We start from the raw sequence: 57,184 nt of genomic DNA, 5'->3' as shown, positions 1-57,184 counted from the left end.
ACTCTCTACAAACGATGTAGTCGTACTTACACCTACAAGAGAGCCAGCTGCCGTAGCAATAGCGTCAGCTTCAAGAGTTTTTTCAAGTTTTACGACGCCATCTTTTTTGTTTTCGTCAAATATCCCAGCTCTTGTACCAACGCCAGCTAGCGTGCCTATCGAGTCAAAAAGATCGGTCACAAAAAATGTGATAACAACTGGCAGCAAGGCTAGACTAAGCGCGCCTTTTATGTCAAGCTCTAAAAATATCGGAGAGATAGAGGCTGGAGTTGAGAAAATTTCTGTTGGATGAGGAGCGATACCAAGCACCCAAGCTATCACTGAAGTAGCAAGCACAGCTAGGATAAACGCGCCCTTTATCTTCCACGCCCAAAAGCAAATAACTAAGAATAATCCCAAAACGCCAAGAAGTACGTTTGGATCTTTGAAATTTCCTATACCAACCAAAACTGCGTCGCTATTTACGATAAAGCCCATTTGCTGAAACGCCACAAAGCTGATAAATGTGCCTATGCCCGCACTTATCGCTCTTCGTAGGTCAAGTGGGATGGATCTAATTATCCACATTCTAAAATTTGTAAAAGATAAGACAACAAATATCACGCCGCTTAGAAAAACAACGCCAAGAGCCGTTTGCCAAGGTACTTTCATGCCGATGCAAAGACCAAATGTAAAATAAGCATTAAGTCCCATACCAACGCTCATCGCAACTGGTGTGTTCGCCCAAAGACCATTTAATATCGTAGAAAAGATGGTAATTAGCGCAGTTGCCGTGATTAGTGCCTCATAAGGCATACCAGTTTTGCTCATAATGATCGCATTTACCGGCACGATATACATCATCGCCAAAAACGTCGTAAGTCCCGCTCCAAATTCCTGCTTCACACTCGTTTTGTTTTGTGCTAAGTCAAAAAATTTCACCCCAAGCTCCTTTTAGTAAATTTTAAGTTCGTTATATAAGCTATCACGCTCAACCGGCGTAAAACCAGATGTCTTTATGAGATCGCAAAATGTCTTTAGTGTAACGCCATTTGCGCTATTTGCGCCAGCTGCACTTTGAATGCTCTCTTTTTCTATCGTGCCATCAAGATCATCAGCGCCAAATTCCTGAGCGATCATCGCTAAATTTAGCGTCGAAGTAGCCCAGTACGCCTTTATATGTGGGACGTTATCAAGCAACAAGCGAGATATCGCCATAGTCTTTAAAATTTCAGCTGATCCTAGAAATTTCACATCTTTTAAGTAGTTATTTTCTCTTTGATAGACAAGCGGGATAAATGCGTTAAATCCGCCAGTTTCATCCTGCAAGTCTCTGATCCTTAGCATGTGATCGATCCTATTTTCACGGCTTTCTATGTGGCCAAAAAGCATTGTAGCATTGCTTTGCCTGCCTTTATCGTGCCACATTTTGTGGATCTTTAGCCAGTTCTCACTACTCACCTTGCCTTTGCAAATTTTAGCCCTGATCTCTTCGTCAAAAATTTCAGCCCCACCCCCTGGCATGCTATCGACGCCGTATTCAAGCATCTTTTCTATCACCTCATCGTAGCTTAAGCCGTAATGCCTTGATAAAAAATCAATCTCAGCCGCCGTCATCGCCTTTACATGAAGCTCTGGATGAGCTGCTTTTATCTTTTTAAAAATTTCTAAATACCACTGCCAGCCACTTTTTGCGTTGTGAGCTGATACGATGTGTATCTCTTTTACACCGTGGCTCACGCTCTCATCAACGATCTTTAAAATTTCTTCGTGGCTCATTAAGTATGGATTTGGATTTTTTCTGTGAGCCGAAAATGCGCAAAATTTACAGATATCAGCACAGATATTTGTTGGATTGATATGGCGATTTACATTAAAAAAGACCTTATTGCCGTGCAGCTTTCTGCGCTTTTTGTCGGCAAATTTAGCCAAGGTAAAAAGATCAAGCTCATAAAGCGAAAAAGCCTCTTGTTTGCTTAATCTCTCGCCACTTTCTAGTTTTTGTAATAGATTCATTATCTTTATCGTCCTAAAGCTGAACTTAAGGCTTTATTATAAGCAAATAAAGCTTTGTTTTTGCAAAAATTATGTAACATTTGTCAAGATATTTTTAACAATGGAAACATTAAATGCTGGCTGATAAAAGTACCAAATATAGCAATAATTATTTAAAAATCAAAGAGAAATTTCTTGATTTTAAGGCAAATTTACCAAAACATTTTCAAAAAAATCAGGGTAGAAATTTTGCAAATTTTTTAGCCAAAGAATACGATGATTTTATAAAATCTTATTTAAATGAAACTATGCGAGATTTTTTTGATGATTTTGTGCCGCAAAATGACAGCTTTGCCTTTAGTGTTTTAGCTACTGGAAAATACGCCCAAACCTTACTTAGCGCAAATAGTGAGCTTGAAATTTTACTAGTTTATAAAAATTTAAAAGGCTACAACATAAAGAATTTCTTAAAAGAATTTAGCGAAATTTTAAGTAGCTCTGGAATAAATTTTTATATAAAAAGCGTCGAAATAGATGAAATTTTTACAAATTACAAAGACGATCTCAAATTTAAAAGCGAAACATCGCAAGTCCGATATATCTGTGGTTCAAAAAGTCTATACCGCCTAGTAAAAAGCGAGATCGTAAAATTAAAAGAATTTGATAAAAAAGCCTTTTTAAACTACCATTTAAAGGTATTTTTACCATTTTCTAGCATCAGCTACTTAGCCCAAGAGCCAAATCTAAAAAGTGGCTTTGGTGGGATAGATGAAATTTATCACCTAAACTGCATACTAAACTGCCTAGATAGCGACATTTCAGTTAGATCACAGGCCCTAAAAGTGATGAATGAAAAAGAGATCGCTAGTTTTAATCTAAATGTGGACTTTTTACTAAGCCTACTAACCACCTTAAATTTGACGCAAAATTCTGATACTTTTAGTGCTTCAAGCGTTGAAATCACGACAAATTTCATGCAAACAAAGTCTAAAAAGCTTCAAGACAATGAAAGCGTTATCAGCCAAAAAATGCTAAGCTCAATGAATAATGTTGCTATTTATTCGAGGTTTATCGTCGCTTCTCTTTGCAGGCCATTTTTTAAAAGTGAGCTAAGCTTTGAGCAGAGAAAATTTGCTAGGCTAAAAAATGGCTTTTACGAGATAAATGGCGTTATTTACGTGCCGCTTCATAAAAAGCCAGCTCTCATTGAAAATCTAATAACCGAGCTTTTAGAACTAAAAGATGTTGATTATAAATTTGATATAAGTGCGATCTTTTACATCAAGCGAGCCATCATCACAAAAAGTGGCTTAGAGCGTGCTATAAGTGAGTTTAAGAAGATATTTTTAAGAAAAAATTCCTACGCTATTTTAAAGTCATTGCTTGATGCGCAAATGATACAAATTTTAATAAAACCAATGGAACACATCAGCCAGCTAGCTCAGTACGACGGCTATCACGAATTTACGGTCGATGAGCATAGCATTTTAAGTGTAAAATTTCTTGAAAATATAAAAGATAAATTTATAAAAAATCTCTATACCGAGCTTTGCTTGGAGGGCAAGACGATGCTAAAGATCGTGACTTTAATGCACGACGTTGGCAAGGGGCTTGGCAGGGATCATGCAAATATCGGCGCAAATATCTTTAGAGCCTACGCAAACAAGCTAAATTTAAGCCAAAAAGCCGTAAATATCGGCGTCATCCTGATAAAATACCACACTCTAATGAGCAACGTCTCAAACAGAGAAGACATTTATTCCCAACGCGTTATATTTACTTTTATCTCAAAGCTTGGCGACAAGCAGGTTTTAAAACTACTTTACATCCTTAGCTACTGCGTGATAAACGCGACAAACGAGAGGCTCTATAACGCCTACACAGCAAAGCTTTTAAGAGAGCTTTATGAAATTTCTCTTAGTGCATTTAGCGATGAAAATTTACTTGATGAAGCGACAAGACGTGTAAAAAAAGAGCAATCTATAAAACGAAATATCGAGTTTTTGGCGCTTGAACTAAGCTTGCAAGAGAAAATTTTTAAAATCACATCAAATCTTGTTTTTATAAAATATAGTGCGAGTGAGATCATAAATTTAAGCAAGGTTGCAGATAGCTTAGATACGACAGAAATTTTTATAAATAACTCTAAAAATTTAAGCATTCAGATTTATACAAAAAAGAGCCTAAATTTAAGCGCCCTGCTCTATGAATTTGCCAAATTTGACCTAGCATATATGGAAATTTTTGAGCTATTTGAGAAGAAATTTTATATCAGGCTTGATTTTAACCAAAATGTTAAAAAAGAGGAGCTTGAAAATACTAAAAATTTAGCTCTAAAATCCCTAAATAGCGAGGTTTTAAAAGAGCCTTTGAAACCAAACATTAACAAAGATGAGATAAACTTCGAGCTAAATCACTCAAAAGACTACGCCAAACTTAGCATCAACGCAAAAGATCAGCGCGGGCTAATGGCTTATGTGATGAGTGTTTTTGACAGGCTTCATTTTCAAGTCACGAGTGCTAGAATTCAGACGGTTAAAAATAGAACGAGAAATCTATTTTTGATCGAGAAAAACGAGCGACTTGAGAGTAAGGGTGAAGAGATATTAAATTTATTAATAAGCGAGTAAAACATGTGTGGAATCGTAGGATACATCGGAGATAAAGAGAAAAAAGAGGTCATTTTAAGCGGTCTAAAAGAGCTTGAGTACCGCGGATATGACAGCGCTGGCATGGCTGTGATGAGTAATGACAAGATTGATTTTTTTAAAGCGGTCGGCAAGCTTGAAAATTTAGCCCTAAAAACAAAGGACTTTATATCAACTGGCTTTGGCGTGGCAATAGGTCACACACGCTGGGCGACGCACGGCAAACCAACTGAGATAAACGCTCATCCGCACCTTGGCGAGCACTCATTTGTCGTTCACAACGGCATCATCGAAAACTACAAAGAGCTTAAAGATGAGCTTGAGGCAAAGGGCGTGAAATTTGTCAGCCAAACCGATACTGAGGTGATCGTGCACCTTTTTGAAGAAATTTTAAAAGAGAAAAAAGATCCATTTAAAGCTTATGAGGCAACTATTGCAAAGCTAAGAGGCGCTTATGCGACGCTACTTATCACCAAAACTGCACCTGATAAGATATTTTTTGCAAAAGATGCCGCTCCTATGGCGATAGGAAAGAGCGACAAAAAAGAGCTATACTTTGCTTCATCTGACGCTCCACTTATCGGCAATGCAACAGAGGTGGCATATCTTGATGACAACAATTACGGCTACGTGAGCTTAGACGAGATCGCAGTCTTTAAACACGGCAAAAAGGCGAGCATAACGTTTAATGCTTTACCAAAAGATAAGAGCTATGCCCAAAAAGAGGGCTATACATTTTTCATGGAGAAAGAAATTTACGAGCAAGGTGCAGTCGTATCTGAAACCATTATGGGCAGGGTTAAAAACCACAAAGTCACTCTTGAAAATTTAGACGATGAATATCTAAAAAGTATCGATGATATCGTGCTTTGCGCGTGCGGCACGAGCTACCATGCAGCACTAACCGCAAGCTATCTTTTTGAAAGGCTTGCTAAAGTTAGAACAAAGGTCGAAGTTGCTAGCGAATTTAGATACAGAAAGCCTTACTTAAACAAAAATTCGCTTTTTATCGTTATATCTCAAAGCGGCGAAACAGCAGATACTCTAGAAGCATTGAGGATCGCTAAAGAAGCCGGTCTTAGGACAATTGCTATTTGCAACGTTGATAACTCATCTATCGTTAGACTAGCTGACAATACTCTTCTAACTCGCGCTGGCATTGAAAAAGGTGTGGCAAGCACAAAGGCCTTTGCAACGCAGATCATCGTGCTTTGGATGCTTGTGCTTCAAATGGCAGCAGCAAAAGAGTCTATCAGCAAAAAAGAGCTTGATCACGAGATCAAAACGCTTCTTCACATCCCACAAATTTTAAATATCAACAACTCTCTTCAAGAGAAGCTTCACCGCCTAAGCAAGCATTATTTACACGGTCATGGCTTCTTCTTTATTGGTAGAGATATTTTCTATCCGCTAGCACTTGAAGGTGCGTTAAAACTTAAAGAAATTTCATATCTTCACGCCGAGGGCTATCCATCAGGCGAGATGAAACACGGCCCTATCGCACTTGCAGATGAGAAGCTATTTACGATCGCTTTAATGCCTCAAAATTTACTTTATGAAAAGACAAAGAGCAACGTTGAAGAGCTTGCCGCAAGAGATGCTTACATCCTAGCTATAAGCCCACTTGAGTTTGAGCTAAGCGATGACTACGTAAAAACAAGCGCACAAAATCACTATATGAGCGAATTTTTTGAGATGATGCTAGTGCTTCAGCTACTTGCACTTGAAATTTCTGTTAGGCTTGGCAACAACGTCGATATGCCAAGAAACCTCGCAAAAAGCGTAACTGTCGAATAATTTAACTGGCCAGCAAACACTGGCTAGTTAAATTTTATTTGATATTTTGCATTAGATTTTATGAAATACTGTTCTTGCAAGAGTGCAATACAGCTAAAAATTTATCTGGTTTTAGTTTAAAATTTTATACTTTACTATGACAATAAAAAATGGTGGCATAGATATCATTTTTGATGTGACTAAAAACTTAATGAGTTAAGTAAAAATGATAAGAATATCGCACTGGAGCATTTTAAAATGATGTGCGATATTAAAAATCAAAAAGTGGATATTGTCGATCTTGTTGGCATCTTCTCTTTTAAGGATAAAGGAGATGTTTAACAAAAAGCCTTATTCTAACCCACTAAACTAAAAAATTTAAAGCTCAAAACTCTTAAAATTTATCTTTACCCAGCATCGTTGTCAGCTGTTCTTTGATTCTATCATCAAATTCACTAACGCTTATGACACCCCTACTTTCGCACATCTTAGCATCATTAACATCACAGTAGTCACTAAGTGCGTTTTTGTATCCGCCCCTTATGCAAGCCTCTCTATCTTCCAGAAATCTAGCCCCACCAAGGATAAGCACGCCAAGGTCAAAACCTATCTTAAATTTCGCACTTGCTGAGCTTTTAACCCAGCTTAAAAATATCTCATCGTATCTTAATCCAAGTGCTCCAACGCCATCTGGCACGACTAAGATATCCACACCATAAAGACTCTCAGCATAAATTTCTGGATGAAGCCTGATACCAAATTCATCGACTATTTCAGGCTTTAGAGCATAGGTCTTGATATTAAAATCCTCAAATTTATGTAAAAAATCATAAATTTTGGCAAAGCTTAGTAGATTTAGCTTGTCAAACATCAAAATGCCAACTTTCATGCTAGCTCCTTTAATGAAGTGCCTCATTTAGCTTGATCGCCCTTTTGCTCGCACTTGCAGTGATCTGACCTGTTTGGCTGTTTTGTCTAAAATGAAGTCCGTTTAGCCCGCCAAGCTCAAGTGCTTTGTAAATTTCAGCTTCAAATTTAAACTCTGGATTTAGCTTAGCTAGCTTTTCGCGCTCGCTAGCTGATATATAGACCTTTGTGCCCTCAAGTACTGCTATACCAGCATCCACGATGCAGTTATCACCAAGAGGTACACCCGTGACTGAGTTTGCGCCAAGCAAGCAATGTTTGCCGATGCTTACAGGGTTGCCGTTTGTGCCACTTAGTACGCCAAGTATGCTAGCTCCGCCACCTACGTCACTACCCTCGCCAACTACGACAGAGCTGCTAACCCTACCTTCAACCATCACCCCACCGGTTGTACCTGCGTTAAAGTTAATGTAGGCAGCACCTGGCATAACGACTGTACCAGGATACACGGCAGCGCCCATGCGAACCTTGGCTGAGTCTAAAATTCTCGTATTATCAGCTGGAATAATATGGCTTAAAAATCTTGGGAATTTATCGACGCTAACGATCGCTGGGTATTCGCCAAACATCTTTAGAGAAATTTCATTTTCTCTTAACCATTCAAGCTCAATCGGCGTATTTTGGCTAGTCCATGCAACGTTTGGTAACACACCAAAAGCTCCATCAAGCACGATCGTCCTAGGTGCAACCTTGCCAAGCGAGATCAAGTAAAGCTTGAGATATACGGCCTCCACGCTAAGTGGTTTTGCATCATCAAATAAAAACACAAGCTTAAATTTATTCTCATTTAGTTCAAGATCGTCATCGAATGCCATTTTTACAGCATGCAAATTTTGTACATTTTTATGAGAGCTTATCTCTTTTTCAAAGACGCTAAAGAGCTTGCTGGCTTTTTTCACTACTTTTGGTGTAAGATCAGCTACAAATTCAGAGCCGTTAAAATCAACCTTAACATCACATTTTTGCAAAGCATAGATATAAGCAGCTGCGCTTAAAAAGCTCTCTTTGTAGTTTACAACAGCAAAAGTCGCTTGCAAAATTTTATCTGTATTTTTTTGTCCACGATCGATCCTAGCGATACCAAAAGCAAGTGGATCTTTGTAGCCATCTTTTTTTCTAAATTCTTCAAAAAATTCCTTAAATTCATTTGCATCTTTAAACTCTTTAGACATCTATTCTCCTTTAAATTTTTTCTTAGTCTAGCCAAAAATGGCTAAAAATTTTATGATTTTAAGTCCATTAAAATTTTTAAATATTTTTATATTTTTAATAATGATTAATCTTATCATAAAGTAAATTGCAATAAGATTTTGCAAATTTAAAGAAGGGGTTTAAATGTCAAATTTAGTAACAAAACCTAGATTTGCTCTGGCTGCGTTAATCGGCCTTATCGCTGGTGTTGTCTCAGCCTTTGTCAAATGGGGAGCGGAATTCCCACTTCCTCCAAGAAGTCCGATGGATATGTTTAACGCTGCTTGCGGACCAGAGAGTGCCATTAGAGCAGCCGATGCGATCGATTGCTCTAGAAATTTCTTAAATCCGCCTTATGTGTTTTTAAGGGATTATTTGGGCGTAGCCGATCCAAATGCCGCCATTTACGAGTTTGCAGGGCATGCATTTAACTACGTAATGATGACGCATATATTGTTTTCGATCGTTTTCGCGGTTGCTTATTGTGTTTTGGCTGAGAAATTTCCAAAGATTACAATATGGCAAGGCTTACTAGTTGGCATTATCGTAAATATCGCTGTTCACGTGATCACATTACCTATTTTGGGGCTTACTCCACCACTTTGGACACTCCCTTGGTACGAGCATGTATCTGAATTTGTCGGCCACATGATATGGTTCTGGTCGATAGAGATCATCCGTCACGACCTAAGAGCTAGGATCACAAAAGAAAAAGATCCGAGTGATTATTGTTGTTGCAACGCATAAATGCAAATTTTTGCTGTTTTGGGCTAAAAACCTAAAACAGCAACTAAATTTATCTCACCGTTTAAAAGCAAAATTTATCCGCGATTAGCACTCTTGGCTAAGCTCTAAATTTTCTAAACGAAGTGGCTTTTCACCTTCAAAAATCACCCCAATACCAAAAGGCTCGCAGATATCAAGTGCACCCTCGGCAAATCTCATCAGCCACTGCTTATCGTGCGCATAAAAGGTGCATTGAGGCGAGCTAAACGGCAGATCGCAAACTGGCACATCAAGCGCTCTAAGCTCATCCTTGTTCAAAAGGCATTTTTGCTTAAGCTTCTCTCGCAAAAACGTAAGTGCGTCTTTTATGTACCGGTCGATATCCTGAGCGATACTCTGCGCAAGCAAAATCGTCTCATCATCCACGTCTGCCCCATTTGCCGAGATAAGACAAAAGAGCACTTGGCCAAAAATTTCGCTTTTTAGCCACGTCTGGGCATACCAGATAAAGCCATCATTCGTTGCAACTTTTTCAAGTTCGCCAAATTCCAAAGTCATTTTTTATTCTCATTTTTTGTGATTTTGCTACTCTTCTAAAAGAGCGAAATTTAAGCAAACCTGTCGTGACATAAAATAGAGATAGCTTGTAAATTTGCCTTTTTAGCATAAAGCAAAAGCTAAATTTACAAGCAAATTTTCAGTTTTTCTCGCTACTTAGAAGCAAAATTTCTCATCAGTGCCATTTTGCTTGCGCATAGCTTTAAAGTTAGCAAGATTGTCTTTGTCTAAAAAGTAATCTTTCTCTTTTTTATTGCGCGCTTCTAGCTTTTCTATGCCTTTTGCAAGGGCTGCTTTTCTATCTTCGTGAGGCGAGCTAAATTCTGGCGAGAACATCGCTTCATAGGCATTTTTCTTAGTCCATTCAAGCGCTTTATCAGCGATCTCTTGTTGCTTTCTGATATCGCAAAATGCATAAGGATTGACCACGTCGCCAACAAGCTTCATAAACGCCCCTATCGCGGCCACCACGTCAGTAAATTTCTCGCCCTCCATGTCTATAACGCCTCTTAGCAAGATCGCGCGATTTTTTGCCGCATAAAACCAAAATACCGCATCATCGCGAAGTCCAAGATCGTATGCGCGAGCTGAAAGAACAAAAAGAGTTATCGGAGAGACCATTTGTGGGGCGTCTTGCACGATCTTTTCAGCCTTTTTAAAGTCCTCTTCTTTGCCACTTTTTAAAAGCTTATCTATCTTGTCATAGACCTTTACGTACTCCACCTTGCCAGCATTTGCTGAGTAGTATGGCGTGACGTAGATGTCGATACTTCTTACTTTGCCATCATTTGCAAAGCCACATACCGCTCCAAAAAGTAGCGCCGTAAGCAGTGATAAAATTTTCATTTTAGCTCCTTGGCTTAAAATTTTTATTATTTTAACTAAAAGCGGTTGAAAAGGTTAGGATAAATTTAAGAGATAAACTATGTTTTTTAACCAACACAAGAAGCAAAATTGTATAAAATCTCTAACGAATAGTTTTATTAATTTCTCTTCTTAGTCTATCTTCTTCTTTTTCTTTTTTTAAAATCATTTCTGCTTTTGCACGCAATTCTTTTCTTCTACCTGCTGCTTTTAGCCTAAAAAAGCGATTAAATTTACTGTAATATTTAATTGAAAAATAGAAATGTGGTATCAAGAGCAAAATTACTATTATCAATGGCATGTAATCGTTAATAGTAGGCATATTAATGCTAGGCATAGATCTATTAAATATCTTATATATACAAATTGCAAGCAAGCCAATAACAAAAACCCAAAATGAAAATGTTGAATTTAACGTCCATACGATATCTTTTATACGCCATTTTATTTTTAATAGTTTATTTTGAAAATAAAGCTCCAGTAATAATGTTATCGGCGAAATTGCAAAAATAAACATAGATAACACGATAAACATGGCTACTGGAGTTGAAAGCCTCATCGCTTGACCTACCCTATCCCTATGAACACGTCCCATAAAAATCCTTTATATTTTATATATCGTAATTTATAAAAAGTAGAATTATAACAAAAAACCAAAGAATCAATTGTTTTTAAACGACTAAAATAAATCATGTAAAGTCCGCAAATTTAAAGCGGACTTTGAAGATTAGTTTTTAAAACTATGGATAGGTGCTGGAATTTGTCCGCCACGAGCGATGAAGTCGGCACTAGAGGCTTTGCTTATCTTCATCACAGGTGCTCTTCCTAAAAGGCCGCCAAACTCGATCATATCGCCCTCACATCCAAGAGGTATAATTCGAACGGCCGTTGTTTTTTGATTTATAACTCCGATAGCCGCCTCATCAGCGATCATCGCAGCTATGCTCTCGCTTGGTGTGTCAGCAGGTATAGCGATCATATCAAGACCAACCGAGCATATCGCGGTCATCGCTTCAAGCTTTTCTAAATTTAGCGATCCCGCGCGCACCGCAGCTATCATGCCTTCATCTTCTGAGACCGGGATAAATGCACCGCTTAAGCCGCCCACTTGATTGCACGCCATGACGCCACCTTTTTTTACTGCGTCATTTAGGAGAGCAAGTGCCGCAGTCGTTCCGTGCGTACCAACAGCCTCCAGCCCCATCTCCTCAAGCACACGAGCCACCGAGTCGCCCACGGCTGGTGTTGGGGCAAGAGAAAGATCAACGATACCAAATTTCACGCCAAGCCTTTCACTCGCCATTTGGCCCACGAGCTGACCGATGCGAGTGATCTTAAATGCCGTCTTTTTCACAGTCTCAGCCACTATGTCAAAACTCTCGCCACGCACCTTTTCAAGGGCTCTTTTTACCACTCCTGGACCTGAGACGCCGACATTTATCACTACATCAGCCTCACCCACGCCGTGAAATGCACCAGCCATGAAAGGATTGTCTTCAACTGCGTTTGCAAAAACCACGAGCTTAGCACAACCCATTCGAGAAGCAGCTGCCGTCTCTTTTATGATGTGCCCCATGTCACGCACAGCACTCATGTTTATGCCTGTTTTTGTTGAGCCGACATTGACGCTTGCACATACTTTTGTAGTCTGTGCAAGTGCTTGCGGAATAGAATCTATCAAAATTTTATCGCCTTTTTGATAGCCCTTTTGCACAAGAGCCGAAAAACCACCTATAAAATCAATGCCAATCTCAATTGCAGCCCTATCAAGCGTCTTTGCAATCATAACATAGTCGCTTGCATCGGTTGCCGCTCCGATTATCGAGATAGGCGTCACGCTCACTCTTTTATTGACGATTGGTATGCCTAGCTCAGCAGAAATTTCGTTGCCCGCTTTGACTAGGTCTTTGGCTTTAGTGGTGATTTTTGCGTAAATTTTGTCACAAGCTTTGTTGATATCAGGATCAATGCAATCAAGTAAAGAGATACCCATCGTGATCGTTCTGATGTCAAAATTTTGCTCTTCGATCATCGAGATCGTTTCGGTTACGTTTTTGATGTCCATTGCTTTTCCTTAGATTGTATGCATCGCGTCAAAGATGGCAGAACTTTGGATGTTAATCTTGACTTTAAGGCTCTCCCCAAGTTTATTAAGCTCTTCTCTTAAGACCGTAAAATCCTTATTTTCATTACTTGAAACCACAGCCATCATCGTAAAAAACTCATCTAAAATAGTCTGTGAGATATCATCTATATTTAGTCCAAGCTCGCTAAGCTTTGCTGATACACCAGCTACGATGCCGACTTTATCTTTTCCGACTACGGTTACGATTGCTTTCATCTTTTTCTCCTGTTAAATTTCTTTTAAAAGCTAAATTTGCACGTACTTTTATTTTTTACGTGCAAATTTATAGATCAATTTAGAGATTACTTCGAGCAAGCACTCTTGCCGTCATTTACTGGTTGGATCGCTGAGTTATCAGCTCCGCCATCACTATTTATATTTTCTATCACTTCCCAAAGTCTAGCAGCCGCACTCTCGTAGCGTTTTGCAGTGACTGAGTTCGGCTCGTAAAAGCTAACTGGCTTACCATTATCGCCGCCCACGCGAACAGCTGGCTCGATAGGGATTTCAGCTAAAATTTGCGTGTTGTAAGCTTTTGCCACCTCTTCAGTCGTACCTTTGCCAAAGATGTCGTACTCTTTGCCATTATCTGGGCAGATGAAACCACTCATATTTTCGATGACGCCAGCGATTGGGATGTGAAGTTTCTCAAACATATCAAGCGCACGTTTGCTATCGTCAAGCGCTACCACTTGTGGCGTTGTGACGCAGACACCTGCCGTTACTGGCACGCTTTGAGCCAGAGTTAGCTGCGCGTCGCCCGTTCCTGGAGGCATGTCGAGAAACAAGACATCAAGTTCGCTCCAAAGCACGTCTTTTAGCAGCTGCTCGATCGCTTTCATGATCATTGAGCCACGCCAGATAAGGCTCATGCCCTCCTCCATCAAAACGCCCATACTCATCATCTCAACACCATGGCTAAGTATCGGTTTTAGCTTGTTACCAACGACTTGTGGCTGAGTATTTACTTCGCCAAGCATTCTTGGAATATTTGGTCCGTAGATGTCAGCGTCTAAAATTCCCACTTTTTTGCCTAGTTTTGCCATTGAGATGGCTAAATTTAGCGTTGTGGTTGATTTACCAACGCCGCCTTTTCCAGAGCTTACCATTACGAAATTTTTAACTTGCGGCGCGATATTTTTGCCACTTTGAGTGTTACTTTTCTCCTCAGGTATCTTTGGCTGGATCAAATTTAGCACATATTCATTTGAGCCCATGACACGTTTGATATCCGTTTTTAGCTCGTTTGCCACATCGGGATTTGAGCTAACGATCTCGACCTCGATTAAAATTTTATCGCCGATTTCTACATTTTTTACAAAGCCAAAGCTAACTATATCTTTTTCAAAACCAGGATATATAACACCTTTTAGCCTATTTAAGACCTCTTCTTTATTTAACATTTTTCTCCTTTTTCTAGATCTTTTGAAATTTTATATGCACAAAATTTTGGTCCGCACATCGAACAAAAATGAGCGCTCTTAAACGCGTCTTCTGGCAAGCTCTCATCGTGAAGCTCTCTAGCTTTCTTTGGATCAAAGCTAAGCTCAAACTGCTTGTTCCAGTCAAATGCATATCTAGCATCACTCATCTCGTGATCCTTTTCTATAGCTCCAGCCTTACCAAGTGCGACGTCTGCGGCATGAGCTGCTATCTTGTGAGCTACGATGCCCTCTCTTACGTCATTTTCATTTGGCAAGCCAAGGTGCTCCTTTTGCGTCACGTAGCAAAGCATGCTAGCACCGTGATATGCTGCAATTGTGCCGCCGATCGCCGAGGTGATGTGATCGTATCCTGCGCCTATGTCTGAGACAAGCGGTCCAAGCACGTAAAATGGGGCGTCATGGCAGAGCTCTTGTTCGATTTTCATATTATACTCAATTTGATTTAATGGCACATGACCAGGGCCTTCTATCATCACTTGCACATCTTTTTGCCACGCACGAAGTGTAAGCTCTCCAAGCACCTTTAGCTCGCTAAGCTGTGCCTCATCTGTCGCATCAAAAAGACATCCTGGGCGAAGTCCGTCGCCAAGCGAGAGCGAGACGTCGTACCTTGCGCAAATTTCTAAAATTTGATCAAAAATCTCATAAAATGGATTTTGCCTATTTAACTTTGACATGTAGCTTGCGCTTAAACTGCCACCGCGGCTTACTATGCCCATTTTTCGCTTTTTGACAAGCGGCAAAAACTCACGCAAAAATCCAGCGTGTATCGTAAAGTAACTAACCCCTTGCTTCGCTTGCTTTTCAAGTATCTCTAAAATGAGCTCATTTGTGATATTTGTAACCTCTTTTGCCTCTTTTAAAATTTCATACATAGGCACTGTGCCAACTGGCACGCTTGAATGCTCAATGATCGCACTCCTAATAGCGTCTAAATCGCCATCTGTGCTTAGATCCATAACCGTATCAGCGCCAAATTCTAAGCAAATTTCAAGCTTTTTAAGCTCCGTGCAAATGTCACTACTTAGACTTGAGTTGCCGATATTTGCATTGACCTTTGTCTTTAGCTTTCTGCCTATGCCCATTGGCTTTAAATTTTTATGATTTATATTTGCTGGGATGATGATGCTACCTTTTGCCACCTCATCCATTACTAAATTTTCACTAAGCCCCTCGATCCTTGCCACATAGCTCATCTCTTGCGTTATCTCGCCGCGCCTAGCATAATACATCTGCGTCTTATCTCTCATATAAGGCCTTTTTTGATTTTTAAAAACCTCATTTTAGTCCTTTTTTGATTTAAACTAACTAAATAAGCTTTTAAAAATTTACTTTTTTAAAAAGAAATTTTGAAGTTTTGAAATGTATAATTCTGTAACAATTTTCAAAGGAGTTATCTTGCTTGATATATCACTTATAATGCTTGGAGCAGGAAATTCTAGCCGTTTTGAGCTACCAGTAAAGAAGCAATGGCTTCGAATAGGAAGCGATCCACTTTGGCTATTTGCCACTAAAAATTTGAGTAACTTTTACACATTTAAAGAGATCATTGTTGTTAGCAAAGAGTGCAAATATATGTCAAAATTTGCTCCAAATTATAAATTTGTTGATGGCGGCGAAACCAGACAAGATAGCCTAAAAAACGCACTTGAGCTAGTAAATAGCGAATTTGTCTTAGTTAGTGACATCGCTCGTCCTTGTATATCAAGCGAGCTCTTTCATAAGATCATCGAGGCAGCAAGTCAGGCTGATTGTGTAGTTCCTGCACTAAAGATAGCTGATACTGCCTACCTTGGTGAAAATGCGATCGATAGAGAGAAGGTAAAACTTATCCAAACACCACAGCTTTCTCGCACAGCACTTCTTAAAAAAGCCCTCAGCAGTGGTGAAATTTACACAGATGATAGCTCGGCCATGAGAGCCATTGGCGCAAGCGTTTGGCAAATTTTAGGCGATGAAATGGCAAGAAAGATCACTTACAAAGAGGATCTTGCTAAAATTTCTGCCTTAAAAGAGCCAGAAAATGAGGTCTTTGTTGGAAATGGCTTTGACGTGCATGAGTTTGAAAATGGCCGTCCTTTGATTCTTTGCGGCGAGAAGATCGACTATGAGTTTGGACTAAAAGCTCACAGCGACGGCGACGTGGCACTTCATGCGCTGACGGATGCCATTTTGGGGGCTGCTGGGCTTGGCGATATAGGCGAGCTTTTCCCTGATACGGACGCTAAATTTAAAGATATTAGCTCCATTTACTTGCTTGAGGAAGCTTACAAAAGAGTGCAAAGTGTGGGTTTTATGCTAACAAACGCTGATATCACGATAATGGCGCAAAAACCAAAAATTTCAAAGCTAAAGTCAAAAATGGAGGCAAATATCGCAAAAGCTCTAAATTTAAGCCAAAGCCGCATAAATGTAAAGGCAACGACTACTGAAGGGCTTGGCTTTGTCGGCAGATGCGAAGGGATCGCCGTAATGGCAAGTGCTAGCCTTAAATTTTACAACTGGAAGCAAATATGAAAATTTTAATAGTAGAAAACGAAATTTATCTAGCTGGCTCGATGGCTAGCAAACTAGCTGACTTTGGCTACGACTGCGAGATCGCAAAGAGCGTCAAAGAGGCTTTGAAATTTGAAAATTTTGACGTAGTGTTACTTTCTACCACACTCCCAGGGCAGGACTTCTACCCAGTCATAGAGAAATTTAAAAGCTCTATCATCATCTTGCTCATCGCCTACATCAACAGCGATACTGTGCTAAAGCCGATACAAGCGGGCGCGGTAGATTACATCCAAAAGCCATTTATGATAGAAGAGCTAGTTAGAAAGATAAAGCATTTTGAGGAATTTAGAAATTTCAAAAACGAGATCAAAAACTATGAAAGCTACGTAAATTATGCTTTAAAAGAGTATGAAATTTCTAGCTTTGAGGCAAAAAAGATAAAATTTCCACTGCTTTTAAAGTCAAGTAAAAGCGGATACAGCGATAAATTTATATTTAGCTATGTAAAAACTTGCAAATTGCCATTTTTATTTTTAGGCAAAGCCTGTTTTTCTGAGCTTGAAAAGGCACTAGCCAAAAATGGTGATGAGCTAATCTATATGACAAATTTAGAGGAGCTAAAACAAGAAGAAAAAGAGAAAATTTTAGAAATTTGCAAAAAGAAAAAGGTCGCGATCTCAACTAGCGATTTTGCACAAAAAGCACCATTTGACGAGCTTGAGCTTTCAGGACGCGATAAAAATTTCAATATCGATGAGATCGTTACGATCGATGAATATATAAAATACATAATCGTTAATTATCAAGATAAATTCCCTGATACAGAACTTAGCAAAAAGCTTGGAATTTCTAGAAAATCACTTTGGGAAAAGAGAAAGAAATATGACGTCAGCAAGAAAAAATAGTGAAATTTCTATAAATACCGAAGTTTTTGGTGCTTTGGAGCTAATAAAAAATAAAATTCTCTCAAATTACGACTCGTTGATGGACGATGAACAGATAAAAGAGGTGAGCAAAAAAGGCTATTTTAATGGCGAGCCGATGCCGTATTCTTTTGGATTTGCTCCATTTGGCGAGCTAAATCAAAATATTGCTAGCAAGCTTACTCCTGGACAAAAGGTAAATCTAAGTCTTGATGGTAAGATCGTTGGACACATCAATGTTGCTAAGGTCTTTAAATTTGACGAGAGCATGAGAGCTAAAAATATATTTTTAGCAAATGAAGCCAGCAATGATAAAGAGCTAAACTTGGGTAAATACAGCATTAGTGGCGAATTTGAGCTTTATGATGAAAGTATGCAAATAAGCAAAAATGCACTAAATGATCTAATAAAAGAAGATGGCGCTAAAAAGATAACGGCGGTCTTTTTAACGGCTGATCCATTTAATAGAGCTCACGAGCGTCTTGTTAGAATGACTATTGACAAGGCTGATTTAGTAATCATTTTTCTAATACGAACACGTGAAGAAAAGCACGTTGATTACGAGATTAGAAAGCAAGTGTTAGATTATTTTATACAAAATTATTTGCCGGCAAAAAAGGTCTTTGTCTTTGCTCTAAAAAATACGACTCTTTTTAGCTCACATGCAAACCCAACACTTGAGTGCATCGCTGCTTCAAGATTTGGAGCAAATAAGCTAGTCATCGGACAAAACCACTCAGGAATTGGAATGTTTTTTGATCACAATGAAGCTCATACGATTCTTGATATTTATAAAAACGACCTAAATTTAGAGGTAATCGTACTGCCAGAGCTAGTTTATTGCAACAAATGCAAGACACTAGTTAGCACCAAAAGTTGCCCGCACGGACAACATCATCAGATCAAATATCATCCAGATGTTATCAAAGAGCTGCTATTTAACGGCATTATGCCACCAGCCATTCTTGTGAGGCCAGAAATTTCTGCACTGGTTTTAAGCAAACTCTTTACAAATCGCTTCAAAGACGTGCAAAAGCTTTGTGATGATCTTTTTGTAAATTCAGGACTGCTTGAAAACAAAACTGACCGCGACTTTTACGAAGAGCTTATGAAGCTTTATCAAACATCATCGATGACTTAAGGAAATTTATGCAAAAACTATTTTTAACTTTTTTTGGATTTGGACTTTTGCCAAAAGCGCCTGGCACTTGGGGCTCTATTGCTGGCGCTGTGGTAGCTTATTTTGTGCTTTATTTTTTATCATCAACCACACTTTTTCTAGCTAGCATTTTGCTATTTTTGATAAGCATTAGCGTTATAGATGATTTTGAAAAAAAGGTAAATTCTCACGACGAAAGTTTTATAGTTATAGACGAAGTTGCTGGAGTTTGGCTTGCTATTGCCATTAGCGGAGCTACGATCTCTCAGCTAATACTCTCACTTGTGCTTTTTAGAATGCTTGATATTAAAAAGCCTTCGATAATAGGCAGGATCGACCGCAATGTAAAAGGTGGCCTTGGCGTAATGGGCGATGATATGGTAGCTGGCTTTTTTGCTGGAATAATTAGCGCAATAATATACGGGGCTGCTATAAAATTTGGCATAACTTTGCCGTAAAAATATAGATTTTTGGCAAAGTTATATAGGTCTAAATATCTTTTATATAAATTTTAAGCAAGTCCTAGTTCGTTTAAAACAGAACTTAAATTAACCGAGCTACTACTCTTACTATTAAGATTTTTTTGCTTCTCTAGCAGAGCTTGATTAGCAAGTGCTACATTTAGCTCTTTGCGATAATCACTTAAAATTTTATCCATTATTTTAAGCAACTCATTTTTTTGATCCTGTGTTTTTGCGGGATCATCTATGCCTAGAAGTTCTGTTAGCTCCTTTTTCTTTTGGGCTATTTTCTCTTCTATCTTGTTAGAATTTAGCTCACTTATAAAACCAACTGCACCGATTTCAGTAAGCCTTTTTTTAAACTGTTCAATCTTATCTGAAATTTTTGCATCGCTTGCGATTTTATCCATAGCAAGGTTTAAAATTTCATCAAAACTATTTTTTTTATCTTTAGTTTTGCTTGAGCCTGATTGCAATAAATAATCGATTATGTCGTTATTTTGTACCTTCATATATCTCCTTTTACTGTATTGAGATATATTTCATAAGCAAGATTTATTCCTAAAAGTTAATCTCTTTGGCTGTTTTTGCTTTTTGTAAGATAAAACTAGCAAACTCATCACTAAAATTTGGGCACCAAACAACCTTGTAGAAGCTAAAATTTAGCTCTTTTGCAATCTTTGCATATTCAATAACTAGCTCAAAAATGGTCTCAGAGTTATCTATGCAAAAAGAGAGCGGATAGATAAGAGCCTTTTTACTCTTACATTTTGCCAAAATTTCATTTAGTGAGGGCTCTAGCCATTTTACAGGGCCAAGGCGCGATTGGTAGGCTAAATTTATCTCTTTGAAGTTTAATCCGCTATCTTTTATCATTTTGCTTAAAATTTGCACATGCTCATTTATGTGCTTTTCGTAGACATCACCTTTATCGATAATCTTTTGAGGCAACGAATGAGCCGAAAAGATAAGCTCCACATCGCTTACATCTATATTATTTATGGCTTCGTTTATATGCGAGATTATGATTTTGTTGTAAATTTCATCATCATAAAATGGTCCGCAAAGCAAAATTTTAGCCTTTATCTCTAGCTCATCTTTTGCTTTTTTAAAATCATCTAAACTCGAAGTTATTGTAGTTTGTGAATGATGAGGATAAAGTGGCAAAAGCACTATCTCATCAAAATTTTCGTATTTTTTAAGCACATCTTTTGCAAATGGTGAAGTATAGTTCATTGCAAAATCAACTGCATCAAACTCATTTTGTAAGCTTGAAATTTTATCGCAAAGCTTAGCTGTAAGCTCACAAATAGGTGATTTGCCACCTATTTGTTCGTAGTTATGCTTAGCCGTTTTTAGTCTACCTTTTGTAATCATAAATGCTACAAATTTTCTTAAAAATTTATTCTTTATACCCAAAATATACGGGTCGTTAAACATATTTTTTAGAAAAATTTCTACATCAGCAAGGCTATTTGCCCCACCCATATTCAAAAGCAAAAGTGCCCTTTTCATCAAAATAGCTCTTTGATTTTTATTGCATCATCGATGCTTGAAAGCTCGCTACTTTCGCCGCTTTGGCAAAGATCATAAAAGGCATCGTATTGAGCTTTTATCTCATTATTTATGGGATCAGTTTTTAAATTCATCTGCCCATTTTCATTAACCCTATGAAGCTTATAATCGATAAGATCGCCAAAATAAACACCCTCTTTGGCATTTACTTCTATTTTAAAACGCTCTAAAGAGCCACAAAAAGAATCAGTAATACTCACCAAAATTTGATTTTTCATTTTAATGTTTATTCCAACATTGTCGCATATTTTGGTATTTGTTTTATTTGCTTGAGTATAAAAAAAGCTACAAATTTCACTATCTACTAAATTTTTCGCAAGGTCTATATCGCAAAGTGAAAGCTCGTTTATAATATTTCCTTCGCAAAGTGGTTTAAAATGCGCAATTGAAATGCTATAAATTTCTTCTTCTTTTAAAAGTGCCTTTTTTAATGAAACGATGGTCGGATTAAAGCGCTCATCAACGCCGGTGCAAACTCTTACTTTATTTACCACTGAAGCATATTTTATCTCTTTTAGCTCGCTTACACTTTTAAATATTGGCCTTGAAATCAAGATATTTTGGCAATATTTTGCACACTGACAAAAGGCCTCTACGATCTCATGTTGAGGCAGACAAAGTACGACAGCTTGTGGCTGGGCTACTTCTATAAATTTTTTAAACTCATCAAAAAACGGAGCTCTGCAAGCATCATCTCTATTTTCTTTATCAAAAACTCCACAAACTTCAAATTTGTCAGAACGCCTCAGCTCCATATAGTGCTGCTTGCCAACTAGATTGTATCCAACAATGCCAATTCTGAGTTTCACTAAAGACCTTTTAGTCATAAATTTTTAGGCTATTTTAATTGCAAATCGCTTTTAAACAAATAAATTTATAAAATATATTAAGCAAAAATTAATTTTGTATTTTTTTATAAATTTACAAACGATTTTTAGCTAAAATCGAGCAAAATTTAAAACTAACGAGGATAAAAATGCAAAATTTAGATATAAGAAAGGCATATCTTGATTTTTTTAAATCAAAAGGTCACGAAGTAGTAGCTTCAGCACCACTCGTGCCAAACGATGCAACACTACTTTTCACAAACGCTGGCATGGTTCCATTTAAGAGCATTTTCACAGGCGAAGTGCCGCGCCCAACACCACCTATTCGCACTAGCTGTCAGACCTGCATAAGAGCTGGAGGTAAGCACAACGATCTTGATAACGTTGGCTACACAGCGCGCCACCACACATTTTTTGAGATGCTTGGCAACTTTAGCTTTGGCGAATACTTCAAAAAAGAGGCGATCGCTTACGCTTGGGAATTTGTAACAGAAGTACTAAAACTGCCAAAAGACAAACTTTATGTAACCGTTCATGAAAGCGATGATGAGGCGTTTGAAATTTGGAGTACTCACATCGCAAAAGAGAGAATTTACCGCTTTGGCGATCATGATAACTTCTGGCAAATGGGCGATACTGGACCATGTGGCCCTTGCAGTGAAATTTTTTACGATCAAGGGGCTGAACACTTTAATACGCCTGAAGATTACATGGGCGGCGATGGCGATAGATTTTTAGAGATCTGGAATCTTGTTTTCATGCAGTATGAAAGAAGCGCCGATGGCAAACTAAGCCCACTACCAAAACCAAGCATAGATACTGGCATGGGACTTGAGCGCGTTACTGCTATCTTGCAAGGTAAATTTAGCAACTACGACAGCACACTTTTTATGCCATTAATTAACGAAGTAGCAAAGCTTTGTGGCAAGCCGTACGTCTATGAAAGTGGCGCTAGCTACCGTGTCATAAGCGATCACATCCGCTCGGTCACATTTTTGCTAGCTCAAGGTACGACATTTGACAAAGAAGGCCGTGGCTACGTGCTTCGCCGCATCTTACGCCGTGCGATCCGCCATGGATACTTGCTAGGCATAAAAGAGCCATTTATGTATAAGCTTGTTGATAAAGTTTGCGAGCTAATGGGCGAGCACTACACATACCTAAATGAGAAAAAAGCGGCCGTAAAAGAGCAGATCAAGCTTGAAGAAGAGAGATTTTTGGCGACAATCGCTAGTGGTTTAGAGTTATTTGAGAGCGAGCTTAAAAATACAAAAGAAATTTTTAGCGGAGAGGCTGCGTTTAAGCTCTATGACACATTTGGCTTCCCACTTGACCTAACAGCTGATATGCTTAGAGAAAAAGGCTTAAAAGTCGATGAGGCAAGGTTTGATGAGCTTATGAGCGAGCAAAAAGCACGTGCAAAAGCTGCTTGGAAAGGCAGTGGCGATAAGAGTGCGAAGGGCGATTTTAAAGAGCTACTTGAGAAATTTGGCGAGAATAAATTTATAGGCTATGAAGAGCTTAAAAGTAAAAGTAAAATTTTAGCTCTGCTTGATGAAGAATTTAAAAATGTAGATAGCTTAGATGCTGGCAAAGAGGGCTGGGTGATGTTTGATGTCACTCCATTTTATGCTCAAAGTGGCGGTCAGTGCGGTGATAGCGGTAAGATAGTAGGCAAAGCAAATGTTCTTGATACGCAAAAATTTCATGGACTAAATTTATCTTTAGTAAAAACTAATGCAGCGCTAAAAGTTGGTGATGAAGTAGAGCTTGAAGTGGGCAGTGATAGAGCCCAGATCGCACGTCACCACAGCGCCACACACTTACTTCATGCAGCCCTTAGAAACGTGCTTGGCACGCATATCGCTCAAGCTGGCTCAAGTGTAGAAGCAGATAGGCTAAGGTTTGACTTCTCTCATCCAAAAGCACTTACTAGCGAAGAAATTTCAAAGGTTGAAAATTTAGTAAATGAGTGGATACTAAATGGTGCTAACTCAAAAACAGAACTTATGAAACTTGAAGATGCTAAAAATAGTGGAGCTATCGCACTATTTAATGAAAAATACGCTGATAATGTAAGAGTCGTTAGCTTTGGCGACGTCAGCAAAGAGCTTTGTGGTGGCACACATGTAAAAAATATAGATGAGATCGGATCGTTTTTCATCACAAAAGAGAGTGGCGTAAGTGCTGGCGTTAGGCGTATCGAGGCTGTTTGCTCAAGAGCTGCGCTAAATTTAGCAAAATCATTTAGAGCTGAGATTGATGAGCTAAAAGATGAGCTAAAGAGTGCCGAGCCACTAAATGCGGTCAAAAAGCTAAAAAATGAATTAAGAGTTTTAAAAGATAAACTAAAAAATGCTAAAAATTCTCATGAGCTAGTCTATTTAGACATAAATAAAACCAAGCTTTGCGTCACAAGCGTAGATGGTGGAGATATAAAAACTTTGATAGATGAGTTTAAAAATGAGCATGAAAGTGCTGCTATTTTGCTAATCCAAGCCGATGAGAGTGGCAAAATTTCTCTTGCAGCTGGCGTTAAAAACGCTCCTTTAAAGGCAGGCGCTTGGGTAAAATTTGCAGCGCAAATCCTAGGTGGCAATGGCGGTGGCAAAGATGACTTTGCAACAGCCGGTGGCAAAGATGCATCAATGATAGAAGATGCGATAAAAGACTCACTTGAGTACGCAAGGCAAGCCTTAGAAAAATGAGTCATTACGATATAGCTTTTATAAAATTTGACCAAGTAGTACTATTTTTGCATGTATGCTTTGTAGCTCTTTTTGTGGGGCTACAAGCCGGTCTTGTGCTTGTTGGAAGCTACTTTATAAAAAATAAATTTGAAGATAAGGAACGCTACCACATCTTACTTCACATTATAAGACGCTTTGGCATTGCGATTTTCATACTAATCCTTTGCGTGATAGCGACAAGTGTGGTTATAATTTTTGGATTTTATGATGCAAATTTGACAAATCCTATGGCAAGTGCGATGGTGGCAACAAAATGCGCAATAGAACTATTTTTGTTATTAAATTTAAGTTATATATTTTATAGATATAAAAAGGCCTTAAAAGCACTAAGATCGCATGAAATGATCGAGCTAAATGAGAGTTTGATCGTTATAATTTATTACTTCACACCGCTAAATTTATTAGCTTCGCTAGCAGCCATTTATCTTGGCATAAGCTATAAGGTGTTTTTATGATAACACTCGCTTCAAGCTCGCCAACAAGGGCAAATTTATTAAAAGATGCTGGCATAAATTTCACTCAAATTTCTTTCCAGTTTGACGAGAGCAAGATAGAAAAAAAAGTAAAGCCTGAAATTTATGTCCAAAACGTCGTAAAAGCCAAAAAAGAGCAATTTTTAAAAGAAAATATAGCTCTTAAAAATTTACTCTTTGCAGATAGCTGTGTAGCGTGTGGAGATAAAATTTTAGGTAAAGCAAAGGATGAAAAAGAAGCGATTGCCATGCTAAATTTACAAAGTGGCAACGAATGCAGCGTCTATACGGCGATGATATTTTTAGGTGAATTTGAGCTTATAAACGTAAGTAAAACTATGTATAAATTTAAAAAATTTGACGAGCATGACCTTAATGAATACATAAAAAATAATGAGTGGCAAGGCAAGGCTGGAGCCATGACGATAGAAAATTTTAATAAAAAATATATCATCTCCCAGCACGGTGAGACCAGCACAGCCATGGGGCTAAATTTAAAAATATTAAAGGCATTTTTATGAAATATATCCTGGCATTTATCTTTATAGTTGCCATTTCACTTGGCGGAGCATTTTTATATTTTTATTCGCAAGTTAGATTTGATGCTTACGCTATTATTGATTATAAACCAAAGCTTACAACGCAAATTTTTGATAGAAACAACGAACTCATCGCAAATATCTTTGAAGAAAATAGAATTTATGTAAAATATAACGACATCCCGCCGCGTGTCATCGAAGCACTCGTGGCTATCGAGGATACGAGCTACTTTGAGCACGGCGGCATAAACGTAGAAGCTATGGCAAGAGCTGCCATAAAAGATATCAAGGCCAGAAAACTAGTCGAGGGAGCTTCAACACTAACACAACAGCTCATTAAAAATTTGGCTCTAAGCCGTGAGAAGAAATTTACAAGAAAGATAAAAGAGATCGTGCTTGCTATGAAGCTTGAAAGCGAGCTTAGCAAAGAAGATATCATAGAAAGATACCTAAATCACGTCTATTTTGGACATGGCTACTACGGCATAAAAACAGCAGCTGAGGGATATTTTAGAAAAGAGCTAAATGAGCTAAGCATAAAAGAAGTTGCCATGCTAGTTGGCTTGCCAAAAGCTCCAAGCACTTATGATCCTACAAAGCACCTTGACCTATCACTTAGCCGTGCAAATAGAGTGCTTGAGAGAATGTATAACATCGGCTGGATAAATGAGGACGAGTACCGCAAGGGCGTGCTTGAAGAGCCAGCGGTCTTTGATGACACACTCACAAGAAATAAAGCCCCTTACGTAGTCGATGAGATAATAAAAGAGGCTTCAAAGAAATTTGACGATATAAAAACTGGCGGTTATAAGATACAAAGCACAGTTGATCTAAATGTCCAAAAGATCGCTCAAGAAGCTCTAGTCTATGGCTACAATGAAATTTTAAAACGCGATAAAAAAGCAAATGCAGAAATCCTAAATGGAGCTATAGTAGTTACTCATCCACAAAGCGGTCAAATTTTGGCACTAATTGGCGGTATCGACTACGCAAAAAGCAGCTATAACCGTGCCACTCAAAGCAAGCGTCAGCCAGGATCTAGTTTTAAGCCATTTATCTATCAAATAGCACTTGATAGTGGCTACTCAGTCGTTTCTCAAGTGGCTGATATCGCCAGGACATTTGACATGGGAAATGGCAAAGAGTGGACGCCAAAGAACTATAGCGGCGGTTTTCAAGGCTATATCACTATAAAATCAGCCATAACCCAGTCGCGTAACCTCGCAACCATAAATTTGCTAAACGATCTTGGTCTTAGCTCGGTTCGTAAACAGCTTACAGATATGGGCTTTAACGATATCCCAGAAAATTTATCTATCGCACTTGGAAGTTTTGGGATTTCGCCACTTGACTTTGCGAAATTTTACTCGATGTTTCCAAACGATGGCGAAGTGGTCGAGCCTACGCTCATTAAGCATATAGAAAATAGCTTTGGGGCTTCGATGGATTATGAACCACAAAGAAAGCAAGTGCTAAAACCAGAACAAGCATTTTTGATGACGACACTTCTTCAAAATGTCGTAAATAACGGCACTGGACGCAACGCTAAAATAAATGGCATCCAAATAGCAGGCAAAACCGGCACAACAAACAATAACATCGATGCTTGGTTTTGTGGCTACTCGCCTGACATCGAAGCGATAATCTGGTACGGAAATGACGACAACAGTCCTATGAAAAAGATTGAGGGTGGTGGTAGAACAGCCGCACCTGTGTTTAAGAAATTTATGGAAGGCTACATTAAGCTTTATCCTACTTTAAGACGTGCATTTGAGCAGCCAGACGGTGTTTATAAAGGCTATTATGGCGGCAGTGACGAATACTACACAAACGACTCACCACTACCTCAAAATATACCGGCAAATGACATCATACAAGATCAAGAAAATGATGGATTATTATTTTAGGAAGATAAGATGAGGATTAAAATTTTACTTTGTTTGGTAGTTGCAAGTATAGCATATGGCGCCAACCTAAATACAGCTAGCAAGAGCGAGCTAATGAGCCTTGGGCTAAGTAAGGGCCAAGCATTAAACATTATAAAATACAGAAAAGCCCATAAATTTAAAAGCATCGATGAGCTTGAAAAAGTCCAAGGTATTGATTTTAACGATATGCAAAAAGTTAAAGAAAAACTTAGCATAAAAGAGAATGCAAAAGTCAAAAAAACTGAAGCAAAAAACTCCAAAGGCAAGAAAAAATAATCTTATTTTTTTATTTAAATTTTCTAGCCATTTACATTTGAGTCCTATTATTATGGCTTTTTACAAAGGCTGAAAAGATGCTAAATATTAATAAATTTAAAAATATCAGTTTTTTAAAATTTCTGATTTTATTTACTGCTTACATATTTTTTATAAATTATATATTTTTATACAATGGCGTTTTTTCAGGCTTTCTACAAAATAATCAACTCTCTTTTTCCATATTCTTTTTTCTTATATTTGCAATTGTCTTTATCTTGGTTTTCGCTAGTATTTTTTGTATTTTATTTTTGCCTTTTTCACTAAAGCCAGTTGCGATTATTTTGATTTTAGCAAGTGGCATATCTGCTTACTTTATGCAAGCATATGGTGTTATTATAGATAAAGATATGTTATTAAACGTCCTACGTACCGACACCAAAGAAGCCTTTAGTTACTTTAGCACAGGTTTAGTTTTTTGGATAATTTTTACAACCATCTTACCTTGCGTATATGTATTATTTGTAAAAATTAACTATGGTAGTTTCAAAAATGAGTTTAAATTAAGAGCAAAAATTATCTCATTTTCTATAGTTGCGATAGCTATCATATTTTCATTAACGTCTAAAATTTTTATACCATTTTTTAGAGAACACTCGAATTTAAGAACCGCATTGCTCCCATACTATCCCATCTACTCGGCTGCAAAGCTAGTAAAATCGCTCATACAAAAACCACTACCTTTTACCTATGTAGCAGATGATGCGGTACTAGCTGATGATAAAAAGAAAATTTTAGTTTTGATAGTTGGCGAGACGCAAAGAAGCAGAAACTACTCACTAAATGGCTACACCAAAAATGATACGAATAAATTTACTAAACAAAAAGATGTGGTAAGTTTTACAAATTTCTACTCATGTGGAACAGCCACAGAGACTAGTGTGCCTTGCTTATTTTCAGACTTAAAGCGAGAAAATTTTAGCAACCGTGAAGCAAAAGCTCGTGAAAATTTAGTTGATATCATCAATAAACTTGGCATAAAAACATACTTTTTTGGCAACAATAGCGGCGGTTGCAAGGGCGTTTGCGACAATCTCGATCAAAACCATACTTCAGATCATCGAGCAGAAGGCTTTGACGAAGTGATATTTAATGAAGCAAAAAAGGTCATCGAAGATGCAAATTCCACCACCTTTATCGTGCTACATCTGCAAGGCTCGCACGGCCCTATCTACTACAAAGGCTACCCAAGCAAATTTAAAGAATTTACCCCAACGTGCGACACTGCCGAGCTAAATAAATGCACACCAGATGAGATAGCAAATACCTACGACAACACTATTTTATATGAGGACTATCTACAAAGTGAGTTGATAAACGCCCTTGAAGCAAGAAAAGATGAATTTGAAGTTACCATGTTCTTTTTCTCAGATCACGGAGAGAGCCTAGGTGAAAACGGCATATATTTACATGGTCTACCTTACTCCATCGCTCCAGATGAGCAAAAACACATCCCAGCCATCATCTTTTCAAGCAATAGCGAGCTTTTAAAAAGGCTAAAAACTAGAAAAGATGAGAGCTTTTCGCATGATTTTATCTTTAGCTCAGTTCTTGGATATTTTGGGGTAAAAACCAAGGCTTATGAGCCAGAATTTGATATTTTTAGGTAGTTTTAGGAATATAAATTTTAAAAAGCCAGCCCAAGCAAGAGCCTGAAGCTGGCGCAAATTTAAAAGCTGATCTCTTTTATATCAGCTACTTTTAGTATCTCGCTATAAATTTGGCCGATGATCGCGACGCGATTGTTTCGCACTTTCTCGTTTTCAACATTTATCATAACTTTGTCAAAAAACTCATCTATTTGAGGTTTTAGAGCAAATAGAGCTTTTAGCCTTGGCTCATACGCTAGGCTCTTATCAACTGCTCTAAATGCGTCATTTAGGGATTTTTCAGCATCTATCTCAAAGAGACTCTCATCAACCTTGCTAAATTTATCATCTTTGATGATATTTGCAAGGCGCTTAAATGTTGAGAAATTCTCCCTAAAGCTTGTCTCGCTTGAAATTTTAGCAAGCGCCTCTATCATCTTGGTTAGCTCTAAGATATCTTTTTCGCCACTTTTTATGCACGCTTTTACGATAGAAGCGTTTGCGTCAAAGAAGATATAGAGCCTATCAAGGATGAAATTTATAGGCACTTCAACATCAAATTTCTTATAATCTTTTGCGATATCTTCTAAAATTTCTTTTACGTTAAATTTCAAATTATGCGCCAAAACGATCTTTATCACGCCATTTGCTGCGCGTCTTAGAGCGTATGGGTCTTTGGTGCCACTTGGGATTTTGCCGATACTAAAAAGCCCCATTAGTGTATCAAGCTTATTTGAAAGCGCCACAACCGAGCTAAATACCTTGCTTGGGCACTGTGCCTCCTCGCCGTCTGGCAAATACTGCTCTTTTATGGCTAGAACGACGTCTTTATCCTCGTTTTTTGCCTTTGCGTAGTAAGCACCCATGATGCCTTGAAGCTCGGTAAACTCATAAACCATCTGAGTTGTAAGATCGGCCTTGCTTAGCATCACAGCTCGCTCAAGCTTAGCCGCGTACTCGCCAGCTTCTTTTTTGAGTAGCTCGTCATAGTTGCTAGCAAGCTTTTTAGCCACTTTTAGCTCTCTAAGCTCTTTTTCGTAGATACTTCCAAGCTCTTTTAGATAAGTTATATTTTTTAGTTTTTCTGGGCTAAATTCGTGCGCTAGGTCGCTTTGCCAAAAGAACATCGCATCACTTAGTCTTGCTCTTAGCACCTTTTCATTGCCTTTGATGATGAGCGAGTAGTCCTGCGTTATGGCGTTGCTAACGACAACGAAGCCATTTGCGAGTTTACCATTTTTAAAGACTGGAAAGTAGCGCTGATTTTCCTTCATTGAAGTGATGATGACCTCACTTGGCACCTCCAAAAATTCCTCTTCAAACGAGCCAAGAAGTGCTGTTGGATACTCGGTGATCGCCACAACTTCAGCTAACAAGTCTTTATCGATCTCGATCTTTAGTCCGCTTTTTTGGCTGATCTTTTCAAATTCATCAAGGATTATTTTTTCTCTCTCATCCGCCTCAAGCACGATACCACGCTTCTTTGAATCTTCAAAATACTCTTTTATGTTTGAAATTTTTATCTTATCATAGCTAATACTTCTGTGCGGATAGGTTGAATCGCCGCTTTCTACGCCAAATTCATTAAATTTTATGGCCTCATCACCAAGCAAACACAAAAACGATCTTATCGGGCGGATAAACTCAAACTCGCCGTTGCCCCAGCGCATAGACTTGCCAAAGTTAAGACTCTTTAAAAACTCCTCAACCATCTCGCCCATTATCTTAGCAACCGGCTCGCCTTTTACCTCTTTTTCGTAGTAAAGCACCTCTTTGCCGTCTATCTCTTTAAATTTAAGCTCGCTCTCGCTTATGCCGCATTTGTTTGCAAAGCTAAGCGCAGCCTTTGTAAAAGCTCCGTCTTTTAGCGCTACTTGCTTTGGCGCACCGATAAAGCTAGCCACGCTATCAGGCTGAGATTGTGGAAATTTCTCATGAAAAAAGACCAAGCGACGCGGCGTATAATAAAATTTAAACTCACTTGTGATGTTATATTTTTCAAGAACAGCCTGCCATTTAGCATTGATATTTGGCAGCTCCATTAAAAACGGTATCGCTGGAAGCTCCTCAACTCCAATTTCTAATAATAACTCTTTCATATTTCACTCTTTTTATTAAAATTTTCTCTTTTTTCTCTTACCATTTTTCTTGCTCTCTCCTTCTCTTGTGACTGCAAAACGACGCCTCTTATCATAAAAATAAGAAATAAAACAAACGCCGTAATCATAAAAATATCTAAAATTTGCACTCTCTACTCCACAACGATTTGGTTTTCTCTCTTGTAAATTTTAACTCTCGCGTTTTCAAAACTATACTCGCCATCTTTTAGCTTTTTCTTACTATAAACCCTGATCTTACCGTATGGTGTATGCAGATAGCCCCTCTCAAGCCTGCCCGAAATTTTAGCATAGACATCGCCACTTCTAGCTTCGCTTAATTGCGATGCATCTAGTAAATTTTCGCTAATATCTTTTGTGCCATGCTCATTTATGATCTCATAAGAGCTGACTTCAAGCGCATCTTTATAAATTTTCATTCGCCTTACTAAAATATCTAGCTCTTCGCCTACAGTAACGCTATTTTTAGGATCATAAACATAAATTCCGCGGTGATTTTTCGAGATAATAAAGCCATGTTTATCTTTTAATATAACAACCGCTTTTTCAATCACTGCTGGCACTGCCTCTGGGTGATCAAAAAGCGTATCCACATCAGCCGTCTTATAGCTTTGTTCGCTTATTTTTTTATTGGCTTTGTTTTCATCTTTTTTAAAAATTTTACTTACAAAGCCTTTTTTCACTGGGCTTGGATCAGTTGAAATTTTAAACTTTAATGCAAAGTGATCCGAATAAAGGTCACTCTTTGCAAAGCCTTTTTCATCGACTGCAAAGCTTGGTTTAAAGACTTCAAAACTGCCACTAACATAGCTTAGATCGCCATTTTCCATAAAGCTGGGCGAAAGTAAAACATGATCGATCGCTCTTTTTTTGCCATGCACTGCGTGAGAATATCTATCTTTTGGCTCAAGCTCTTTATAAAGATCATAAAAATTTCTCGTTGCAATGATGTCATTTAGGATGGATTTTTGTCCAAAGGGCGAGTTAAAATCACCCAAAATTATTGCATTTTTCTCTTTACCCAGAGCTGTTCTTAACGTTTTTTCAGCCTTTTTTTGCATATTTATGCCATTTTTATAAGTTGGAAAGTGATTTACAAATATGCTAAATTTCTTACCTTCCGTCTCAAAAATAACCTTTAAAATATTTCTCGTCTTTACGTTTGAAACTTTAAAAATTTCACTGCCACTTGGCTGTAACTTTGAAATAAGCCCAAGCCCAACAGGCGAATTTTTCTCTTTTGTAAAGCTTACAAATTTATACTCGCTATCACTTACTAGAGCTTTTAAAACTTGTTCATTTTCGATCTCTTGAAGTGCGATAATGTCAGTATTTAGTGCATTTATGACTTGTCTTGTCCTTTGTAGTTTTGAATCAGCCGCCTCGCAGTCCCATTTTGATACGCCTACTTTAAAATCAAGATACTCGCTACCATCATCTTTGCAATCAAATAAATTTTGCACATTATAAGTTGCAATGCTAATTTCACTCGCAAATGCCACTAAAATGGTAAAAACCAAAGCAAAAACTACTCTCAAATCTCACTCCTAAAGTCAAATTCAGTGATATTTTGCCTGATCGCCTCATACGCGATAATGCCAGCACTCATAGCTAAATTTAAGCTCCTGCCCTCTTTTCCCATTGGTATGGTTATGGCGTTTTTAAAATTTATATCCATAAATTCTCTTGGCAGCCCAGTACTCTCGCCACCAAAAAATATAAAATCTCCTGGCTTAAACCTAGCCTCGTAGTAAAGCCTATTTGTCTTTGTGGTAGCGAAGAAAAATCTATCCTTGTGGCTTAAGTTTGCTTCTAAAAATTCTTCCAAACTATCCCAAATTTTTGGATTTAAAATTTTCCAGTAGTCAAGTCCTGCTCGTCTAACAGCCTTTTCACTCAGATCAAAGACCGTTGGCTTAACGATATGCAGCTTTAAATTTGCATTAACGCACATTCTACCGATAGCTCCAGTATTTTGCGGTATCTGAGGATGAACTAAGACTATGTTAAACATAAGCTTTCTTTGCCTTAAAAAGTGTTATAAACTAGCCTATTTTAGCCAAAATGGGCTTTTAAGAGTTTTAAAGACTAATCTTTTCTAGGCTTACGCTCGCTTAGATATTTTGAAATTTCAAGCTCTTGCCTACGTTTTATCTCTTTTGCGATCTCTTCGTTTTTAAAACCAGCTGATAAAATTTCTGCCACATCAACTTTCGCATCAAATTTTGCCTCATAAATTCCAAGCTTCACAGCACGCTCTATCCGCTCTTTATTATAAGCTCCAAGCCACGATTTTATAGGCATATTTAGAGCAATTTGCATTAGCTCTTTATCGCTTGGCATGTCCTTAAAATAAGGCTGCTTTAAGATAGAAAAGTAGCTTTTTGGCAGACGCATTTTTTCTAGAATTTCCTTTGCGTCAAGCTCAAATTTACCAAAAAGCATATATAAAAATAGCCTCTCGTCATCCACGAAATTTCTAGCACTTTTAAGCTCAGTCAAAAACTCATCATCTTTATAAATTTGCACGCCAAAAATTTCTTTAAAAAGTCCAAGCTCAAAAATATAGTAAGCTCCTTTTTCTAGATGCTTTGCGCGAAAAAATTTAATAAGCTCAGTATTTATCCTATCTTTGCTTAAAAACTCTAAACTAAGGCTTTTCATAAGAGCTAGCGTCTCATCAGCTATGCTAAAATCAAGCCTAGAGCTAAACTGCACTCCTCTAAGAACCCTTAGTAGATCTTCTTTAAATTTTTTACTATCAATGTGCCTTAATGTCTTGTTTGCTAAATCTTGCTTCCCGCCGTAAAAGTCTAAAATTTCTCCGTTAAAGATATTCATCATCATGGCATTTATCGTGAAATCTCGCCTAAGGCTCGCCATTTTGGGATCATTAATATAGCTTACTGCAAAGTCTTTGTGTGAATTTCCAGTTTTGCTCTCGCTTCTTGGAAGCCCAATATCGTAGTTTTTGTATTTGTAGATGAAGTAGCTTTTGCCAACGCCACTAGCGCCTATGCTAGCCATTAGCTCATTAAATTTTAAAGGCTCAATGTCATAAACTTCGATGTCATAATCATAAATTTCTCGCCCCAAGAACGCATCTCTCACACAGCCACCAACTAGATAAACACGTGAAGTAAATGGGGCAAATAGCGATCTAAAAAAGTCTAGCTCGCTATTTTTATAAATTTCATTTTTGATTTTTATCTCATTTTTTGAGCCATCTAATGGCTTATTTTGAGAGATTTTGGAGTCTATTTTCGATATTTGCAAGGGTAAATTCTAAAAATTTTGTCGTTAGCTCAAGCCTTGAAGCGAGATTTTGCTCAGGAGTTTGTTTAAGCCCTTCAAAAAGCACTTCTATGCGTTCAGCAAGGTTTGCTAAGAAAATTTTCTCTTCGCTCACCTCTCTACTTTTTGTTAGACTTTCTGGCTCCTCTTTTAACTCAAACGCTTGCTCATTTTGTAAATTTGTCTCAACTTTTAGCTCGTTATTTAGTGCATTTTCATTAGATTCTATAGCCAAAAGCTCTTTTTTTAAATTCTCACGCTCAAGCTCTTCTTGCTTTTTACTTTGCAATGCTTCTATTTTCTCAAGCTCAGCGCTAACCTCACTGATTGCCATTCTAGCGATATCATCAAGCTTCATAATCTTATCAACCACCTTTTAAATTCATTTATCTCTTCATCACTTTTCATCGCTATAAAAAACTCTTTCATCTGCTCGTTTTTTATCGCTCGTTCTTTGCGAAGTCCGCTCAGGCGGTTTATCGCACTAAGGGCATCTTTGTTTGACGGATCTTGCTTTAAGATATTTTTATAAATTTCAAGTGCATCATCTTTTAGCCCCTGAGCTTCGTAGATCAGTGCTTCAGTGATTGTGTTTTTCATTTTTTGATAAATCCTGCGATAACATCGCCTATCTCGCTAGTTGAGCAAATTTCAACCGCGTTAAAAGCAGCGATATCTTTTGTTCTATAACCTTTTGCAAGCGCCTCTTTAACAGCATTTTCTATCGCATCTGCGGCTTCATTTTCACTAAATGCGTATCTTAGCATCATAGCTGCACTTAAAATTGTTGCGATTGGATTTGCTATGCCCTGCCCTGCGATGTCTGGAGCTGAGCCGTGTATTGGCTCATAAATTCCCACTTTACCGCCCATACTAGCGCTTGGCAAAAGTCCTATCGAGCCACAAACCATACTCGCTTCGTCACTTAAGATGTCGCCGAATAAATTTTCAGTAAGGATGACGTCAAAATTTACTGGCGCTCTTACTAGCTGCATCGCTGCGTTATCGACGTACATAAAGCTAAGCTCTACTTCAGGGTAATTTTTAACCACTTCGCTAGTCACCTCACGCCAAAGCTGACTTGTCTCAAGCACATTTGCCTTATCGACCATACATACCTTTTTCTTGCGAAGCATTGCTGTTTCAAAAGCGATCTTTGCTATACGCTCGATCTCCATTTTAGAATAAACCATCGTATTAAACGCTCTATCTTCGCCTTTTTCACGTGGCTGCCCAAAATAAAGCCCTCCAGTTAGCTCACGAACCACAACAAAATCAACGCCTCTTAAAACCTCTGGCTTTAGCGTGCTAGCATCCACTAGCTCATCAAAAACAATGGCTGGACGTAAATTTGCATAAGCTTCAAGCTCTTTTCTAATCTTTAAAAGTCCGCTCTCTGGCCTTAGATGTCTTGGCAGGCTATCCCACTTCTCACCGCCGATCGCTCCAAAAAGCACAGCATCAGAGTTTAGAGCAGAACTAAGCGTCTCGTCTGGCAAAGGTACGCCAAATACATCATAAGCTGCACCACCCATAAGCTTGTAGTCGTATTCAAATTTTATCCCAAACTCAGCGCTAACAACATCTAAAATTTTTATCGCCTCATCTATGATCTCAGGGCCGATGCCATCGCCTTTTATAACGCAAATTTTATAGTTTTTCATCGCCGCTCCTTAGTTCATCTTCGCTTTTGCATACTCGATAAGTCCGCCAGCGTTTAGAAGCTCTTGCATAAACGGCGGTATAGGGCTAAATTTATACTCTTTGCCGCTGGTTAGATTTACGACCGCGCCGTTATCTACGTCTATTTTTAGTTCGTCGCCCTCGTTTATTTCGTCCGTTTCTTTGATTTCAAGTATCAAAAGTCCCGTATTAAAGCTATTTCTATAAAAAATTCTCGCATAGCTTTTAGCTATCACCGCACCAATGCCGGCAGCTTTAAGCGCGATAGGAGCGTGCTCGCGAGAGCTACCGCAGCCGAAATTTTCGCCCGCTACGATAATATCGCCCTTATCTATCTTGGCGCTAAAATTAGGATCGGCGTCCTCCATTATATGTTTTGCTAAGATATTTTCGTCGGAAGTATTTAAGTATCTGGCGGCGATAATTATATCGGTATCAATATTGTCGCCGAATTTCCAAACTTTATTCATCGTTTCGCCTTTTTTAAATTTTCGAGATTTTAGCCAAAAGTAGCTAAATAATTCATCAAACGGCGAATAAAATTTGCGGCCCAAACGGCTAAAGGGCAAGGCAAAGGGCGTTAAACGCCCCTTTTATTTTTTTAAATTTAAAGAACACCTGCCTAGGAATTTACACGCCGGGCAAAAACCCGTAACGCCGACGATAATCGGGATTAACCCGATTAACGCCCAGTAGCTCTCGTAAAAATACCAAACCGCTACCGTAAAAATCAGCCCCAGTACGACCCTAATAATTCTACTTTTTACGCTTACCATATTTTTACCTTTTCTTGAAAATTTTATAAAGCGGGCAGTAACCGTAATATCCCGTTAAAAGCGGAATTAGCCCGACCGTCCACAACCAGCAGTCGCAAATAAATCCGAAAATAAAAAACCAAATCGCCGCTATAATCAAACGTATAGTTTTATCTAAAACGCTCATTTTATCTCCTTTAAGCTAAAGCTTTTAGCATTCCGTTCATAACCATAGGTTTAAATCCGTAAATTTTAACCAGCCAACTCATATAGCTCTCTCTGGTAGCGCCGAAGCACTCTAGCGTCGGAGCCGTTCCTTCCCAGTCGAACTCTACCATTATGGCCTTGCCGTATTTAGTAATAAAAGGGCAAGCCGTATATCCGGTGAATTTCTCGCTAGGTTCTCGTCCTTTTATCGTATCGGCTAAATTTTTAGCTAAGATCGGATACATTTTCCTAACGCTAGCCCCCGTTTTACCGGACGCAAATCCGCAAATATCGCCGATACCGAATATATTTTTAAATTTTGTACTTTGCAGGCTGTATTTATCGACGGCTAGGAAATTTAGCTTGTCGCCCTCTTTAGTTAGGCCGGCGCGAGCTAAAATTTCGCTTCCTTTTTGCTTGGGCGGCAAGTGGAGCCAGTCGTATTTTACGTCGATTAGCTCGGACGCGATTTTATCTTCGCCGTTTTGCCTATACACCGTCCAAAACTCGAAAGTGGCGGTACTTGAGCTTTTATCGACGGCTACGATTTGGTGGCGAAGATTAAATTTTATCTTTCTTTTTATCATTATTTGAGTCATCGCCGCGGCATAAGTCGGATCGCCGAAAAGCTTGCCACCGCCGACGTAAAGATTAACGCTGCCTTTATCGCGGTTGCCGGCCAACCTCAGCCTATCTTCGCTCATGCATGTTACTTTTTTATTAGCGCCGCTGCATTTCATCGGGGTTTTTTGATCGCAAAATACCGCCGCGCCGCCGTTTTGAGAGAATTTTTTCATCAGTTCGTTGCTTTTTACGGCGCCTTGTAGAGTGTAGACGGAGGATATGTTGCCGCTCGTATCGTTAATATCCTCTAAGCTCAGCCCCTTAACGGCTTCAAAGTCGTATTCCACGCCGCTTGCTACGATTAGATAATCATACCCCAGCTCGCTCCCGTCGTCTAAGACGAGCAGATTAGCTTCGGGCTTTATCTGCGATACGTTTTTGCGTATCCACTCGGCTCCTTGCGGGATATAATCCGCTTTTTCGTAAACGACGTCGCTAGCTTCGTAAATTCCGACGGCGATTAGCGTAAAGCCCGGCTGATAGTAAAATTTCTCGTCTTTATCCACGAGAATTACCTTGGCGTTAGGCATATCTCTTCTAAGTTTAGCCGCCAATGCGATACCGCTAAGTCCCGCGCCCATTATGACGATTTTAGAATTTATATCGTCGTTTTCGTCGCCCGTTGCCGAGCAACCGCTCATACTCGCGGCTAGTCCAGCGGCCCCCATTAGCTTTAAAGCGTCTCTTCTTTGCAGTCCTTTCATAAATTCTCCTTTTAAACGAGTTTATGAAATGCTACCTAAAAACGGCCGTCCTCTCCGTAACAAAGTTACCTTAAAACGAGAATTTTAAGAAACAAGCCTTATTTCGCCGCGGCTTTGCGTTATTTGCCCGCTTCTCTCAAGCTCTTTTAGTACCCTAGATACCGCCTCTCTAGCGCTTCCTAGATGATTCGCCAGCTCTTCGTGAGTTATTTTTATAAAATTTTCGTTTAGATTTTCGATGCTTTGGGATAAGAAATTCATAATCCGCGCCGAAAGCGGCGAAAACAAAGCCTGTTCCATAACGTTTATCGTTCTGGCAAACCGATCGGCTACGATTTTTAGAGTAAAATTTAAAATGCTCGGATATTTTTCTTTAAGAGGTTTGTAAATTCGCGCCGGAATAACGATAATCTCGCTATCTTGCTCGATTTCGACGCTTACTTTATTTTCTAGCGAATTTATAGAACACGTATCGCACAGTACGCAACTCTCGTCTTTAGTTAGCCTAAATATCGTTATTTCCTTTGCGCTAGACGACACGAACGCCCTTAAAACGCCTTTTAGTATAAGGATAAATCCGAAGCAATCGTTTCCGGAGTAAAATATATCGCCCTTTTTTACGGTTTTTAGATACGCGTTAGCAAAGATCGCATTTAGATCCTCGCTTGCTAGATCGAAATTATTCGTAAACCTCTCGCGCAAAATTTCTTTTAACTCTTCGCTTAGCATTTTGCCCTTTCGTGACTTCGTTACAAAAATTTAACCTTATTATAGGTAATATTGCATAAAAATTTAATACGAAAAGAAAAACAATGCACGACGTTAAGAAAAACGACTCGCAAAGCAAAATAAAATCGCTACCGATTATGCTTTTTGCCGGTACTATGGGGCTTGGAGGGCTTTGCGCGGCTTATAAGAAATTAAGCGAGATATTTGATTTACCGAGCGAGATATTCTCGGCGCTTAGAGCGCTAGACTGCACGGTATTTTGCCTACTTTCGGCGTTTTACATCTTTAAGCTTTTAAAATTTAAAGAAGAGGTAAAGGCCGAATTTTCGCACCCTATAAGGATAAATTTTTTCGGCGGATTTATCATCTCGCTTTTTCTTTTAGCTCTAGCCTACAAAGACGCGCCGCGACTATACTACTCGCTTTTTTACGCGGCTTTAGGCTTGCAAACGATTTTTACGCTTTACGTAATTTCTTTTTGGATCGACGAAAAATTCGATATCGCGACGCTAAATCCGGCATGGTTTATCCCCGTAGTGGGCAACTTGCTAATCCCGATCATAGCCGAAAAATCTCAGGCGATCTGGTATTATTTTAGTTTGGGGCTATTTTTCTGGATTATTTTATTCGCCGTTATATTTTACAGATTAGTCTTTTGGGATAAGCTAGCCGACAAATTCGTCCCGACGCTAGTCATTACGCTAGCGCCGCCGGCTATGGCGTTTTTAGGATACGTAAAATTAACCGAGCGATTCGACGCTTTTGCGGCGATACTACTTAATATAAACGTATTTTTCGCAGCGCTTATACTTTTTTCGTATAAAAGATTTATTAAACTCAAATTCGCCCTATCGTGGTGGGCTTTTACCTTCCCGACGGCCGCTAGCTCCATAGCGTTTTTAAAAGCTTACGAAATTACGCAAAGCGATTTTTACTTAGTTTTAGGAGTCGGCGCTTTTGCGGCTCTAGTCGCTTCGATTTTGATAGTCGGATTTTTAACGGTTAAATCTATAATAAACGGCGAAATTTTTTCGGAAAAATAACCTTAGCTCAAAAATTTACTTTAGTAGTATTCGTAGCTGATTTCTAGCTTTTTATATAGGCCGATTTTCGTTATGTCGCCATTTTCGTAGTATTTGTCCGCGGGCTTAAATTTGACCGAGGTTTTACGCGTCAAATTTCCTCGCTCATCCCTCGTTATATCTTTAAACTGCAATATTTGCCAGATTTTTGCCTCGGAGCCGAAGTAATTCACCGACGTATACTCCATCTCGTCGCCGTTTGCGGCGTAGTAATAAACCCATTTTGAGTTCGGGGCTTGCGTGGTTTTTTCGTATTCGCCGTTTGGCTTGCGCTCGAAGCTTATCTCTATGCCGTGCCGCGGCTCCATATTATTTTCTATCCGAGCTAAAACGCCATTTTCGTCGTAGATATAGCTATCGTCCGTCACTAGCGTCCCGCCCGAATACGCCGCCCTAGCGATCATTTTGCCGTCCTTGCCGTAGGTAATTTTCTCCGTGCGGGGATAAAATTTATCCTCCACGTGCTGTTCTTTGGCCGTCGCGACTAAATTTTCGCCGTCAAATTCGTATTCGTAGAGATAAACGGCGCTATCTTGATATTTTTTGCGCACTCGCCCGTCTTTGCCGTACTCAAACAAAACCGAGCCGTTTGGCGCGCCGTTTATATGCTCGGTTTCTTGCACTATATAGCCGTTTTCGTTAAACTCCGTTCGCTTTACGCGCGTATTTTCTAGCGCGCCGGAGCCGTCCATTGAGTATTCATACTCCGTAGCCGTCATGCTTTTTACCTCGCCTTTTAGCTCTCTTTTGCTCCAGTCGTTTTGCGGTAAAACGGCCGAGTTTAGATAGCAAACCGCCGATGCCGCCGCTAAAATAGCCTTTAAAATTTTCATTTTTATCCTTTTTCAAATCACGCAAAGCCTAGATTAGTTTAGCCTAAAAGGCGGCGATACCGGTAAAATCCTAGCTTCTATGAGTTTAAATACGCGCTTGAAACCGACTTAAATTTTTAAGCAAGCCTGAGGCGAATTTTCATTTCCGGGCGGTCTATAAAATTTAAACCTAAGCTTCATTTGCCTTTTTAAAAATTTCTCTCATCTCTTCTTCGCTAAGCGGCTCAACCAGTATATTTGCGGCGTCTATGAAGCGATATTTTTCTTTTGGCAGATTTACCATAAAAGCGCCATATTCGCATTCGCCGAGCACGTGCGCGTCCCTATCGTCTAAGCCCACAACTAGCGTAAGTATCCAGCGCGAGACCTTGCGCTCTCCTAGAACTTCTTGTGCCTGCCACGACGGAGAAGGGGCATAAGGCAAGATGGTCGGTAAATTTTCGCTAAGCGTATACGCGCCAAAAATTTCGTTGCCGTCTTTATCTTCGTATAAATTCTCTCTTGCGTTATAAGCGTCAAGATACTGCACCCGCCTCATCATCTCATCAAATTTAGCCGCAGGGCTAGCGCTTGCAAAAATTTCATCTATCATAACCGCATCAAACGCCACGTCGCGCTTCAGGCCAGAGATATAAAGCGTTTGATTTTTCTCTTTTGCCTCCTTTAGAACCTCAAATCCCCACATTATGTCGGCTTCATAATCAAATTTTAGAATTTGCTCGCTATCGTAAATTTCTTCATTGTCGCACTCTATTTTCGAGCCGGTTTTGGCTGAAATTTTAGAAAGAAACAAAATCGCCGTCTGCCAGTCGCCAACGCCGCTTGGAGTGCAGACTCGAACGATATATTTGCCGTCTTCGTAGCTTAGCTCAAAACCGCGAGCGCTCTTTTGCCATACGCCAGCGATCATCACGTTTTCGTTTAGCGAAAGCTCGCTCGGCTCGTCGTTTTGGCTATTAAAAAAGCAAAATCCGTCTATAAACTCTGAAATTTCACGCTCGCTTAGCGCCTTTTCATATCCGCCGAAAAGCTTCTTTTTATTTCTTACCTTAAATGTTACGCTCATAAATTCTCTTTCGCCTACTCTAAAACGTCATTACTTGATCGCACTGCCTAACCCACTCGGACAAGATATCCATGCTGCCTTTCACCTCAGCCTCGAAATAAGGCTCTCCCGCATACAAACCGCATCTCGTTTGGCAGCTACCGCAAACCTTTAGCATAGCGCCGCTAGCATAAAGCTCTTTTAACATCGTTACTAGATCTACGTCGTAGTTTTCCGGCTTTTTGGTGCTATTTCGCGCAAGATCGACCGCATCGTTCATTAGAAAAATTCTAACCTCTTCGCCTTTTTCTTTTAGCGTTTTAGCTAGCCTTAATGCGTTGTAAGCATTATCGGTACCGTTGTATGGTTGATTTGTAAGTATAAATAGAAATTTTTTCATCCTTTTCTCCTTTTGCCAAAAATGTAGCGCAAACCGGGCAAATTTTAGCCAAGCTATATAAAAAGAGGCTAAATTTATCTAAAAAGTAAAAGTACGCCGATCGTGCAGACGATAATGGCGGTGCAAATTTCAAGTAGCCTTAGGTGCGTTTGTAGAAATTTCTTTAGCATAGCTCCGCCAAGCGCATAGATATTTAGCGAACAAAACTCGATGAAAACGAGCGTTGCCGCGATCGCGCACATACGAGTTAGACTAAAGAGATCGTCTTTATCCAAAAACGTAGGTAGCAAAGCCGAGAAAAATATCCATGCCTTTGGATTTGTGAAGCAAACGATGAGGCCGTTTATAAACATCTGCTTTTTGCTTGGCAAATTTAAGACGTTCGTGATACTAAGCTCGCCCTTACCAAAAAGAAGCATCGCGCCAAGATAGAACATATAAAGCCCTGCAATGATGTTTAGCGCCTTAAATGCATACTCAAAATGATGAAGCACCGCACCCACGCCAAGCATACAGCAAAATGCCACGAAAGCAAGCGAAAGAAGCTGTCCGGTCATCATAATAAGCGAGTGCTTATAGCCAAAGCTCATACCGATACTCATCGCATAGGTCATGTTGATGCCTGGCATTAACGAGATAGGAGCAAGCGTAGCAAAAAAGAGTAAGAAGTCCATAAAAAGCCTTGAAATTTAGCTAACAAATATAAAATTTTAAGCTATAAATCAGATCCCGCGATCAAATTTATAGCTTAAATTTAAAAGGCGGACCAAGCCGCCTCTTTTTTTAGTGAGTTAAGAAATACTCTTGAATTTTGGCTTTGTCGCTTGTTTTTGTAAGCGCAAGCATCAAAAGCACTCTAGCTTTTTGTGCGTTTAGATTATCGCTTGTTAAAAAGCCGTATTTTGCGTCGTCTACTTCGCCGTTCATGGTCGTCTCGCCACTTCCTACACGTGAGTCGCGAACCACCACTACGCCAGCTTTTGAAGCCTCACCAAGTGCGTCAAGTACGCTAAAGTAAGGGTTGCCGTTGCCAAGACCAGCGCTGATGATGCCTTTTGCGCCGTTTTTAACAGCTATGTTTACAAAGTCAGGGTTGTCATTTGCATGAGAGTAAATGATATCAACTCTTGGAAGTTCTTTTACTCCCTCTAGATCAAATGCTGATTTTGCTGTGTGTTTTCTGATCGGATTCATATAGTATTTTACGTTGCCATAAAAGACTGTGCCGATCTTACCGCTGTTTGGTGATTTAAATGTATCAACACCTGTTGTGTTGGTTTTTGTTACCTCACGAGCCGCGTGAATTTCGTCATTCATAGTAACCACAACGCCTTTGCCTACGCTATCTTTGCTAATAGCTACGTTTACAGCGTTAAATAAATTTAGTGGACCATCCGCGCTTAGTGAGCCGCTATTTCTCATCGCGCCTACAAGCACAACTGGTTTGTCGCTTTTAACGACTAAATTTAGAAAGTAAGCTGTCTCTTCCATAGTATCCGTTCCGTGAGTAACGACGATACCATCAGCCTTGCCACTGTTTAGAAGCTCGTTGATTCTATTTGCAAGCTTTAGCCAAACTTCATTGTTCATATCCTGTGAGCCGATATTTGAAATTTGCTCGCCTTTTATGGTAGCGATCTTGTTTATATCTGGCACGGCTGCGATAAGTTTATCGACCGTAACAGTTCCAGAAGTATAGCTTGAATCAAGTGAGCCTGAGCCGCTTCCTGCTATCGTTCCACCAGTAGCTAGGATGTAGATGGTTGGCTTAGCAACCGCTAAAGTAGCACCTAAAATCATGAGTAACACCGCCTTAAAGATTAAACGCATTTTAGCTCCTTTGCATTAAAATTTGCTAGAGCATTATAACGTCATATATTTAAAAAATTTATTAATTTTTTAAATTTATATTTATTTAAAAAATTCTTATCAAAAGCATATAAATTCCAGTCGAAATGACTATGCTAAGAAGGGCATTTTTGAATTTCAAATGCACCAAAACAGCCGTTAAAACCGCCACTATCTCGCTTAAGCCGTATGGAAACTCACTAAATTTCGTATCTTTTAGCCCGTAGCAAACCAAAACGACCATTATCATCATACCCATGTGCTTTTCAATGGCGTCTAAATAAGGATTTGACTTATAGTTTCTTAACGCATAAAACGGCGTTGCTCTCGTTATAAAAGTAGCCAAGGCGCTTAAAAGCACCGCCACAAAAAGCACCATCTCGCTTGAGCTTACACTTATCAAATTTTATCCTTGAACAAAAGCAAAAATATAAAACAAAGCGCCATTGAGCCAACAAGCACAAATTTAGCTGGAAAGAGGCTCACTCCAAGCACGCCAAAAAAGGCCGCTGCAAAGAGCACGCGGTAGTTTTTGTCATTTTTGAACATCTCGATGACGATTACTATAAAAAGCGAGGTCAAACTAAACTCAAGGCCTTTTGTATCGGCTTTTATAAGGTCACCAAGTATCGCACCAAGAAGTGTTCCAGCCGCCCAGTATGACCACGAAAGTAGATTTAGCCATGTAAAGACAAAGCTACGATCACTCGCCTCTTTTAGTCCCAAATTTTTAAATATCGCAAAGGTCTCATCTGTTAGCAAAGCGATGTTTAAAAGCCTAAATTTGATCTCACTATACTCTTTTAAAAGTGAAATTCCATAAAAAGTGTGACGCAAATTTACAAGGTAGCTCACGATAAAAACCTCAACATAGCTCGTGCCAACGCTAAAGAGCGAGAGCATCATAAACTGCGCTGCGCCGCCGTATGCTAACGTACTAAGCGCCACAGCAATAAATGCGCTAACACCCATACTTTTAGCCAAAATGCCAAATGCGACACCAAGCGGAAAATAGCCCATAAAGATAGGAATGGATAGTTTAAAAACGTAGTTAAATGTCAAAATTTTGCCTTGATAAAAGCCGAAATGTTAGCAAAATTTGAAAAATTTAGAGTAAAAATGGAGTTAAATTTTATAAAATTATAGAAATTTTTGGAGTTAAAAGATGAAAAAGGTAATTCTAATTTTATTTTGTATTCTTTTTTCTTGGAGTAAAAATTTTGATACCACTAAGCTTGAAAGTGAATGCGCTTTAAATAACGTAGAAAGCTGCACCGATCTTATATATATCTACCTTGACAAAAATAAGCGCGATAAAATGTCAGCTATGGCAAACAAGGCCTGTGAGCTAGGCAATCCACATAGCTGTCTATTTTTAGGAAATATATATCTACAAAAAGACACCCTAGCACAAGAAAAAGAAGAAGGGCTTAGGCTTTATAATAAGGCTTGCGAACTAAAAAATGCATTTGCTTGCTACACCCTTGCACTCATCTACGAAGCTGGAGATACTGGTATATTGCAAGATAAAAATAGAGCAAAAAACTACTACAAAAGAGCCTGCGAGCTTGATTTGGATGAAGCTTGCAGTAGCTTAAAATTTTTAATTAATTAAAAACTGCTTTTATTCTTGCTCCTAAAAGCAGAAATTTTAGACGAGATGTGCCAAATTTTAATTTCGCCCAAATTAATGCGTTTGCTTTATCGAGTCCTTGCCTTTTGGCGTTTTGTTTAAAAAGTAAAATACCTCAAGTGTAAAAGAAAGTAGTATAAGCCCAACGATGATTAGAGTCGCGTTCATACTACCTACCTTTTAAGCCCATTTACTATTTCAAGCATCGAATCGCTCGTAGTTATCGCCTTTGAGTTTGCCTCGTATGCGCGCTGACCAGTGATAAGATCGGTCATCTCTTCAACCAACTGAACGTTACTCATCTCGACAAATCCTTGTCTGATCGTACCAAGTCCGTCAAGTCCTGCCACGCCTACCACAACATTACCGCTAGCGCTTGTTTCTAGATAGTTGTTATCGCCCATTGAGTGAAGGCCAGCTGGGTTTATGAAATTTGCTAGCTCGATCTGGCCTATCTGAGCCATCTCTCTCTCGCCTGCTTGGAGCACTGATACGGTGCCATCTGTGCCGATAGAAATTTGCGTCGCATTCGCAGGCACGGTAATCTGAGGGATGAGCTGATAGCCATCGCTATTTACAATAGTGCCGTTTGCATCAAGTTTAAATGCGCCATTTCTAGTATAAGCCGTAGTACCATCAGGGAGTTGAATCTGAAAAAATCCATTGCCCGCTATTACCATATCTAGGTTGTTGCTAGTCTCTTTGAAATAGCCCTGAGAGAAAATTTTATTTATCGCCGTTGGGCGCACACCAAGACCCACTTCGATGCCTGTTGGGCTTGTGGTAGTCTGGCTTGTTGCCGTACCTGCATACTCCATGACTTGATACATAAGATCAGCAAATTCAGCCCTATTTTTCTTGTATCCATAAGTATTTACGTTTGCGATGTTGTGTGAGGTTACGTCTATCTGCGTCTGCTGAGCTATCATACCAGTGGCCGCAGTGTAAAGTGATCTCATCATAGTTTTATCCTTTTATTAAGCTTTTAGGGCTAGTTTTTGAACAGCATCTTGGTTAAGATCGTTCATGTGGCTTGTCATAACCTTTTGATACATATCAACTAGGCGCTGGGTTTCTATAAGACCCACCATTTCTAAAACTGGGTTTACGTTTGACATCTGAGCATATCCTTGCATCACGCTATCAGCTTCTTCAAGCTCCGTGATGTCGTCAAAATTTCTACTCTCAAAGAGATTATCTCCAATCTTTTTTAGATCTCTTATCTCTCTTGGCTGAGCAATAAAAAATTTAGAAAATTGATTGTTATTTGAGTATAAATTTCCATTTTTATCGGCAGTTAGCACCTCGCCTTGTGGCACTTGGATACCTCTTTGGCCAGGATTTTGTGCCTCGTAACCACTTGGCAGCACCTTATAGCCCTCTTTTGTGACGATGTAGCCATCACCATCAAGGCTAAAAGAGCCGTTTTTGCTAAGTTTTACGCCATTTGGGGTATCAACTAAGAAAAATGCGTCATCTCTTTTTATCGCAAAGTCAAGCGTGTTTGAGCTGTATTTAAAGCCACCAGCGCTAAAGTCGGTGTATTCTTCACTTACTTGTGGCACGCGGTCAAGCGTTCTATTTAAAAATTTAGCTCCATCTTTTGTGTGATTTTTAAGAGGAAGCTCATCTTGTGTCTCTTTAAAAATTCTCGCAAAGTCACCAATAGCTACGTCATTTCGCTTGTAGCCGATCGTATTTACATTTGCAAGGTTATTTGAGATCACATTTAGTCTGTTAAACTGCGTTACCATGCCAGCAGTGGCTTGATAATAACCATTTTGCATAAATTTTCCTAATCAAAATTTGATTTTTATAGCTACTAAGCAATCATCGTTCCAACTCTGTTTTTATACACATTTACAAAATTTGGGTATAATCCACTTTCTTTTAAACAACACTTAAATCACAATTAGACGATTCGAAAGGAAATTTATGAGCGCCGCAAAAGACTCTTTTTCTCAAATAGAAGAGCTTTTTGCTGAAAATGCAAAAGGCTTTTTGACATACGAAAAATTAGTAAAATTATTAGACAAAGCTCCGACTGCTACGATAGTAAAAAAGATAGAACAACTAGCAAAAACAAACAAAGTCCAGCTCATCACATCTGCTGAGGCCGCAAAGCTTAGAAATTTAGCTGATGCTAAAAAGCGTCAAGAAAACGCTCAAAAAAGTGATCAAGATATCGACGAGGATCTCGATCTTTCAGGCGAAAGTGACCTTTTAGAGTGGTCAAGATCTGATAGTCCTGTCAGGATGTATCTAAGAGAGATGGGTCAGATCGCGCTTCTTACAAAAGATGAGGAAGTTGAGATCAGCAAAAGGATTGAGCTTGGCGAAGATATCATTATCGATGCATTTTGTTCTGTGCCATTTTTGATCGATTTCATACTTGACTATAAAGAGCCACTTATCAACAGAGAACGCCGTGTAAAAGAGCTTTTTAAGAGCTTTGAGGACGAGAGTGAAAACGAAGAGAATGAAGACAGCGAAGACGATATAGACGAGGAAGATGAAGAAAACGAAGAGAACGAAACTCCTAAAAAATCAGCCAAAAACGATAAACGCGCTGAAAAAGTTATAGAGAGTTTCAAGGCCCTCGAAAAGGCAAAAAAAGAGTGGCTAAAGACTGCAAACAAACAAGATAAAGTTGAGAGCGATGACACAGCTTCAAAGATGACTCTTGCATTTAAAAAGAAAATTTTAAAAGAGAAGCTAATGGATCTTGGCCCAACAAGTAAGCTAATCAGCGAAATCGTAAAATCAATGGAGACAGCGCTAAAAAGTGATGATGAATTTGACAGAGAGCTAAAACGCTTGGAGTATCGCTTACCGATGTTTAGTGACGAGCTTAAGAAAAATCATAAAAGCATACTAAAAGATATCATCAAGCTTAGTAAAGAAGAGATCGCAGCTCGTGTGCCAGAAGCTACAATGGTCTCAACTTATGTCGAGATCAAAAAGCTATTTACTACAAAAGAGGCGAGCAAACAAGGTTTTGATCTTGAGCCAACAAGGCTAAAAGAAATTTTAGAGCAGATCAAGCGTGGAAAGAAAATTTCTGACGAGGCAAAAGCTAGAATGGCTAAATCGAACCTCCGTCTAGTTGTAAGTATCGCAAAACGCTATACAAACAGGGGTTTGCCATTTTTGGATCTCATCCAAGAGGGTAACATCGGCCTTATGAAGGCGGTTGATAAATTTGAATATAGAAAAGGCTATAAATTTTCAACCTACGCCACATGGTGGATCCGCCAGGCTATTTCGCGTGCGATCGCCGATCAGGCAAGGACGATTAGGATACCTATCCACATGATAGAGACGATAAATCGTATCAACAAAATCAACCGCAAATACCTCCAAGAAGAGGGAAAAGAGCCTGATGTAAGCGTTATCGCAAAAGAGGTTGGGCTAAGCGTTGATAAGGTAAAACAAGTCATCAAGATTACAAAAGAACCTATCAGCCTCGAAGCTCCGATCGCAAACGAAGAAGACGGTAAATTTGGAGATTTTGTTGAGGACAAAAGCTCACTTTCTCCGATAGAGCAAATTTTAAAAAGTGACCTTAGAGAGCAAATTGACGATGTGCTTTCGCAGCTAAATGAGCGTGAAAAAGCGGTTATTTCGATGAGATTTGGTTTGCTTGAAGATGAGAGCGACCGCACACTTGAAGAGATCGGAAAGGCCCTAAATGTCACCCGTGAGCGTGTCCGCCAGATAGAAAGCTCAGCTATCAAAAAACTAAAACACCCAAAAGTCGGTAGAAAACTTAAAAACTACATTGAGGGCTAAAAAGCCCTTTTCTTTTGGATATTTTCCTTAAGACTTTCTCTTTAGCTTTATAAAATTTAAAATTTTTTTAGCAATAAATTTCACTAACAATCTACATTGATTTTATTATTGAAAGATTAGATTCAGCCCTCATTTAGCCATTAAACCAACTTAAAAATATAAAAAACTTAATATTTTTTAAAGAATAAAGTTAGATAAAAAGAATTTACCGGCACAAGACCGGTAAAAATTTATTCAGCTAGAAGTTTATCTAGTTTTGCAGCTAAACTCGTAGTATCATGAGCTTTAGCTAAGCTCGTAGCATGTAGCTTTAAATTTGCTTGTAAATTTTCTTCCAAGCTCTTTGCTATGTCACTACTATCAAGATTCTCTATACTATTAGTATTTTCCACACTTCTTGCTGCTAGAGCATTTATACCTCTAAATACAGCATTTTGTGTTGATCCGATCTCTGAACGAAGTGAATTTATATTTTTTAAAATTTCACCTGTGTTTGAGCCGTCATCTTTGACATTTAAAAGAGCATTTGTGCCCAAATTTATATTTTTTGTACTCTCACCTGTGAAAAATCCAAGCTCAGCATCAAATACGTTTTTACCGTTAAATTTAGCCTCTTTTACGCTATCATTCATAGCATTTCTTAGTGCGTTGATTTCGCCCTTTATGCCTTTTTGTTCATTTGCTGAGAGAGTAGGATTTGTAAGCTTACTTGAAAGTTCACCTATTCTATCCGTACTTTTACTTAAATTTAAAAGCGTTGAGTCAGCGATTTGAAGCATACCGATCATATCGTTTGCATTTGCCAAACCTTCGTTCAAGACATTTGTTTGTGAAAGCAAACTCTCTGCGATTTGTAAATTTGCACCTGAAGCTTTGATCTCGCTGTTTGCAGAGATAGCATTTAGCGCTTTCTTCTCGCTATTTTTTGCTTGATCTAAATAATAGTTTCCTGAAGCCTGGTTTGCAGTATAAGTTCCTAACTTCATAACAACTCCTTTTTAATAATTCGCTATGGATTCTACTATAAATTCTATAAAAAGTTGCAAAATCTCTATAAAATCCATTTTTCTTTACTCTTCTAGCCTCACTGCAACTGATTTTTTATGAGCGGTTAGCCCTTCAGCTTCAGCTAGCTGCATGCACGATTTGCCAAGATGTATGATACCTTTTCTACTCACTGAAATGATCGAACTTCGCTTCATGAAATTTTCAACTCCAAGCGGCGAGTAAAATCTCGCACTTCCGCCAGTTGGCAATGTGTGATTTGGTCCAGCGATATAATCCCCCATCGCTTCAGGCGTAAAGTGTCCAAAAAATATAGCACCCGCATGAGTCACATCATCAATATAACTTAAAGCATCGTTTGTAGCGATCTCTAGGTGCTCAACAGCAAGCTCATTCATGAGAGCAAAACACTCTTTTAGATCTTTTGCCACTATTATTGCAGCTTTATTTCTTATACTTGCACTTGCGATTGGTTCACGTTTTAGTGTCTTTAGCTCATCTTCGATGTGTCTTTGCACCGCTCTTGCGAAAGCTTCTACTGGCGTTATCAAAAAGGCGCTTGCGATCTCGTCGTGCTCGGCTTGTGAGAGCATATCGATAGCTATGTGGCGAGGATCAGCACTATCATCAGCGATAACGCCTATCTCGCTTGGACCAGCGATCATATCGATATTTACGTCGCCATAAACTAGCTTTTTAGCAGTCGCTACGTAGATGTTGCCAGGTCCTGTGATGACATCTACTTTTGGCACCGTTTCGGTTCCGTATGCCATCGCCGCAATGGCGCTTGCACCACCTACTTTAAAGGCTGTTTTTAGGCCACAAAGGTGCATTGCCGCAAGAAGTAAGGTATTTACCTTGCCATTTGGCGCTGGAGTGCACACTACGATCTCTTTTACTCCAGCTACGATCGCTGGGATCGCATTCATAAGAAGTGAGCTAGGATATGCCGCCTTACCACCTGGGATATAAAGGCCAGCGCGGTCAACTGCTGTGTATTTTGCACCAAGCAAGATATCATGCTCATCTTTATATGTCCAATCGCTTGGCTTTGTGCGCTCGTGATAGCTTTTTATCCTATCGTGAGCTAAATTTAAAGCTACTCTTAGGGCGTTATCTAGTGAATTATAGGCAGCTTCCATCTCTTTTACATCGATTATTATGTCGCTTTTACTTGCAACGCTAAATTTATCAAATTTAGCTATCTGCGCAAAAAGTGCACTATCGCCATCTTTTCTTATCTCATCTATTATTCCAGCAACCACCGGCATTACGGCACTCATGTCATTATCACTTCGTTTAACAAGCTGTAAAAATTTACTCTCAAAATCAGCGTCACTACTATGAAAAAATTTCATTTATGCTCCTTTAATTTTAATTTTCTCTCGTATCTTTGTCTTTGTGTAATGTTACCTAAAATTCCGCCCTGGTGGATATATAAAATTTCAGCTCCAAACTTATCTAAATTTGCAAAAAGCGTGATAAAGCCAACAGGGTCATACACTAGGTCAAATTCCACGCCGCTTTTGCAAACCTCTAGCCAAATCTCATAAAGCTCTTTATATAAATTTCCAAAATGATACTTCTTTGGGGGATTTAAAATTTGCACCTTACTATTTTTGTCTAGCTCATAAATTTGCTTTTTTAGATAGTCGCTATCTCCTACGCAAGGAGTTGTAAAAACCCTAAGATCGGTATGCTTTGCCAGATAGCATGCACTTGTACCTGTGCCTGATGGCAAAAATATATCGGGCCTTATGCCGCTTTTTTTGCTCCACTCATTTATCTCATTTGCCTGCGTGATAAAGCCAAGCTCAGCCTCACTTTGTGCCACGCCCTCGTTTATAAAAAGTGCATTTTGGCTCTTTGCAAGCTCTTTAGCAAATTTCTCACGCTCCTCTTTCACAAAAATTTCCATACCATTTTCAAGTGCAAATTTGAAATTTCCAACTGGATCTTGCTCTAAATTTGAGCTTAGATGAGAGACGACATAGTAAAATTTAAGCCCCTTTAGCTTGGCAAAAAGACTTAGACTATACATCGCATTTGACTGGCTTGAGCCGTGAGATACGATGGCTTTGATGCCGCTAAGATCGGCCTTTAGAAAATACTCTAGCTTTCTTGCTTTATTGCCGTTAAACTTACCTAGCAGATCATCTCTTAAAAGCCAAAATTCTCGCCCTCTTAAGCAAATTTTATCAATCACCCTTAAACTCCAAAAATTTCTCTATCTCGTTGATAGCCTCTTTATTTGAGAGTGAAAATTTGATCTCGATGCGCCTTGAAGCGTCCTTGTCCTCGGCTCCGTCTTTAAAAACTAGCTCATTGTAGCTTCGTCCGCTTGCGACAAGCAGCTTTCTAAGTCGAGTATCGTCACTAAATGAATTTATAAATTCCATCACTGCGTAAGCTCTTTTTTGTGAAAGCTCTAGGTTATAAATATAGCTTCCATCGCTATCCGTAAAGCCTTCGATTATTATCTGATCGATGTTTGAGGCGATCTCTTTATCGTTTAAAAGCACGTCAAAATACTTACTAAGCGTGGCTTTTAACTCCTCTTTGACCTCTTCTTTTAGGACCGCGCTACCTTTATCAAAAAGTACTGAGGAGCTAAGCTTTAACGCACCTGAGTTTGGATCGATCTCGATGCTTGAGCCTAGCCTATCCTTTAAGGCCGAGATCACTTTTACTCTGATACCGGTTAAATTTTTTACCCTGTCACGAGTGACGTTTAAGTCCCTTAAAAGCTCGTCATATCTAGCCTCTTTTTTGCTTACTTGCTCGAGCAAAAATGCGATCTTGGCTAAATTTTTCTCACTGCTTTCGTTTGCATCACTAAGCGCTCTATCTTTTGATGAAATTTCATCATTTAGCACGATCATTTTTTGATTTAGATCAAAAATGCTAGCATTTAGCTCTTTTATGCTCGCGTTCGCATCTTTGTTTTGCTCTATGAGCTGGGCTAGTTTTTCTTTTAGGGCATCTATTTGGATGACAAAAATTTCATTTGACTTTTTTAAATTTATATTTTCGTCGCTTATCTTTGAAAGCTCGCTTTTTAGGGCGTCATTTAGCTCTTCGAGGGTAAAATTCTTGCCCTGGGCGTCTTTTAAATTTGCTAAAGCTGTGATGATGGCTTGCTCTTTATTTTCAAGGGTGTTTTGAGTTAGGACGTATTTTACGACGACAGCGCCGATAAGTAGCATAAAAACAAAGAGCAGACCCGCCATCAAGTCCGCGTACGAAACCCAAAAGCTTGATTGATCTTCGTTATTTTTGTTTATTTTCATTGCACTAGATTTTCAATTTTTTCTATTACAGAATTTGCTTCTTTATCGATCTCGTCTATGTTTTTCTTAAGCTCAGCTATCAAGCTCTCACGCTCTTTTTCACGCTCCAAGCTCCTGCCCTCTTGCTCATATGCCGCCTTAAATATCGTCGCACTCTCCACGAGCGAGGCTCTAAATGCCTTTAGTGCGTCGTTTTGCTCTTTCATCAAAGAAAGAGAAAATTCTCTTAAAACCTTGTCAAAACTCTTTATAGTCTGCTCAAATTTAAGCTGGCTCTCTTTTGTGGCATTTAAATTTCTGCTAAAAATTTCACCAAGCTTTGCATGCTCGGTTAAAATTTTGACCTCCATATCTTTAAAAGCATTAGAAAATGCGCTTACTGCCTTTAGCATATCAGAGTGGATTTTTACAAATTCATCTTGTTTTAGGCTAGCTTCATTTAGCATTTTAAGGTTCGCGCTAAGCTCGGCCTTGCTTTGATTGATGATATTTTTCTCAACCTCGCAAAGCTCTTTTAGTCTGTCAAATTTTTCATTTACTTGCTCATTTAAATTTCTTACAAATTTATCGTCAAGCACCATTTTAAAGGCGTCGTGACTGTCTTTAAAGTAGCCTACACTTGCTTTCATGAAATTTGCATTTAGCTCATTTTCCTGCCAGAAAAACTCACGGCTTAGCTCTTTTTGCTCGCTGTAAAATTTCTCAAATTTACTAATGCCGATCTTTTCAAAAAACATCCACCAAAGCGCTAAAAATATGCCGTAAATCGATACATAAAACGCCGTAGCCACGCCGTTTAGCAGTATAGCGATCTCTTTTTCAAGGCCGTTTGCAGTACTTGAGCTAAAGCTTGGCATCGAGATAGCAATACTGATAAATGTGCCCAAAATTCCAAGCATAGGAAAGACTGCTTGGCCGATGTTTGCTAGGTTGTCATTTCTAAAATTTCTTGTATAACTCTCGAAAAAATCTTCAAATTTAGCGTTTGCCTTTTTGACGCTTGAAATTTCAAAGAGATGCGAGATAATAAATTCTTTTAGCCTTATCTTGTACTCTTTGGCATTTGCTAAGAAATTTGAGTAAGCTACCAAGGCGCTGTGGCGTGAAAAGATAAAAGCGACAAAGAGTATAACGCCCATCATCACGATGGTGTGAAGCTTCATCTGAAAATTTATAACGCCAAGATACGCTAGTATCGCCAAGATGTAGATAGCTAAAGGGATAAAGATAACTTTAAAAAAGACAAAGAAAGAGTGAGCTTGGCGCTCTTTTGGCACGCTTAGCTCACTAAAATCATTTTGATTTTGCATAGGATTAGTTCCTATTTAGGCAGTTTAAGTCGCTAAAAGCAGTCTGAAGACGCTTAACCATGCTCTCCTCGCCACTTCTTAGCCATTTCCTTGGATCGTAGTATTTTTTATTTGGCTTATCTTCGCCCTCTGGATTGCCGATCTGACCTTGCAAGTATGCTCTATTTTTAGCCTCATACTCACGCACACCGTCCCAAAATGCCCACTGAGTATCGGTGTCAATGTTCATCTTAATAACGCCGTAACTTACAGCATTTTTGATATCTTTTAGCTCGCTGCCACTTCCGCCGTGAAATACAAAATTTACTGGCTTATCGCTTTTTGTGTTAAATTTCTTAGCGACATAGGCTTGTGAGTTTTTAAGAATTTCTGGTCTTAGCACGACATTGCCTGGTTTATAGACACCATGGACGTTGCCAAAACTAGCTGCGATGCTAAATTTATCGCTTATCTTACTTAGTCTTTCATAAGCAAGCGCGACGTCCTCTGGCTGAGTGTAAAGAAGTGCGTTATCAACGCTTGTGTTATCTACGCCATCTTCTTCGCCTCCAGTGACGCCTAGCTCGATTTCTAAGCTGATGCCAAGCTCGCTAAGCTCTTTTAGATACTTCTCGCACGTGCTTAAATTTTCGTTGATATTCTCTTCACTAAGATCAAGCATGTGAGAGCTAAAAAGTGGCACACCGTGAGTTTTTTTATACTCATGGCTTGCTTTTACTAGCTCATCTATCCAAGGCAAAAGCTTTCTAGCGGCATGGTCAGTGTGTAAAATGACTGGTACACCGTAAGCCTTGGCAAGCAAATGAACATGCTTTGCTCCAGCGATCGCACCAAGAACGGCAGCGTTTTCGCAGGCTTTACCAGCGTAAAAACCTGCACCGCCATTACTAAACTGAACGATAACAGGCGAGTTAGCAACCTTTGCCGCTTCTAAAACAGCATTTACTGAGTCGCTGCCTACGACATTTACAGCAGGTATTGCAAAACCTTGCTCTTTGGCATAAGCATAAAGTTTTGTTACATCATCTCCGCTTAAAACACCAGGTTTTACGATATCTAAAACGCCCATTTTATCCTCCAAATTTTACTTATATTCTATCTTTGCTTTTTGGCGTAGAGCTTCACTTTTTTGTCTAACAGCAGCTTGGAATTTCTCCATTTTAACAGCTTGCTCGATCTCTGGTTTTGCTTGTTCAAAGCTTACAGTGCCAGCAGCTTTGCCATCTTCTTTCAAAATAACATGGTAACCAAACTGAGTTTTAACTGGCTTAGTTGAAACTGTGCCATTAGCCATTGAAAATGCTGCGTCTGCAAAAGGTTTTACCATTTGGCTTTGACCAAACCAGCCAAGCGCGCCACCATGTGCTGCTGAGCCTTTGTCGATTGATTTTTGGCTTGCTAGCTCTGCAAATTTCTTTGTTAGCGCCTCACCTTTTAAATTTTTAAGTTGAGCGATGATGTCGTTTGCTGTTTTTTCATCTTCAACTAGGATATGCCTTGCTTTTGCTTGAGCTGGTTGGTTCATGCTAGCTTTGTTTTTGTTGTAAAAATCTTTTAGCTC

59 protein-coding genes (2 of these 59 only partly in view) are annotated in these 57,184 nt (G+C 39.0%); 16 read left to right on the top strand and 43 right to left on the bottom strand.

What is annotated here, in order from left to right:
- Positions 1-921, bottom strand: the 5' portion of a protein-coding gene (locus G6W45_RS08025; RefSeq protein WP_194168132.1) for a solute carrier family 23 protein. It extends 372 nt beyond the left edge of the window; only the first 921 of its 1,293 coding nucleotides appear in the window; it begins with the start codon at positions 919-921; its stop codon lies beyond the left edge, outside the window.
- 12 nt (positions 922-933) lie between these two features.
- Positions 934-1,998 (bottom strand): aminofutalosine synthase MqnE, encoded by a 1,065-nt coding sequence (gene mqnE / locus G6W45_RS08020; RefSeq protein ID WP_194168135.1) that lies wholly within the window; start codon positions 1,996-1,998, stop codon positions 934-936.
- A 110-nt stretch (positions 1,999-2,108) separates the two neighbouring features.
- Between mqnE and G6W45_RS08015 the strand changes: the two genes are divergently transcribed.
- Together G6W45_RS08015 and glmS are read left to right on the top strand one after the other, a co-directional pair.
- The gene (locus G6W45_RS08015) at positions 2,109-4,604 is read left to right on the top strand and encodes an HD domain-containing protein (RefSeq protein WP_194168131.1); all 2,496 of its coding nucleotides are present in this window, start codon (positions 2,109-2,111) and stop codon (positions 4,602-4,604) included.
- Between the two features lie 3 nt (positions 4,605-4,607).
- Positions 4,608-6,419 carry a glutamine--fructose-6-phosphate transaminase (isomerizing) gene (gene glmS / locus G6W45_RS08010; protein WP_194168130.1) on the top strand — a complete coding sequence of 604 codons (1,812 nt, stop codon included), beginning with the start codon at positions 4,608-4,610 and terminating at the stop codon, positions 6,417-6,419.
- Between the two features lie 373 nt (positions 6,420-6,792).
- Here the strand turns inward: glmS and G6W45_RS08005 are convergent, their stop codons facing one another.
- Both G6W45_RS08005 and G6W45_RS08000 read right to left on the bottom strand, forming a co-directional pair.
- A complete protein-coding gene (locus G6W45_RS08005) occupies positions 6,793-7,287 on the bottom strand; it encodes a type 1 glutamine amidotransferase family protein (protein WP_194168129.1) in 495 nt (164 codons plus the stop codon).
- Between the two features lie 10 nt (positions 7,288-7,297).
- Positions 7,298-8,497 (bottom strand): 2,3,4,5-tetrahydropyridine-2,6-carboxylate N-succinyltransferase, encoded by a 1,200-nt coding sequence (locus G6W45_RS08000; RefSeq protein ID WP_054196847.1) that lies wholly within the window; start codon positions 8,495-8,497, stop codon positions 7,298-7,300.
- A 163-nt stretch (positions 8,498-8,660) separates the two neighbouring features.
- Between G6W45_RS08000 and G6W45_RS07995 the strand changes: the two genes are divergently transcribed.
- The gene (locus G6W45_RS07995) at positions 8,661-9,263 is read left to right on the top strand and encodes a YagU family protein (protein ID WP_103559747.1); all 603 of its coding nucleotides are present in this window, start codon (positions 8,661-8,663) and stop codon (positions 9,261-9,263) included.
- Between the two features lie 84 nt (positions 9,264-9,347).
- On the opposite strand, the gene G6W45_RS07990 is transcribed toward G6W45_RS07995, so the two are convergent.
- From G6W45_RS07990 to thiC, 7 genes are all read right to left on the bottom strand, one after another.
- A complete protein-coding gene (locus G6W45_RS07990) occupies positions 9,348-9,800 on the bottom strand; it encodes a hypothetical protein (RefSeq protein ID WP_194168128.1) in 453 nt (150 codons plus the stop codon).
- A 156-nt stretch (positions 9,801-9,956) separates the two neighbouring features.
- Positions 9,957-10,646, bottom strand: coding sequence for a cytochrome-c oxidase (locus G6W45_RS07985; protein ID WP_194168127.1), 690 nt, complete (start codon positions 10,644-10,646; stop codon positions 9,957-9,959).
- A gap of 121 nt (positions 10,647-10,767) precedes the next feature.
- A complete protein-coding gene (locus G6W45_RS07980) occupies positions 10,768-11,259 on the bottom strand; it encodes a hypothetical protein (RefSeq protein WP_035167532.1) in 492 nt (163 codons plus the stop codon).
- A 132-nt stretch (positions 11,260-11,391) separates the two neighbouring features.
- The gene (locus G6W45_RS07975) at positions 11,392-12,729 is read right to left on the bottom strand and encodes a PFL family protein (RefSeq protein WP_194168126.1); all 1,338 of its coding nucleotides are present in this window, start codon (positions 12,727-12,729) and stop codon (positions 11,392-11,394) included.
- 9 nt (positions 12,730-12,738) lie between these two features.
- Positions 12,739-13,005 (bottom strand): ACT domain-containing protein, encoded by a 267-nt coding sequence (locus tag G6W45_RS07970; protein ID WP_194168125.1) that lies wholly within the window; start codon positions 13,003-13,005, stop codon positions 12,739-12,741.
- 86 nt (positions 13,006-13,091) lie between these two features.
- Positions 13,092-14,192 (bottom strand): Mrp/NBP35 family ATP-binding protein, encoded by a 1,101-nt coding sequence (locus G6W45_RS07965; protein ID WP_084109302.1) that lies wholly within the window; start codon positions 14,190-14,192, stop codon positions 13,092-13,094.
- On the bottom strand, positions 14,186-15,484 hold the full coding sequence (gene thiC / locus G6W45_RS07960) for a phosphomethylpyrimidine synthase ThiC (RefSeq protein ID WP_194168124.1): 1,299 nt from the start codon (positions 15,482-15,484) through the stop codon (positions 14,186-14,188). The genes G6W45_RS07965 and thiC overlap by 7 nt, the downstream gene beginning before the upstream one ends.
- 148 nt (positions 15,485-15,632) lie before the next feature.
- Between thiC and G6W45_RS07955 the strand changes: the two genes are divergently transcribed.
- The 4 genes from G6W45_RS07955 to G6W45_RS07940 are packed head-to-tail and all read left to right on the top strand — an operon-like array spanning position 15,633 to position 19,273.
- Positions 15,633-16,751: a bifunctional 2-C-methyl-D-erythritol 4-phosphate cytidylyltransferase/2-C-methyl-D-erythritol 2,4-cyclodiphosphate synthase gene (locus G6W45_RS07955; RefSeq protein WP_242039085.1), complete on the top strand. Its 1,119-nt coding sequence runs from the start codon at positions 15,633-15,635 to the stop codon at positions 16,749-16,751.
- Positions 16,748-17,638 (top strand): response regulator, encoded by an 891-nt coding sequence (locus tag G6W45_RS07950; RefSeq protein WP_107776489.1) that lies wholly within the window; start codon positions 16,748-16,750, stop codon positions 17,636-17,638. Before G6W45_RS07955 ends, G6W45_RS07950 begins: the two co-directional genes overlap by 4 nt.
- Positions 17,616-18,797 carry a sulfate adenylyltransferase gene (locus tag G6W45_RS07945; RefSeq protein ID WP_194168122.1) on the top strand — a complete coding sequence of 394 codons (1,182 nt, stop codon included), beginning with the start codon at positions 17,616-17,618 and terminating at the stop codon, positions 18,795-18,797. The genes G6W45_RS07950 and G6W45_RS07945 overlap by 23 nt, the downstream gene beginning before the upstream one ends.
- Positions 18,798-18,805: 8 nt before the next feature.
- Positions 18,806-19,273 carry a phosphatidylglycerophosphatase A family protein gene (locus tag G6W45_RS07940; protein ID WP_194168121.1) on the top strand — a complete coding sequence of 156 codons (468 nt, stop codon included), beginning with the start codon at positions 18,806-18,808 and terminating at the stop codon, positions 19,271-19,273.
- A 53-nt stretch (positions 19,274-19,326) separates the two neighbouring features.
- Here G6W45_RS07940 and G6W45_RS07935 read toward each other — a convergent pair whose 3' ends face one another.
- From G6W45_RS07935 to G6W45_RS07925, 3 genes are read right to left on the bottom strand one after another with little or no spacing between them, the layout of a single operon-like run.
- Positions 19,327-19,788: a response regulator gene (locus G6W45_RS07935; RefSeq protein WP_072594668.1), complete on the bottom strand. Its 462-nt coding sequence runs from the start codon at positions 19,786-19,788 to the stop codon at positions 19,327-19,329.
- Between the two features lie 49 nt (positions 19,789-19,837).
- The gene (hemH, locus tag G6W45_RS07930) at positions 19,838-20,791 is read right to left on the bottom strand and encodes a ferrochelatase (protein ID WP_194168120.1); all 954 of its coding nucleotides are present in this window, start codon (positions 20,789-20,791) and stop codon (positions 19,838-19,840) included.
- Complete coding sequence (locus G6W45_RS07925) at positions 20,791-21,660, bottom strand: Gfo/Idh/MocA family oxidoreductase (protein WP_194168119.1); 870 nt, start codon at positions 21,658-21,660, stop codon at positions 20,791-20,793. The genes hemH and G6W45_RS07925 overlap by 1 nt, the downstream gene beginning before the upstream one ends.
- 167 nt (positions 21,661-21,827) lie before the next feature.
- On the opposite strand from G6W45_RS07925, the gene alaS reads away from it, so the two are divergent.
- From alaS to G6W45_RS07895, 6 genes are all read left to right on the top strand, one after another.
- Positions 21,828-24,386 (top strand): alanine--tRNA ligase, encoded by a 2,559-nt coding sequence (gene alaS / locus G6W45_RS07920; protein WP_194168118.1) that lies wholly within the window; start codon positions 21,828-21,830, stop codon positions 24,384-24,386.
- Positions 24,383-24,883 (top strand): 3-isopropylmalate dehydratase, encoded by a 501-nt coding sequence (locus G6W45_RS07915; protein WP_084042051.1) that lies wholly within the window; start codon positions 24,383-24,385, stop codon positions 24,881-24,883. Before alaS ends, G6W45_RS07915 begins: the two co-directional genes overlap by 4 nt.
- Positions 24,880-25,422: a septum formation inhibitor Maf gene (gene maf / locus G6W45_RS07910; RefSeq protein ID WP_107691669.1), complete on the top strand. Its 543-nt coding sequence runs from the start codon at positions 24,880-24,882 to the stop codon at positions 25,420-25,422. The genes G6W45_RS07915 and maf overlap by 4 nt, the downstream gene beginning before the upstream one ends.
- Positions 25,419-27,347 carry a transglycosylase domain-containing protein gene (locus tag G6W45_RS07905; protein ID WP_194168117.1) on the top strand — a complete coding sequence of 643 codons (1,929 nt, stop codon included), beginning with the start codon at positions 25,419-25,421 and terminating at the stop codon, positions 27,345-27,347. Before maf ends, G6W45_RS07905 begins: the two co-directional genes overlap by 4 nt.
- 9 nt (positions 27,348-27,356) lie before the next feature.
- Positions 27,357-27,644: a ComEA family DNA-binding protein gene (locus G6W45_RS07900; protein WP_194168116.1), complete on the top strand. Its 288-nt coding sequence runs from the start codon at positions 27,357-27,359 to the stop codon at positions 27,642-27,644.
- Positions 27,645-27,721: 77 nt separating this feature from the next.
- Positions 27,722-29,293, top strand: coding sequence for a phosphoethanolamine transferase (locus tag G6W45_RS07895; protein WP_194168115.1), 1,572 nt, complete (start codon positions 27,722-27,724; stop codon positions 29,291-29,293).
- A gap of 59 nt (positions 29,294-29,352) precedes the next feature.
- Here the strand turns inward: G6W45_RS07895 and glyS are convergent, their stop codons facing one another.
- From glyS to G6W45_RS07830, 13 genes are all read right to left on the bottom strand, one after another.
- Positions 29,353-31,371, bottom strand: a complete 2,019-nt coding sequence (gene glyS / locus G6W45_RS07890) for a glycine--tRNA ligase subunit beta (protein ID WP_194168114.1) — start codon at positions 31,369-31,371, stop codon at positions 29,353-29,355.
- Positions 31,368-31,520, bottom strand: a complete 153-nt coding sequence (locus G6W45_RS07885; protein WP_194168113.1) for a hypothetical protein — start codon at positions 31,518-31,520, stop codon at positions 31,368-31,370. The genes glyS and G6W45_RS07885 overlap by 4 nt, the downstream gene beginning before the upstream one ends.
- 3 nt (positions 31,521-31,523) lie before the next feature.
- Positions 31,524-32,927, bottom strand: coding sequence for an endonuclease/exonuclease/phosphatase family protein (locus G6W45_RS07880; RefSeq protein ID WP_194168112.1), 1,404 nt, complete (start codon positions 32,925-32,927; stop codon positions 31,524-31,526).
- On the bottom strand, positions 32,924-33,403 hold the full coding sequence (locus tag G6W45_RS07875; RefSeq protein WP_072594657.1) for a tRNA (cytidine(34)-2'-O)-methyltransferase: 480 nt from the start codon (positions 33,401-33,403) through the stop codon (positions 32,924-32,926). Before G6W45_RS07875 ends, G6W45_RS07880 begins: the two co-directional genes overlap by 4 nt.
- Before the next feature lie 74 nt (positions 33,404-33,477).
- The gene (locus G6W45_RS07870; protein ID WP_194168111.1) at positions 33,478-34,665 is read right to left on the bottom strand and encodes a tRNA nucleotidyltransferase/poly(A) polymerase-related protein; all 1,188 of its coding nucleotides are present in this window, start codon (positions 34,663-34,665) and stop codon (positions 33,478-33,480) included.
- Positions 34,625-35,041 carry a CiaD-like domain-containing protein gene (locus G6W45_RS07865; RefSeq protein WP_194168110.1) on the bottom strand — a complete coding sequence of 139 codons (417 nt, stop codon included), beginning with the start codon at positions 35,039-35,041 and terminating at the stop codon, positions 34,625-34,627. Before G6W45_RS07865 ends, G6W45_RS07870 begins: the two co-directional genes overlap by 41 nt.
- Positions 35,038-35,283 carry a hypothetical protein gene (locus G6W45_RS07860; protein ID WP_021091490.1) on the bottom strand — a complete coding sequence of 82 codons (246 nt, stop codon included), beginning with the start codon at positions 35,281-35,283 and terminating at the stop codon, positions 35,038-35,040. The genes G6W45_RS07865 and G6W45_RS07860 overlap by 4 nt, the downstream gene beginning before the upstream one ends.
- A complete protein-coding gene (gene leuB / locus G6W45_RS07855; protein WP_194168109.1) occupies positions 35,280-36,347 on the bottom strand; it encodes a 3-isopropylmalate dehydrogenase in 1,068 nt (355 codons plus the stop codon). The genes G6W45_RS07860 and leuB overlap by 4 nt, the downstream gene beginning before the upstream one ends.
- A gap of 9 nt (positions 36,348-36,356) precedes the next feature.
- Positions 36,357-36,836: a 3-isopropylmalate dehydratase small subunit gene (locus G6W45_RS07850; RefSeq protein ID WP_194168108.1), complete on the bottom strand. Its 480-nt coding sequence runs from the start codon at positions 36,834-36,836 to the stop codon at positions 36,357-36,359.
- 123 nt (positions 36,837-36,959) lie between these two features.
- On the bottom strand, positions 36,960-37,142 hold the full coding sequence (locus tag G6W45_RS07845) for a YgaP family membrane protein (protein ID WP_072594653.1): 183 nt from the start codon (positions 37,140-37,142) through the stop codon (positions 36,960-36,962).
- Between the two features lie 4 nt (positions 37,143-37,146).
- Positions 37,147-37,308 (bottom strand): YgaP family membrane protein, encoded by a 162-nt coding sequence (locus tag G6W45_RS07840; protein ID WP_021091464.1) that lies wholly within the window; start codon positions 37,306-37,308, stop codon positions 37,147-37,149.
- 10 nt (positions 37,309-37,318) lie between these two features.
- The gene (locus G6W45_RS07835; RefSeq protein ID WP_194168107.1) at positions 37,319-38,656 is read right to left on the bottom strand and encodes an NAD(P)/FAD-dependent oxidoreductase; all 1,338 of its coding nucleotides are present in this window, start codon (positions 38,654-38,656) and stop codon (positions 37,319-37,321) included.
- Positions 38,657-38,740: 84 nt separating this feature from the next.
- On the bottom strand, positions 38,741-39,385 hold the full coding sequence (locus tag G6W45_RS07830) for a Crp/Fnr family transcriptional regulator (protein ID WP_103560655.1): 645 nt from the start codon (positions 39,383-39,385) through the stop codon (positions 38,741-38,743).
- Positions 39,386-39,468: 83 nt separating this feature from the next.
- On the opposite strand from G6W45_RS07830, the gene G6W45_RS07825 reads away from it, so the two are divergent.
- Positions 39,469-40,428, top strand: a complete 960-nt coding sequence (locus G6W45_RS07825; RefSeq protein WP_194168106.1) for an SLAC1 anion channel family protein — start codon at positions 39,469-39,471, stop codon at positions 40,426-40,428.
- A gap of 20 nt (positions 40,429-40,448) precedes the next feature.
- Here G6W45_RS07825 and G6W45_RS07820 read toward each other — a convergent pair whose 3' ends face one another.
- From G6W45_RS07820 to G6W45_RS07790, 7 genes are all read right to left on the bottom strand, one after another.
- Positions 40,449-41,300: a hypothetical protein gene (locus G6W45_RS07820; protein WP_194168105.1), complete on the bottom strand. Its 852-nt coding sequence runs from the start codon at positions 41,298-41,300 to the stop codon at positions 40,449-40,451.
- A 169-nt stretch (positions 41,301-41,469) separates the two neighbouring features.
- Positions 41,470-42,366, bottom strand: coding sequence for a DUF4299 family protein (locus G6W45_RS07815; protein WP_194168104.1), 897 nt, complete (start codon positions 42,364-42,366; stop codon positions 41,470-41,472).
- A 19-nt stretch (positions 42,367-42,385) separates the two neighbouring features.
- A complete protein-coding gene (locus G6W45_RS07810; RefSeq protein ID WP_194168103.1) occupies positions 42,386-42,745 on the bottom strand; it encodes a DsrE/DsrF/TusD sulfur relay family protein in 360 nt (119 codons plus the stop codon).
- 74 nt (positions 42,746-42,819) lie between these two features.
- Positions 42,820-43,419 carry a LysE family translocator gene (locus G6W45_RS07805; protein ID WP_194168102.1) on the bottom strand — a complete coding sequence of 200 codons (600 nt, stop codon included), beginning with the start codon at positions 43,417-43,419 and terminating at the stop codon, positions 42,820-42,822.
- 109 nt (positions 43,420-43,528) lie between these two features.
- Positions 43,529-44,575, bottom strand: a complete 1,047-nt coding sequence (locus G6W45_RS07800; protein WP_035167528.1) for a type II asparaginase — start codon at positions 44,573-44,575, stop codon at positions 43,529-43,531.
- 85 nt (positions 44,576-44,660) lie between these two features.
- Positions 44,661-44,996, bottom strand: coding sequence for a branched-chain amino acid transport AzlD family protein (locus tag G6W45_RS07795; protein ID WP_194168101.1), 336 nt, complete (start codon positions 44,994-44,996; stop codon positions 44,661-44,663).
- Positions 44,993-45,655 carry an AzlC family ABC transporter permease gene (locus G6W45_RS07790; RefSeq protein ID WP_194168100.1) on the bottom strand — a complete coding sequence of 221 codons (663 nt, stop codon included), beginning with the start codon at positions 45,653-45,655 and terminating at the stop codon, positions 44,993-44,995. Before G6W45_RS07790 ends, G6W45_RS07795 begins: the two co-directional genes overlap by 4 nt.
- Positions 45,656-45,758: 103 nt before the next feature.
- Here G6W45_RS07790 and G6W45_RS07785 point away from each other — a divergent pair, with 103 nt between their 5' ends.
- Complete coding sequence (locus G6W45_RS07785; protein WP_194168099.1) at positions 45,759-46,208, top strand: tetratricopeptide repeat protein; 450 nt, start codon at positions 45,759-45,761, stop codon at positions 46,206-46,208.
- 191 nt (positions 46,209-46,399) lie between these two features.
- Here G6W45_RS07785 and flgG read toward each other — a convergent pair whose 3' ends face one another.
- Together flgG and G6W45_RS07775 are read right to left on the bottom strand one after the other, a co-directional pair.
- Positions 46,400-47,188 carry a flagellar basal-body rod protein FlgG gene (gene flgG / locus G6W45_RS07780; protein WP_021091447.1) on the bottom strand — a complete coding sequence of 263 codons (789 nt, stop codon included), beginning with the start codon at positions 47,186-47,188 and terminating at the stop codon, positions 46,400-46,402.
- Positions 47,189-47,203: 15 nt separating this feature from the next.
- A complete protein-coding gene (locus G6W45_RS07775; protein ID WP_194168098.1) occupies positions 47,204-48,013 on the bottom strand; it encodes a flagellar hook-basal body protein in 810 nt (269 codons plus the stop codon).
- 148 nt (positions 48,014-48,161) lie between these two features.
- Between G6W45_RS07775 and rpoD the strand changes: the two genes are divergently transcribed.
- Positions 48,162-50,018: an RNA polymerase sigma factor RpoD gene (gene rpoD / locus G6W45_RS07770; protein WP_085658291.1), complete on the top strand. Its 1,857-nt coding sequence runs from the start codon at positions 48,162-48,164 to the stop codon at positions 50,016-50,018.
- Positions 50,019-50,248: 230 nt separating this feature from the next.
- Here the strand turns inward: rpoD and G6W45_RS07765 are convergent, their stop codons facing one another.
- From G6W45_RS07765 to G6W45_RS07735, 7 genes are all read right to left on the bottom strand, one after another.
- Complete coding sequence (locus G6W45_RS07765) at positions 50,249-51,004, bottom strand: flagellin (protein WP_194168097.1); 756 nt, start codon at positions 51,002-51,004, stop codon at positions 50,249-50,251.
- 84 nt (positions 51,005-51,088) lie between these two features.
- On the bottom strand, positions 51,089-52,381 hold the full coding sequence (gene hisD, locus G6W45_RS07760; protein ID WP_194168096.1) for a histidinol dehydrogenase: 1,293 nt from the start codon (positions 52,379-52,381) through the stop codon (positions 51,089-51,091).
- Entirely contained in the window at positions 52,378-53,229 is an 852-nt protein-coding gene (locus G6W45_RS07755) for a pyridoxal-phosphate dependent enzyme (RefSeq protein ID WP_103560643.1), read from the bottom strand. Before G6W45_RS07755 ends, hisD begins: the two co-directional genes overlap by 4 nt.
- Complete coding sequence (locus G6W45_RS07750) at positions 53,222-54,313, bottom strand: OmpA family protein (RefSeq protein WP_103560642.1); 1,092 nt, start codon at positions 54,311-54,313, stop codon at positions 53,222-53,224. The genes G6W45_RS07755 and G6W45_RS07750 overlap by 8 nt, the downstream gene beginning before the upstream one ends.
- Positions 54,310-55,623, bottom strand: a complete 1,314-nt coding sequence (locus G6W45_RS07745; protein ID WP_103560641.1) for a MotA/TolQ/ExbB proton channel family protein — start codon at positions 55,621-55,623, stop codon at positions 54,310-54,312. Before G6W45_RS07745 ends, G6W45_RS07750 begins: the two co-directional genes overlap by 4 nt.
- Before the next feature lie 4 nt (positions 55,624-55,627).
- Positions 55,628-56,692: a class II fructose-bisphosphate aldolase gene (gene fbaA, locus G6W45_RS07740; protein WP_021092185.1), complete on the bottom strand. Its 1,065-nt coding sequence runs from the start codon at positions 56,690-56,692 to the stop codon at positions 55,628-55,630.
- 15 nt (positions 56,693-56,707) lie between these two features.
- Positions 56,708-57,184: the 3' portion of a peptidylprolyl isomerase gene (locus tag G6W45_RS07735; RefSeq protein ID WP_194168095.1), read on the bottom strand. It continues 342 nt past the right edge of the window; 477 of the gene's 819 nt are visible here — the last part of the coding sequence; its start codon lies off the right edge, out of view; its stop codon occupies positions 56,708-56,710.

Origin of the sequence: Campylobacter concisus (assembly GCF_015229955.1) — a bacterium.
GTDB lineage: Bacteria > Campylobacterota > Campylobacteria > Campylobacterales > Campylobacteraceae > Campylobacter_A > Campylobacter_A concisus_AT.
Note: the sequence above shows the minus strand (reverse complement) of the source record. Positions and strands in the feature narration are given on the sequence as shown.

What these genes read in the sequence shown, in the direction of transcription:
- G6W45_RS08015 (WP_194168131.1), top strand. Translation starts at nt 2,109, where the DNA reads ATGCTGGCTGATAAAAGTACCAAATATAGCAATAATTATTTAAAAATC.
- glmS (WP_194168130.1), top strand. Translation starts at nt 4,608, where the DNA reads ATGTGTGGAATCGTAGGATACATCGGAGATAAAGAGAAAAAAGAGGTC.
- G6W45_RS08005 (WP_194168129.1), bottom strand. Translation starts at nt 7,287, where the DNA reads ATGAAAGTTGGCATTTTGATGTTTGACAAGCTAAATCTACTAAGCTTT.
- G6W45_RS08000 (WP_054196847.1), bottom strand. Translation starts at nt 8,497, where the DNA reads ATGTCTAAAGAGTTTAAAGATGCAAATGAATTTAAGGAATTTTTTGAA.
- G6W45_RS07995 (WP_103559747.1), top strand. Translation starts at nt 8,661, where the DNA reads ATGTCAAATTTAGTAACAAAACCTAGATTTGCTCTGGCTGCGTTAATC.
- G6W45_RS07990 (WP_194168128.1), bottom strand. Translation starts at nt 9,800, where the DNA reads ATGACTTTGGAATTTGGCGAACTTGAAAAAGTTGCAACGAATGATGGC.
- G6W45_RS07985 (WP_194168127.1), bottom strand. Translation starts at nt 10,646, where the DNA reads ATGAAAATTTTATCACTGCTTACGGCGCTACTTTTTGGAGCGGTATGT.
- G6W45_RS07980 (WP_035167532.1), bottom strand. Translation starts at nt 11,259, where the DNA reads ATGGGACGTGTTCATAGGGATAGGGTAGGTCAAGCGATGAGGCTTTCA.
- G6W45_RS07975 (WP_194168126.1), bottom strand. Translation starts at nt 12,729, where the DNA reads ATGGACATCAAAAACGTAACCGAAACGATCTCGATGATCGAAGAGCAA.
- G6W45_RS07970 (WP_194168125.1), bottom strand. Translation starts at nt 13,005, where the DNA reads ATGAAAGCAATCGTAACCGTAGTCGGAAAAGATAAAGTCGGCATCGTA.
- G6W45_RS07965 (WP_084109302.1), bottom strand. Translation starts at nt 14,192, where the DNA reads ATGTTAAATAAAGAAGAGGTCTTAAATAGGCTAAAAGGTGTTATATAT.
- thiC (WP_194168124.1), bottom strand. Translation starts at nt 15,484, where the DNA reads ATGAGAGATAAGACGCAGATGTATTATGCTAGGCGCGGCGAGATAACG.
- G6W45_RS07950 (WP_107776489.1), top strand. Translation starts at nt 16,748, where the DNA reads ATGAAAATTTTAATAGTAGAAAACGAAATTTATCTAGCTGGCTCGATG.
- G6W45_RS07945 (WP_194168122.1), top strand. Translation starts at nt 17,616, where the DNA reads ATGACGTCAGCAAGAAAAAATAGTGAAATTTCTATAAATACCGAAGTT.
- G6W45_RS07940 (WP_194168121.1), top strand. Translation starts at nt 18,806, where the DNA reads ATGCAAAAACTATTTTTAACTTTTTTTGGATTTGGACTTTTGCCAAAA.
- G6W45_RS07935 (WP_072594668.1), bottom strand. Translation starts at nt 19,788, where the DNA reads ATGAAGGTACAAAATAACGACATAATCGATTATTTATTGCAATCAGGC.
- hemH (WP_194168120.1), bottom strand. Translation starts at nt 20,791, where the DNA reads ATGAAAAGGGCACTTTTGCTTTTGAATATGGGTGGGGCAAATAGCCTT.
- alaS (WP_194168118.1), top strand. Translation starts at nt 21,828, where the DNA reads ATGCAAAATTTAGATATAAGAAAGGCATATCTTGATTTTTTTAAATCA.
- G6W45_RS07915 (WP_084042051.1), top strand. Translation starts at nt 24,383, where the DNA reads ATGAGTCATTACGATATAGCTTTTATAAAATTTGACCAAGTAGTACTA.
- maf (WP_107691669.1), top strand. Translation starts at nt 24,880, where the DNA reads ATGATAACACTCGCTTCAAGCTCGCCAACAAGGGCAAATTTATTAAAA.
- G6W45_RS07905 (WP_194168117.1), top strand. Translation starts at nt 25,419, where the DNA reads ATGAAATATATCCTGGCATTTATCTTTATAGTTGCCATTTCACTTGGC.
- G6W45_RS07900 (WP_194168116.1), top strand. Translation starts at nt 27,357, where the DNA reads ATGAGGATTAAAATTTTACTTTGTTTGGTAGTTGCAAGTATAGCATAT.
- G6W45_RS07895 (WP_194168115.1), top strand. Translation starts at nt 27,722, where the DNA reads ATGCTAAATATTAATAAATTTAAAAATATCAGTTTTTTAAAATTTCTG.
- glyS (WP_194168114.1), bottom strand. Translation starts at nt 31,371, where the DNA reads ATGAAAGAGTTATTATTAGAAATTGGAGTTGAGGAGCTTCCAGCGATA.
- G6W45_RS07875 (WP_072594657.1), bottom strand. Translation starts at nt 33,403, where the DNA reads ATGTTTAACATAGTCTTAGTTCATCCTCAGATACCGCAAAATACTGGA.
- G6W45_RS07865 (WP_194168110.1), bottom strand. Translation starts at nt 35,041, where the DNA reads ATGAAGCTTGATGATATCGCTAGAATGGCAATCAGTGAGGTTAGCGCT.
- G6W45_RS07860 (WP_021091490.1), bottom strand. Translation starts at nt 35,283, where the DNA reads ATGAAAAACACAATCACTGAAGCACTGATCTACGAAGCTCAGGGGCTA.
- leuB (WP_194168109.1), bottom strand. Translation starts at nt 36,347, where the DNA reads ATGAAAAACTATAAAATTTGCGTTATAAAAGGCGATGGCATCGGCCCT.
- G6W45_RS07850 (WP_194168108.1), bottom strand. Translation starts at nt 36,836, where the DNA reads ATGAATAAAGTTTGGAAATTCGGCGACAATATTGATACCGATATAATT.
- G6W45_RS07845 (WP_072594653.1), bottom strand. Translation starts at nt 37,142, where the DNA reads ATGGTAAGCGTAAAAAGTAGAATTATTAGGGTCGTACTGGGGCTGATT.
- G6W45_RS07840 (WP_021091464.1), bottom strand. Translation starts at nt 37,308, where the DNA reads ATGAGCGTTTTAGATAAAACTATACGTTTGATTATAGCGGCGATTTGG.
- G6W45_RS07835 (WP_194168107.1), bottom strand. Translation starts at nt 38,656, where the DNA reads ATGAAAGGACTGCAAAGAAGAGACGCTTTAAAGCTAATGGGGGCCGCT.
- G6W45_RS07830 (WP_103560655.1), bottom strand. Translation starts at nt 39,385, where the DNA reads ATGCTAAGCGAAGAGTTAAAAGAAATTTTGCGCGAGAGGTTTACGAAT.
- G6W45_RS07825 (WP_194168106.1), top strand. Translation starts at nt 39,469, where the DNA reads ATGCACGACGTTAAGAAAAACGACTCGCAAAGCAAAATAAAATCGCTA.
- G6W45_RS07820 (WP_194168105.1), bottom strand. Translation starts at nt 41,300, where the DNA reads ATGAAAATTTTAAAGGCTATTTTAGCGGCGGCATCGGCGGTTTGCTAT.
- G6W45_RS07815 (WP_194168104.1), bottom strand. Translation starts at nt 42,366, where the DNA reads ATGAGCGTAACATTTAAGGTAAGAAATAAAAAGAAGCTTTTCGGCGGA.
- G6W45_RS07810 (WP_194168103.1), bottom strand. Translation starts at nt 42,745, where the DNA reads ATGAAAAAATTTCTATTTATACTTACAAATCAACCATACAACGGTACC.
- G6W45_RS07805 (WP_194168102.1), bottom strand. Translation starts at nt 43,419, where the DNA reads ATGGACTTCTTACTCTTTTTTGCTACGCTTGCTCCTATCTCGTTAATG.
- G6W45_RS07800 (WP_035167528.1), bottom strand. Translation starts at nt 44,575, where the DNA reads ATGCGTTTAATCTTTAAGGCGGTGTTACTCATGATTTTAGGTGCTACT.
- G6W45_RS07785 (WP_194168099.1), top strand. Translation starts at nt 45,759, where the DNA reads ATGAAAAAGGTAATTCTAATTTTATTTTGTATTCTTTTTTCTTGGAGT.
- flgG (WP_021091447.1), bottom strand. Translation starts at nt 47,188, where the DNA reads ATGATGAGATCACTTTACACTGCGGCCACTGGTATGATAGCTCAGCAG.
- G6W45_RS07775 (WP_194168098.1), bottom strand. Translation starts at nt 48,013, where the DNA reads ATGCAAAATGGTTATTATCAAGCCACTGCTGGCATGGTAACGCAGTTT.
- rpoD (WP_085658291.1), top strand. Translation starts at nt 48,162, where the DNA reads ATGAGCGCCGCAAAAGACTCTTTTTCTCAAATAGAAGAGCTTTTTGCT.
- G6W45_RS07765 (WP_194168097.1), bottom strand. Translation starts at nt 51,004, where the DNA reads ATGAAGTTAGGAACTTATACTGCAAACCAGGCTTCAGGAAACTATTAT.
- hisD (WP_194168096.1), bottom strand. Translation starts at nt 52,381, where the DNA reads ATGAAATTTTTTCATAGTAGTGACGCTGATTTTGAGAGTAAATTTTTA.
- G6W45_RS07750 (WP_103560642.1), bottom strand. Translation starts at nt 54,313, where the DNA reads ATGAAAATAAACAAAAATAACGAAGATCAATCAAGCTTTTGGGTTTCG.
- G6W45_RS07745 (WP_103560641.1), bottom strand. Translation starts at nt 55,623, where the DNA reads ATGCAAAATCAAAATGATTTTAGTGAGCTAAGCGTGCCAAAAGAGCGC.
- fbaA (WP_021092185.1), bottom strand. Translation starts at nt 56,692, where the DNA reads ATGGGCGTTTTAGATATCGTAAAACCTGGTGTTTTAAGCGGAGATGAT.